Below are 57,671 nucleotides of genomic sequence, written 5' to 3' on the forward strand. Positions count from 1 at the left end.
GGAGTCGGTGGGAAAGAGGATGACGCCGTCGACGCGCCTGTGCAGCAGGGTGCGCAGATTCTGCTGCTCGCGCGCCGGGTCGTTGTCCGAGAAGACGAGCGAAACGGTGCGGCCGGTCTCGTAGACGGCCTTATGAATCTCTTCGACGCAGCGGCTCATGAAGTCCAGCGCGAGGCTGGGCACCATGACGCCGATGACGCGGGACTTTCCGGCGGCCAACGCGCGCGCGGCTTCGTTGGGCCGGAAGCGCAGCTCGCGCATGGCGTCGCGGACACGGTCTTCGGTGGCCTTGCGCACGCCGGGTTCGCCGTTCAGCACGCGGGATGCGGTCTTCAGCGAGACGTCGGCACGCAGGGCGACCTCGCGCAGCGTGACGCTTGGAGTGTTCGCGACGTGGGATGAGGGGAATGTCATCAACGGCAGGATAGCAAAGTAGATAGACCTCTGTCGGTGCGTGAGGCCGCGCCCTGGCGCCCCCGACATCTCCCGGCTATTGAGGCAAATCCGGTGCGCTTCGCTCCGGTCGAGATGACGGCGTTTGTACGGGTGGTGAACGGAAAGAGGCGGGAGCTTTTCGCCCGCGCCTCTTTCCGTTCGGTACGATCCGGCTACCGCTGGCCGATGTTGAGCGAGTAGGCCGTCTGCTCCCAGCGGAGCTGCTGGCGGAACTCGCGCAGGCGGGTGTCGGCGTCGATGGCGATCAGCTCGACGCCGGCGATCTCGGAGAAGTCGGCGAGGTGCTCCATCGTCAGCGACTGGCTGAAGCTGGTGTGGTGGGCGCCGCCGGCGTAGATCCATGCGGCGGCGGCGACCTTCAGGCTGGGCTTCGGCAGCCAGACCGCGCAGGCGACGGGCAGGTTCGGCAGCGGCTCGTCCGGCTGGATGACGTCAATCTCGTTGACGATCATGCGGAAGCGGTTGCCCATGTCGACCAGCGAGGCCACGACGGCCGGGCCGCTGGGCGCGGTGAAGACCAGCCGCACGGGGTCGGCCTTGCCGCCGATGCCGAGCGGATGCACCTCGACCGACGGCCGGGCCGCCGCGATGGTCGGACAGATCTCGAGCATGTGCGAGCCGAGAACCTTGGGGCTGCCCGAAAGGTCGTAGGTGTAGTCCTCCATGAACGACGTGCCGCCTTCGAGTCCTTGCGCCATCACCTTCATGATGCGGACGAGCGCGGAGGTCTTCCAGTCGCCCTCGCCGCCGAAGCCGTAGCCTTCGGCCATCAGGCGCTGACTGGCGATGCCGGGGAGCTGGTCGAGACCGAAGAGATCCTGGAAGTTATCCGTGTAGGCGCCGAATCCGCCCTCTTCGAGGAAGGCGCGCAGGCCGAGTTCGATCTTGGCCGCGACCTTCAGCGAGTCGACCTGATTGTGCTTCTCGGTAATCGTGTAGGCGGCGCGGTACTCTTCAACCAGCTTCGCGACCTCCGCGTCGGAGAACTGGTTCATGCGCGCGACGAGGTCGCCGACGCCGTAGGTGTTGACGCTGTAGCCAAGCTGCGTCTCCGCCGCGACCTTGTCGCCGTCGGTGACGGAGACGTCGCGCATGTTGTCGCCGAAGCGGACGACCTTGAGATTCTGCGACTCGTACCATCCGGCAGCGGCGCGGGACCATGTGCCGATCTCAAGCACCGTGGCGGGATCCTGCCAGAAGCCGACGACGACCTTGCGCCGCAGGCCCAGCCGCGCGGTGATGTGGCCGAACTCGCGGTCGCCGTGCGCGGCCTGGTTCAGGTTCATGAAGTCCATGTCGATGGTCGACCACGGCAGCTCGCGGTTGAACTGCGTATGCAGGTGCAGGAAGGGCTTGGTCAGCGAGGTGAGCCCGGCGATCCACATCTTGGCGGGCGAAAAGGTGTGCATCCAGAGAATGAGGCCGATGCACTTCGGCGTGGCGTTGGCCTCGCGACAGAGGCCGCGAATCTCCTCGGCGGTGGTCATCACCGGCTTGAAGACGACGCGGACGGGGATGGCGCCTTCGGCATCGAGCGAGGCGGCAACGGTCTGGGCGTGTGCGGCGACCTTGGCGAGGGCCTCGGCGCCGTAGAGGTGCTGACTGCCCGTGACAAACCAGAGTTCCAGTTCCTGCAGATTCTTCATCATGATTTTGCTCGCTCGCGGGGTAATGGTTCTAATGTTGGAGGTTGCGGCCAGGCCGCGCTGAAAACGTTTACCGCTTGTCATTAACGCAAAGTTTGGCGAACGCTGTCAACGTCCTACCCGTCGAGCCGCCCAACGCGTGTAATCTGTTTCCTAGCGCATGGAGGATTTTCTTGGCACGTAGAAAGCTGCTCCCCATCGAGGGAGAGGCCGAACGACGGATGGACATACGCACGGTGGCGGCTGAGGCCGGCGTCTCCATTGCGACCGTTTCGCGTGTCATGAACCATGTCAAGACGGTCGACCCCAAGCTGAGCAAGCGCGTGTGGGAGGTCGTCAACCGGCTGGGCTATGTGCCCAATACGCAGGCGCGCGCGCTGGTCAGCGGCCGCAGCCGCCTCTTCGGCGTCATCATCTCGGACATCACCAACCCCTTCTTCCCGGAGCTGATCCAGGGCTTCGAGGAGAAGGCGGTCGAGGTCGGCTACGAGACCATGATCGGCTCCACCAAGCGCGACCTGAAGCAGATGGAGCTGTGCATTCAACGCATGCTCGAGCGCAAAGTGGACGGTGTGGCCGTGATGACCTTCGGGATCGAGCCGCTGCTGCTGGAGCGGCTCTCGCTGCAGGGCATCCCCATGGTCTTCATCGATGTGGCGCCGCCGGGTCATGCGATCACGCCGCCTCCGGGCAAGGCCATCTCCACGATCTCGATCGACTACGAAAAGGGCATCCGCGAGGGTGTGCAGCACCTGGCCGTGCTAGGACATCGCAGGATCGGCTTCCTGGCCGGTCCGCGCTACCTGCACACGGCGCTGGCGCGCGAGCACGCCTTTCGCCGTTCGATCCAGGCCATCGGGCTCGCGCTGCCGGAGGAGTATGTCTTTGAAGGCGACCACACGGCGGAGGTCGGCATGGACGGCATGAGCGCGCTGCTGGCGCTGGCCGATCCGCCGACGGCGGTGATGTGTTCGAACGATATGACCGCCATCGGCGCCATGCACACGGCGCTGGGCGCGGGGCTGCGCATTCCGCACGATCTTTCGGTGATCGGCTTCGACGATATCCGGCTGGCGCAGTATATGTTTCCGCCGATGACCTCGATCCAGATGTCGCGCCGCGACCTGGCGTCCGCCGCGGTGATGGCGCTGAAGGCTCATATCGACGAGAGCGAAGACCACCCCGCGCCGTCGAATACCGGCATCGAAACCCGGCTGGTCGTGCGGCAGACGACAAGCATACCGCGTGGCGCGCTCTCCGACCTGAAACCCGGAGAGTAAGCCCGGTGATGGCGTAATATCGGCATCAAGGATTGTGGATGGCCAAGGTTCCAGCGGAGCAGAAGACAACACGGGAGCCAAAGAAAACTCGGGACCGGGCCGGCGAGGAGAAGCGCTCGCAGCTCGCGCTCTTCCATAACGCGCGCGATATCCGCGACGTGCGCGAGACGGGCGACATGAACGAGTTGTGGCTCGTCGCGCAGGCGCTGATCCTCTGCGGCCTGCCCTATGACGAGGTCGCCGACACCCAGTGGGAGCGGCGCGCGCGGCTCGGCGACGGGTCGCACCTGACCGTCACCTTCGCCGCGACCGTCAAAGGCACGCCGGTTCCCTTCGGACAGGATCGCGGCCCGCTCTACTTCATGATCGACCGCGCGCTGGCCGAGCGGCGCAACCTGCAGCAGGAGATCGCCGCCAACAAGGACCTCGCGCTGACGCCCGACCTGAACGAGGTCGAACGGATGCGCCGGGAGCGCGAGCGCGCCCGCATCCTGGACGGCGCTCGCTTCGTCGAGTGGAGCACCGCGGCCGACTACCTGAACGCCATGGGCAAGCCCACCGGCGGCACGGACTACGCGATCCTGAAGCAGCGGATGAAGCGCATTCGGGCGTGCGCGATCTCGATCGTGCGCGACCGACCGGACGGCGAATCCGAAAGCCTGGTGTTGCCGATCATCCGCGCCTCGCGCGCGCCGGGGTGGGCGAAGTCTCCCAGCGAGGCGAAGGGCCTGATCGACGACGGCAAGCTGACCCTGACGGCGCCGCGCGCGCCCCACGAGGACCGGCCCATCGGCTTCGAGATCGGGCAGGACTTCTTTCAGGACTTCGTCGAGCACCATGTTCCCGTCCCGGCCGTGCTCATCAAGAAGCTGCTGCGCCGGCCGAAGACGCTCGACCTGGTGATGTGGCTCTGCTGGCGCGTCTTCGCGGCCAAGACCGACACGTTTATCCCCATCGCCGATCTGAAGAGCCAGCTCGGCTCGACGGATTCGAACGACGGCCGCCTGCTCGCCGATCTGCGCAAGGCGATCGAGTTCCTGAAGCAGGCTGGCTGGAAGCAGTTGCGCGCCGAGGTCGTCGTGAACGGCCACCGGCTGAAGAAGGGCCAGCCGGGCAAATCCGGCCTGAAGATCGGGCCGCCGCGCGACCGGATCTACTTCAATCAGGAGAACGGAAAGAACCTCAAGCTGCATGGGCCTGAAGTCTCGTCGGACTGGGACTCGTAGAACGGTTGAGCCTCGGCCGCTCGCTTGCCTGCTCGGATACACGGTACTCTGCGTATCGATCCGACGCCGCGCCGATCCTGTGACGCAGGTTGCGGGCGTCGTTGAGCCTGACGTCGATATCTCGTTGGAAGATCTCGTTTTGCGGGCGGTAGTTTGTGTATCGAATGGCAGGACTTCGAGCCGCGCATCCTTCGGCGGTCAGTTCTTCCATGGGCCCAAAGCAGTAAATGAGGGTCCAAGGCGATGGCGGGCACGGTAGTTCCGGTATCGAAAGTTCATCCTGATCCACTATCTCCCTCTGAATCAGTGATTTCCCTACGGTAGTTTGTGTATCGAAGCAGAGAAGTTGTTGACCGGTAGTTCCGGTATGCATGCTCTTCAGGGCCCTACTCGCAGGAAGTCGTCCCTGATGGCTGCGGTAGTTCCGGTATGGATAAACTTGGAATTCCCTGCTAACAACCGCTTTTTGAGTCATATACGAGCAATGCATACCGGAAACTACGTCCGCGCAACATCCCCCGATCTCATGGAACAGGGGATTTTGGTACGGTGTTTCCGGTATGCATCCGGCGGCGGAGCGTGGCTCGGGAGTTCCGGTATGCATTCGACAAGGCAAAAGATGGGGTGTTTTGAGCTTCCACAGCTCTGCACAGGCTTCCACGTTTGTTCCGGTATTTGTCCACGTTTGTTCCGGTATCTTAGGGCGGTGTCTCCGGTATCGCGGTACGGTGTTTCCAGTACCCGGCGGCCCTGCTATTAAGGAAGCAAGAGAGTTTTCAAGAGAAGACCGGGAGAGTAATTCAGGTGGCAAGCTTTTCTACCGAAATCACAGAACAAATTCTCTTCCCGATGAGGATTGGATTCTTCGGTGGTTCCAGTATGCAAAAGGGTTGCTTTTATATGTACACACGTGTGTATACAGGTACGCATCCTAGTATTGTGCACATACTGTGTCGCACACGTTTCTGCACACGGTATATTCATTACAGGAAACTTGCTTTATCCAAGTTCTGGATGGCGTACCGTGTACATATTGTGTTGCACACAGTATGTACACACGTGGGCACGCATGTAGCGAAAGGACAAACGAAATGCCGGTCATTGTCGCCGCAAACCCCAAGGGCGGAAGCGGAAAATCCACCAGTTGCATCGTGCTTGGCACGACGCTTGCCGCACGTGGAGCAACCGTACGCATCATCGACGCGGACCCGCAGCGAACGCTCGGCCGCTGGGCGGAGGGCAAGAGCATCCACCGGGAGATCGTCACCACGCCGCGCGCGGGCGAGGATCTGACCGACCTGATCGACACGCTTGCCACCGAGGTTCAGTTCGTCATCATCGACGTGCAGGGCACGGCCAACCAGGAGATGGCAGCGGCGATGTCGCGGGCCGATCTGGTGCTGATTCCGATGCAGGCCAAAACCGCGGACGCCGAGGTCGCGACGCGCGCCATCGGCCTGCTGCGTTCGCAGGAGAAGCTGTTCAAGCGCAAGATTCCGCACGCAATCATCTTCATGCGGACGAGCCCGATCATCGTCACGCGCGAGGAGAAGGAGATCCGCGAGAGCATCGCGAATGCTGGGATCCCGCGCTTCAAGGCCGGGTTGAACGAGCGCACGGCCTTCTCGCATATGTTCGCCCAGAAGGCGGGGCTGGGGGAGTTGACGCCGGCCGAGACAAACGGGTTGATCGCCGCGCGTGTGAACGCGGAGGCCTTCACTGCCGAGGTGATCGAGGTTCTGCGAAAGGGGATTGCATGACGCTCAAGACGGATCCATTTGCCGATCTGGCGGATTTTGCGCCGAAGCCGAAGCCAGCCGTCGCGCCCAAGCCCGCGCCGATTCCGGTGGCGCCCGCTCCCGCGCTGGTGAATGAAGCTGCGGGGCTGACGATTTTGGCTGAGAAGCACGGCTTTTCGATCAACAACCTGGAGGAGCAGCGCCGGACCTTTCGTGGCCGCAGAAGCTCGCGCGCGCCGAAGACGATGCCCATCACGATGCGTGTGCGCGTGGCGGATTGGAACCGCTTTCAGGAGTTCTGCGAGCTGAACGAATATACGGTCGCGGAGGGTTTTGAGCTGCTGGCACGCATGATTCCGCAGGCTGAAGGGCCCCCGAAATAGGTGCGCGTTTGCGCAGGAATGGAGCGGCGCGCTTTGAGCCTGAGGCGCTTCGAACGAGAAGCGAGCCCCTGGCTTCGCTCAGGATGACAGATCGGTGGGGAGTCGAGACCGGACGGCGGCCTGCTCCCGAGCCTGCATCCAGGCCTCGAGGATGACGACGGCGGCGACCTGATCGATGATGGACTTGCGGTCGCGTTTGTCGTGTCCGGCCTCGTCGAGGATCTCGTGGGCGACGTGCGAGCTGAGCCGTTCGTCGAAGAGCCATACCGGAACTACCGTACGCTCGCGCAATGCGGCGGCGAACTCCTGCACCCTGGCGGCCCAGGGGCTGAGGTCACCGGACATATGCAGCGGGTTGCCGACGACGACTGCGGTGACCTCGTGTCGCCGAATGAGACGGACGAGGTTGCGGAGGTCTTCGCCGGGCGATCTGCGCCAAAGCGTCAGCAGCGGTTGCGCGGTGTGGCCGAGGGGGTCCGTCAGTGCGACGCCGATCCGCACCTTGCCTACATCGAGCGCCATGACGCGACCGTTTGCCATGGATCGAGTGTAGCCGCACGCGCAGGGCAAACAAAGCGAAAGCAGATCCTCTTCGAGGACGACAAACAAGAGAAAGGAACAACAGCGGTTATTTCTTTCCCAGCTTTACGATCTCCGACCCGGCCAGCAGGAAGGCGCCCACGCCGTAGACGTAGCTGCTCGAAGGCTTCACGGCGGCGGGCGCGGCGCCGACGGGCTGGATGTCGCCGAGCCGGCCGTCGGCATAGATGTGCTTCGTCATGCCGGCCCAGCCTTTGGTGACGACTGGCAGGTACTGTTTTCGGTTGAGCAGGTGGTGGTTGATGCCCCATGCGATGCCGTAGGTGAAGAAGGCGGAGCCGGAGATCTCGGGCTGTTCGTAGGCGGCGGGGTCCAGCAGGCCGGAGCGCCAGAGGCCGTCGGGTTGCTGCAGTCCGGCGACACGCTCGGCCATCTCGCGGAACTGCTGCTCGTACTTGGCCCGGGTGGGGTAGTCGGCGGGCATGTTCTCGAGCACGGTGGCAAGGCCGGCGAGCACCCAGCCGTTGCCGCGCGCCCAAAAGAGCTTCTTGCCGTTGGCCTCGGCGCGTTTGAAGTAGGTATCGTCACGGAAGTAAAGGCGCTCGGCGGGGTCGTAGAGGTAGGCCGAGGTCTCCCACCACTCCTTGTCCATATAGTCGAGGTACCTGCGGTCGTGTGTGACCTTCGCCATCTCGGTGAGGACGGGCGGGGCCATGAAGAGGGCGTCGCACCACCACCAGAGTTTTTTGGCGGGATCGTCCGGGCGGACGACCAGGCGGTCGAGAATCTCCTTCGTCATGGCGATGCGTTCGGGCGCGGGGTTATCTATATATAGTTCGAGGTAGGCGCGACCGATGGCCTCGTCGTCGGCGTGAGGGAAGCGGTTGTCGACGAGCTGCCAGTGGAAGTGCTCGGCCATGCGGAGCACGGCGTCTTTATACTTCGGGTCGCCGGTGGAGCGCGAGGCCTCGAGCAGGCCGGAGTAAAGGGCGGCGAAGGTCCAGAGCTGGTTGAACCGAGGCTCGCCGGTGCGGATCTGCCAGTCGGCGACCTTGCGCATGGCCTTGTGGACGCTGGCCTTGTCGGTCGCGGGGGAGAGATCCGTGGCAAGCGGGCCGGGGTTGTCGGGGGAGTCGCCTGCGGCGATCTTTTCGAGGTCTGCCTTGGATGGCGGCTTCGGGGCATCCTGCGCGAAGACCGGGAGGGTGACGGCGAAGAAAAGCGCGCCTGCGAGGATGGGGCGACGGATCGGCATGGGTGTCCTCGAAAAAGTTACGTGATCGTATGAAACGCGGCTGGCAGACCTTCGGCGGCGATGCCCAGGGTAGAGGCGCCGCCTCTGCGTTCGAGCGTGATGCGCGCGCGGCCGTTCGAGAGCTGGACGACGCGCGAACCGGAGGCGGTGCCGAAGTTGTCGATCAGCACGCCAGCGCCTGCGAGCGAGAAGCGGACCTGCAGGCGAGAGTCGAGGCAGAGCACGCCTTCGGCGTCGTGGAGCGTCGCCTCGACCGTCGTGGTCTTCGCGGTGGTGGCGATCGTTTTCAACTCAAATGCGGCGGGCGCGGCCCAGCTCTCGGTCTGGTAGGCGAAGTCGATCGTGTCCGAGACCTCTTTGCCGGCGGCGTTCCTGGCAACGACGCGCAGGGTGTTCCTGCCGGGCTGGAAGGGAAGCATCCAGCGCAGGCCGGCGCAGGGGAAGTCGTCGATGGCGCGCTTCTTTACTCCGCAGGACTTGCCGTTGAGGAAGAGTTCGGCGGTCTGGCAGTTGGAGTAGACCCGGACCATGCGCGGCTGATCGGCTTTGCCCCAGCGGACGGGCCAGCTATGGCCGTACAACCGCACCATTGGGTCGGTTGCCGGATCGGTCCAGTAGGACTGGAAGACGTAGAAGGCCTCCTTGGGCGTCAGGTCGCGCTCGACGAGGCCCTTCTGGTTCATGCGTGGGATGGGATTTTCGACCCGCAGCGGGGTGGTGAAGTCCTTGAAGATCCACTGCGCGGCGCCGGTCAGCCAGGGCAGTTGCTCCTGCGTCTTCAGGTGCCAGTCGAAGAGCTCGCAGGCGTAGGTCTCGGACCAGTCGCCATCGCGGGAGAAGCGCGCCGGGCCGCCGGTGGACTGGTAGGCGAGACCGACCTCGGCGGTGTTCTGGGTCGCGGCGACGGCGGCTGGGTCGAGCTGCTCGGCGTGGCGGCCGGTGTGGCTGTCGGCGCCCCACTCGATGTGGATCATGTGTTTGACGCGGTTGCGCTCTTTTTCGAGCGACTTCTGGTAGTCGGTGTAGCGGCCGCCGTACCAGCCGGCCCAGATCGACGGCGAGTAGACGTCGGGGATGTCGCGCGCGAAGTCGCAGCGGCGAAAGCTGGTCATGCGCGTGGGGTCGAGCGCGTGGGCGAGGTCGCGCAGTTCGGTCATCAGGTCGCGGATGGCCTGTTTGGCGCTGGCTTCGTCAGGACTGGCGGTGTACTCGTTCGGCCAGTCGTCCTCGTTGCCGAGACCCCACATCAGCACGCAGGGGTGATTCTGGTGCTGGTCGATGAGGTTGTGGAGCTTTTCGCGGGCCATGGCCTTGAAGGGTTCGCCGGCGACGCCTGAGCGGCACCAGGTCAGCTCCTCCCAGACGAGCAGGCCGAGCTCGTCGCAGAGTTCGAGCACGAGGCGGTTCTGCTGGTAGTGGGCGAGCCGGATGAAGTTGGCGCCCATGCTCTTGATGAGCTGCATCTCCTGTCGAATCAATGCGTCGGGCAGTCCGGCGGCGAGCCCGGCGTGATCTTCGTGGCGGTGAGTGCCGCGCAGGAGCAGCCGTTCGCCGTTCAGCTTGAAGGGGCCGTGCTCGACCCACTCGGTGTGGCGGACGCCGAAGCGCTCGGTCGTGGTGTGGTCGCCGACGGTGACGCGTGCGGTGTAGAGCCTTGGCGTTGCGGGCGACCAGAGCTCGGGGGCGTCGAGCGTGAGGGTGGTGAGGTGGCCGTCGCCTGGGAATCCGCCTTCGTTCGCGTTCCACTGGGTCGTTGCCCGGTGCAGGCTGCGGCCAGTGGGCGAGAGAACTTCGGTGGTCACGGCCTGACCGGGCTGCGGCAGGGCGGTGGCGAGGAAGCGGCAGGAGACGGTGACCTTCGCGGACTTGAGGTCGCTTGCGACGACGGAGCGGATGTGGACCGCCTCCACCGCGACGGCCGGGACGTAGACGAGCGAGACCGGGCGGTAGAGGCCGCCGTAGAGCGAGAAGTCCGACAGGTCGGAAGGCAGGCGCTGCAGGTCGGGAGAGTTGTCGGTCTGGACGGTGAGGCGGACGCCCTGCCCGTCGGGTTTCGCGGCGGCGATCAGGCCGGTGATGTCGAGCAGGAACTCATCGTACCCGCCGACGTGTTTGCCGGCGAACTTGTCACCGATCCAGACCTGCGCGGCCTGTCCGGCGCCGAGGAAGTGGAGCAGCGTCCTGCCGCCGGGGTAGGGGTTGGCCGGCTGCAGGTGGGTGCGGTACCAGGCCTGTCCGCGGTACATGGGCTGGTCGGGGTCGCAGCCGTCCTGCGCGTTGAAGCAGTGGGGCAGGGTGACGGAGGCGAAGGAGGCGATCTCCTCGCCGCGCCAGGCCTCCCAGGGGCCGTCGAGCGCGCCGCGAAAGAACTCCCATCCGGTGTCGAGGCGGGCGCTCGAAACGCCGGGATTCGCAGGGTCGACGAAGCGGAGCAGAGAGGCAGCCGGGGCCTGCGACGCGGCGGTGGCGAACGCGACGGCGGCCGTGCGGGAGAGGAACGAGCGGCGTGTAAGCCGGGGCAGCAGGCTGGGCATGAGGGCCTTTTCAAGTCGATAAGCCGCCGGTCCGCAGGGGGCAGGTGGCTGAACGTAACCTTCGCGCATTCTGCGACCGCGAGCAAGTGACTCACGGTTTGTTTTTGGTGGCGCGGGCAATTCCTTTTAGAATGTGTGCTTTGAACGGTGTGCCGAGGTTGTGACAAACGTCTCTTGCAGCCGCCGGAGACAACGCAGTATGATGCGCAGATCGTGATGAATGCAGTGAATGCGGCGTGGGAGACCTGGCGGCCGGAGACCCGAGCCGACCGGGACGCCGTCCTGCTGGAACTCGAAGAGGTGCTGACCAGCCCGCATTTTTGTAACAGTAAACGCTATCCAGCTCTGCTGCGCTACATCGTCGAAAGTACGCTTTCGGATCGCGTGGAGCACCTGAAGGAGCGTACGCTGGGCATCGAGGTCTTCCAGCGGCCACCTTCCTACGATACCAACACCGACACCGTCGTACGCTACACGGCGGGCGAGGTGCGCAAGCGTCTGTCGCTTTATTATCATGAACATGGCCGCAAGGCGCGCATCCAGATCTCGCTTCCGGCGGGGTCCTACGTGCCGGAGTTTCTGCGCGCCGTGGACGAGCCCGCGGAGGAGCCTGCGCCAGCTCCCGCGGTCCATGCGGAGTCCGAGACGGCGCTGTATCTGGAGATGGTTCCGCAGTTTGCGGCGGCAGCTCCGATTGCGCCGGTCGCCCCCGCTGCGCCCGTGTTTGTCCTGCCCTGGCTGCGGCGTCGCTGGCTGGCGTACGCGGTGGCGGTGCTGCTGGTGCTGCTTGCGGGGCTGGGCTGGCGCTATCATGCGGTCACCCGGCCGACCGCGATGGACGAGTTCTGGTCGCCGATTCTACGCGACCACGAGCAGACGCTGGTGCTGGCGGGCGGGGTGTACTTCAAGCCGACGAACTTTTCCGGCGTGCAGACGGCAGGCAAGGACGTCGAGTACCCATTCGTCTCCATGCAGCAGGCGCTGGCGCTGGCGAAGGTGAGCGGTAACCTGGAGCGCGCGGGCGCGAGCTACCAGATGCAGCCCTCCGCCTCGACCGCGCTGACCGACATGCGCGAGCGGCCGGTGGTGTCGATCGGCGGATACAACAACGACTGGACGATCCGGCTTACGCAGCCGTTGCGGTTCTCGTTCGCGCCGACAGGTACGGCGCGGATCGTCGACCGCGAACATCCGGAGACGGCGCTCGCTCGCGATACCTCCATCCCGTATTCGAGCGCGGACGACTATGCGCTGGTGGCGCGTTTTCGCGACCGGAATACGGACTCGGTCGTGCTGGTTCTGGCGGGGTTGGGACGCAACGGCACGGAGGCTGCGGCGCAGTTCGTCACCAGTCCGCACTACATGCAGTTGCTGCGGGACCAAGTGGGCGGCGACCTGGCGAAGAAGAACGTCGAGGTGGTGCTGAAGGTTGGGGTGATCGAGGGCAAGACGGGCGCCCCGGCGGTGCTTTCGGTCCATGTCTGGTAGTTTTTTCTGGCTCTGGCAGAAGCGACGGCAGATCCTCTTCGAGGATGACAAACAAGAAGACAGGGGCCACTTCGATGAAGCGACGCGATTTTCTTGCAACATCTTTGCTTGGCGCCACAGCCCTGACCAAGGTTGCTCGGGGACAGGCGGCGGCTTCGCCCGCGCGGGAGTATTACCAGCTTCGCAAGTACAAGCTGGTCAGCGGGCCGCAGACGGCGCTGGCGGAGGCCTACTTTGCGGACGCGCTGATCCCCGCGCTGCGGCGGCTGGGGATGGGGCCGGTGGGCGCCTTCCGGCTGGACATCGGACCCGAGACCCCGACCTACTATCTGCTGATTCCCGGTTCGCCGGTGGAGGAGCTGGTGAACGTCGACTTCGCGCTCGCGCAGGATGAGGCCTTCATGAAGATCGCCCAGCCCTTCTGGAGCGCGCCCGCTACGGCGCCTCCGTTCGAGCGGATCGAGAGCACGCTGCTGGCCGCCTTTGCGGGCTGGCCGAAGGTGACGCCGCCGGCAAAGGGGAAGCGCATCTTTCAGATGAGGAGTTATGAAAGTCCCAGCCAGCGCGACCACTTATTGAAGGTCGAAATGTTCCATAAAGCGGAGTTCGAGATATTCAAGCAGGTAGGATTTCGACCGGTATTTTTCGGCGATGCGCTGGTGGGTCCGCGTCTGCCGAATCTTACTTATATGCTCAGTTTTACGGATATGAATGAGCTGAATACGCTATGGGATGGCTTCAAAACAAACCCGGAGTGGAAGAGGCTTTCGACCTCTTCGCGGTATGGGTTTGAGGCGATTTTGAACAATGTGTCCAACTTGATTCTAAGTCCGCTGAGTATGTCGCAGATTTAATCGAGTCAGTATTTTCTTGAAGCAGGAAAAATGCGTGTCATCCCGAACGTAGTGAAGGATCTGCGTCTCGCTCCGCTCAGGATGACAGGCTTTATTGCAAGGTTCAAGAAAGTGCCACGGCAACGACAAAAGCGAAATACGGGGTTCCTTCACTGCGTTCAGGATGACGGGCGTTGTTGCGAGTCTCCTAAGGCCGCGCGACTTAGAGGACAGGACGCGCGACTTAGAGGACTTATTTCGCGTCGGGCATGATCGCGCCGGCCTTGATCCAGTCTTCGACGGTCTTGATGTCGGCGTCCGAGAGCTTGTCGCCCTTGGGCGGCATGGGCTTGGGGTCGTCCTTCGGGCCTTCGTGGCGGATGAGCGCGACGAGCATCGACTTGGCGGGGTCGCCGGGGACGATGGCCGGGCCGTCGTGTCCACCCTTCAACAGGTTCTCGCGCGTGTCGATGTTGAGGCCGCCGCGGTGGTTCATGCCGCTGTGGCACCGAGCGCAGTTGGCGTCGAAGATGGGCTTGACGCGCGTGGTGTAGAACTCGGGTTTGGACGCGTCCTCACCGGCCTGCACCTTGACGGTGTTCAACGAAAGGGCGATCAAAGCTGCGAAGGTAAGTCCTGCTGCGAGGGCTCGCATGTTTTCTCCAAAGAGTGGGCTTGCGGTTGGTGAATCAACTTTATTGGACCACGAACGCTAGGGCTTTGTCTGGTCCCACATGTGATCGAGTTGAAACTGCTGGGTCTGTTTGAAGGTGTTCTGCGACCCGTCCTGCGCGCGGAAGGCCGGGCCGCTGGGCCAGAGCGAGAAGTCGCGGTAGGCTACGCGCTTCGGCGTACCGTTCAGCGTGGCGAGCGCGGCCTGCATCTCGAGCAGCGTGCCGCGCGAGAGCTCGAGCGCATGCTCGTCGGGTTGATAGATCGTGCCGACAGGGTAGTCGAGGAAGGGCGTGCGCGTCTCCTCGATGTGGCAGCCGAGGATGTGGGCGACGGGCTTGTCTTTGGTGAACTCGACCAGCCGCGTCGTGCTTTTGGTGAAGGCGTCGAAGTCGCGGATGTAGATGCGGCCGGGATAGACGCTGTCTCCGGTGAGCAGCACGCCGGTCTGGCGGTCGTAGAGCGCGATGCTGGCCGTGTCGTGGCCGGGGATGGGGATGGCGTCGAGGACGCGGCCGCCAAGGTCGATGGAGCCGGTCTGCTCGGGCCAGTTTGCGATGTTGTAGAGCGTCTTCACGGCGTCGACCGTGGGCGCGATGAAGGCGATCGGCATGGCCGCATCCTTCAAGGCCTGGATGTCGGCATCGCCCGCGATGTGGTCGCCGTGCGAGTGCGAGTGCGTGACGACGACAGGCATGGACGTGCGCTGGTTGCGCGTCATCCACTGGTGGACGACGTGCTGCAGCGTGGGCGCGAGGTTGCCCTTGCGCGAGCCGGTGTCGTAGAGCAGCGCGCGGTCCTTGCCGAAGAAGAGGTAGACGAAGGGCTTTTCGTAGTCGGTGCAGCCGCTCTGGCGCAGGATGAAGAGATCGGGGTTGTACTCATGCACCTGCCACTCGGGCATCTCCATGCACTTCGGGCCGCCGGTGGACCAGGTGAGCGGCAGCTTGCCGGGACGCACCGTGCCCCCATCCGGCTGGGCAAACTGTGCGTGGAGCGAGGTGGAGAGAGCGAGGGCGAGCAGTGCGGGCGCGAGTGTCTTCAAGCGATTTTCCTCGTTGGCGTTGGATCGACGTGCATGCAACGGAGTAGGATTCTGCTTCGGTATTCATCTTCCGTATACGGAGGATAGATATGGTGTATCACAGCGCGCATGCTTGAGAGCCAGGGCGTCCAGGCCGCTCGGAAGTGCTTTCGCAGCCGCATATTCATTGGCGTTTCACATACATTGCCAGGGATTCCGCAGGCAGCGCGGGAGTCAATCCACGCCTTGACTCTATGCCAGCCATAGCGATTCCCCTTGGCATCGCGAACCGGCCCGAATCGTTGCGCTATGCTCAGGTCATTACTGAAACAAACCACCGGGGACACGGCGAGTCGGCACCTTTGTGCCGGGCTTTTCTTCTGCTGCACCAAAGATCGATTGCATGCAATTGCAAGCTGTCTGCACCTACTTTTGGAGGACGTTCATGTCGAATCACAAGTTCGGTTTTACCCGGGGAGTTACGCTTTCTTCCCTACTCGCACTGGGCGCCTGTACAACGCTCTTGGTCGGCGTCCAGACGCCGCTGCTGGCCCAGTCGAACACGACCGGCCTGAGCGGTACGGTAGTCGATCCGTCGGGCGCGTCGCTGGCCGGCGTCACGGTATCGATCATGAATCCAGCAACCGGCACGACGCAGACGACGGTAACGAAGTCGAAGGGTGAGTACACGTTCTCGCAGCTCACGCCTGGCGACTATGAGGTTCACGTCATTGGGAAGGGCTTCGCGGAGCAGGTGCAGTCGGTCAAGCTGCTGATCGCGACGCCGGTAACGGCAAACTTCAGTCTTACGGTCGGCACGACGGAGATCATCAACGTTGAGACGAGCCTCGCTTCGATCAATTCGACCGACGGCACACTCGGCAAGGCGTTTGACAGCGCGCAGGTGCAGAATCTGCCGTATCTTGCGAACAATGTCACCTATCTGCTCTCTCTCCAGCCAGGTGTTCTCGCGCTCGACAGCGGCGCCCAGACCGGCGGGCTGAATACCGACGTCCGTACTGGAATCGTGAACGGCGCGCGTCAGGACCAGACGAACGTCACGCTGGATGGCGTCGACAATAACGACCTTACGAACGGCTATGCCTTCAACGGCGCGCTCCGCTCGACCCGCGACTCGGTTGAAGAGTTCCGTGTGACGACGACCAATGGCGGCGCGGATGCCGGCCGTTCCTCGGGTGGCCAGGTATCGCTCCTCACCCGCAGCGGCACCAACCAGTTTCACGGCAGCGCCTATGAGTATTACCGCAGCAGCATCGGTCTGCAGAACAACTGGTACCTCAAGCAGTCGCAACTGTCCTCGGGTAAGCCGAACATTCCGGCCAAAGTTCTTCAGCATACGTATGGCGCGTCGTTCGGCGCACCGATCATCAAGGACAAGCTCTTCTTCTTCGGCGCTTATGAGGGCTTCAAGCAGGCGAGTGGGTCGGTCGTAAGCCAGGTTGTACCCTCAACCATTGGCGGCGGTGGTCTCATTACCGGCACGGTGACCTACGCGACCTGTGGAGTGGGCAACGCTACAACCTGCGCCTCACCCACGTATAAGACACTCAGTGGCGCGGACATCGCTTCGTTGGATACGAAGTGTACGGCAGCCGGTACGTGCCCGAACGGGCCGGGTGTGGACGCCGCCGCCGTCGCCTACTTCAAGACCTTTCCTTTGGCCAATACGCCCGGAACCAGCTCAACCGCGGACGGTTACAACACCGGTCTCTATACCTTTACTTCGCCGTTGCCGTTGCACCAGATCACGAATATCGCGAAGCTGGACTACAATCTCACACCCCATCAGAGCCTGTTCGTCCGAGGCAACTTGCAGAGCGACAACCAGTCGACCGCTCTGCAGTTTCCGGGTCTTCCGGCAGCTTCGAGCATCTACGGAAACAACAAGGGAATTGCAGCCGGCCACATCTGGAACATCGGCAGCAGCCTGAGCAACAACCTGCGCTATGGTTACATTCGTCAGGGAGCTGCTACGCGCGGCACCGGCAGCCAGCCCTATGTCAGCTTCAGCGAGATCAGCACGATCACCGCAACGACGACCTCGACCGTGTACTTTATTACGACGAACAACTTCACCGACGACCTGACGTGGAGCAAAGGCCACCACACGATTCAAGTCGGCGTCAACGATCGTCTGCTTTATAACAGCCGGTACTTCGATTCGCCACTGCTGACCAATGCCAGCGTAAGCGCGACCCTTCTGGCTTCGGCGGCTATTGCCGGTACGGGCGGAAGCTTCGATGCCGGCGCCGGCACATGCGCCAACTGCGCGCCCGTTGCTTCGAGCTTCAAGACCTACTACAACGCGGCCATCATCGACACCGCCGGTGTGATCGAGAGCGGCAATGTCGGCACGGAGTACAAGGTTCAAGGTGGCTCCCTCGTTCCGGCCGGTGCAGGCGTCGTTCCTACCCATACCTATAAGAATTGGGAACAGGAGTATTACATTCAGGACCAGTGGAAGGCGACCCCTCGTCTGACCATTACCGCCGGTCTCCGTTACACCTACCTTGGCGTGCCGTATGAAAAGAACGGCCAGCAGATCGCTCCGACGGCAAACCTGAACAGCTTCCTGCAGAGCCGAGCGGCTGCCGCCGCCGCGGGGACCGCATACACCACACGCATCGCTTTTCAGGCATCAGGCTCAGCGAACAATGCGCCCAACTTCTGGACCGCGCAGAAGGCCAACTTCGCGCCGCGTATTGCATTCGCTTATGCCACGGCCGACAACCGCACCTCCATCCGTGGCGGCTTCGCGCTGGCATACGACCATCTGGGCGAAGGCGTCATCGACCAGTATGAATCCACGTCCAGCTCGCTTCTCTCGCTTTCGCGGACGAATCAGTTCTCTTACAAATACATCGACACGAATCCCCGGTTCACGGGGTATCACAATGTTCCGCTTGGGTCGTATTCGGTGGCGACTTTGCCACTGCCGTACACCCCGGCCGATAACCCATTTACGTTCCTGCGCAGCATCAACGCCAATATCAAGACGCCCTATGCGGAGACCTTCAATCTCTCCCTGCAGCATGAAGTGGTTCACAACATGACAGTCACGGCCTCCTATGTCGGTCGCCTTGGACGTCACGTGATCCAGAACCTCGACGTAGCGCAGCCGACGAACCTGCTGGATACTGTCAGCGGACAGACGTACTACCAGGCCGCAACCGCCTTCGACAAGATGATCGACGCCGGCGTGAAGGCAGCCAACGTGCCCGACTCGGGTTACTTCCACAACATGTTCCCCAACGCCAGCTACGCAGGGTATAAAGGCGCTCAGGCTTACTATGCATACCTTGCCGCCGGCGATCGCGGTAACGAGACCGACCCGCTCTTCAACTGGGACACCGATCCAACGGCTTCGCCTGCGGGACAGAGCTTCCGCTTCTTCTTTCCACAGACCTCGTCCATCTTCGCTCAGTCGAGCGTGGGCACCAGCAACTATCACGCGTTGCAGCTATCGATGCGCCAGGTCGTGAAGTATGGCATCGAGTACGACGTCAACTACACCTTCTCGAAGTCGATGGATCAGGGCTCTTCGCCTGAGCGCAGCTTTGCCAACCTGTTGCACAACTCGTTCAACCCGGCGGGTGACTATGCGGTGTCGGACTTCGACGCACGGCATAACTTGACAGCCAACTACATGATCGGTTTGCCATTCGGCATGGGTAAGCCCTTCCTTAATGGCGGAAACGGCATCATCGAACGCATTGTTGGCGGTTGGCAGCTCTCCGGTACGGTCCACTACAGCACCGGATTTCCTTTCAGCGCAGTTGCGACGAGCACTTACGGCACCAACTTCGACAGCTCCAGCTACATGGTGAAGACGGCTGCTATCCCGACAGGAGGTCATCGGTATGTCGGTGGTTCCTCACCTTATGAAACCGCTCTCAAGGGCATCACGGGAGCACAGGCGATCGCAAACCTTCGCTTCGCTTACGCCGGTGAGGTAGGACGCCGCAACGACTTCCGGGCCGATGGATATTTCTCGATGGACGACGGCATGTCGAAGTCCTTCAAGACGTTCGGTAAGCAGGCGTTCAAGATCTCGGCCGAGGTCTTCAACGTGACCGGCACACCGCGCTTCAACAACATCAGCACCAATGGAACCAGCACCAACTTCGGTAAGTACAGCGCCTCCAGCAGCACTGTTCCGGGCAATCTCACCCAGCCGCGCCAGATGCAGTTCTCGGGCAAGTACATCTTCTAACCCAACGGGGCGGCGCGCATCCGGCGTCGCCCCGTCTTTGCTTCCATGACGAAACTTATGCATTGTTGACCCCCCGAATGCGTCAGGACATGCGAAGCTGATTCGTATGTCCTGATTCTTTGCTTGCGGCCCCAGCGTAGCTTCAACAGCAGGAGTAGATCGATGTCTTTGAATTGGAAGTTGACGACCGCGCGGTCGTTCCACCGGGCCGGCCTGGCGGTCGCAACGCTGGTGTGCATGAGTCCCGCCTTCGCGCAGGACAAGCCCGCGCCGCCGACGACCCGGACCATCCCGCTCTCGAACAAGGAGACGCCCGGCCCGGCCAAGGCGACGACGGACAAGACGAAGTCCGATCCGAGCGATTTCAAGGAAGCCGCGCCGGCCGGCGGCGGACGCCGGGGCAGAGGCGGCGAGGGCGGCGATAAGGACGCCAAGCCGGAGAAGACAGCCTACGACTACGAGCTGCCGGGCGCCGATGGCAAGGGCGTACCGCTGAGCGGGTTCAAGGGCAAGACCTTGGTCGTCGTCAATCTGGCGCGGAACTCCAGCTACAACAGCCAGCTTCCCGCGCTCGAGAAGCTGGCGGACAGCTACAAGGACAAGGGCGTGGTCGTGATCGGCGTGCCTTCGGACGAGTTCGGCGCGGCCGAGCCCGGCAAGGACGCCGAGATTCAAAAGGCCTATCAGGACGCCAAGGTGACCTTCCCGGTCATGGCGAAGTCGACGATCACGGGCGATTCGGCGCTGCCGTTCTACGTCTTCGCAACCGGCAAGGGCGCGCCCGAGGGCGGACCGGTGCATTGGAACTACACCAAGTTCATCGTCGATAAGACGGGCAAGGTGACGGCGCGCTTCGGCTCCGACGTGACGCCGGACTCGAATGAGTTCCTGTCGGTGCTGGACCAGGTTCTGGATGGTTCGTACAAGCCGAAGAAGGCTGGCGGGCCGGGCGGTGGCGAGGGTGGCGGTGGTGGAGATGGACCGCCGAGCTAGCGTCGCCTTCTGACAACTCACCACAATCGCACGTCATCCTGAACGTAGTGAAAGACCCCCGTATTTGTCTTTGTACTTGCTTTTGTTCTCTTTGAAAGAGAGCAACAACAAATGCAAAAGTCAATACGGGGGGTCCTTCACTACGTTCAGGATGACGGATGTTTGTGGCGGGCCCCGCTCTTTACTTCAAGCTCGAAAGGTACGCGCGCCAGCCGCCGAGGCTGGTGATCTCGACTGCGTCTGCGGTCGCCTCGGGTTCGACCAGGAAGCCCATGACGAGCGAGCCGTCCTCGAGCTTCAGCTTGCCGATCGAGAGCGGCTGCGGCACGCCGTCGACGAAGCTGCCCACGGTTTCGGACGGCAGCGCCCAGACCTCCACCTCGATGCCCGGACCGGCATAGCCGGGGACGCGGACGAGGCCGGGCTTCGGCGGCGTGGTGTTCTTGAGCGCGTAAAACTTGTAGTCGACCGCAGTCTTCGTGCGGCGGACGAGACGGCCTCCGCGTTGTGTGAGCTGCCAGTTCAACGGCTGGCCTTCGAGATGCGCGCCTACCACGGCCATCAGCAGCGTGCCCTGGGGTGTGGTTGCCGGGGAGAGCGGCGTGGTGGTGGATAACGCTCGCTGGCTGCCGCCAAGCGTGGCGTTCAGGGCGCGGTGCAGCTTGTCGGCGACGGGCAACAGGGCAGTCTCGGTGAAGGCCTTGCCGATGAGCGTGACGCCGAAGGGCAGTCCGTCTGGACGCATGCCGGCGGGCACGGCGACGGCGGCGAGGTCGAGCAGGTTGACGAAGTTCGTATACGTCCCGAGATGGCTGTTGCGCTCGACCGGCGCCTCGGCAATCTCGGCGATGGTGTAGGCGCGGGGCGCGGTGGGCAGCAGCATCAGGTCGAAGTTCGCCCATGCCTTTGCGGTCACGCCGCGCAGGGCTTCGAGCTTGTAGGCGGCGTCGAAGGCGTCGACCGCGGTGTACCTGCCCGCGCCAGAGATGATGCCCGCGACGGTGGGGTCCATCTTGTCCTTGAATGCTTCGATGAAGGTCGCGATGGCGGCGTAGCGCTCGGCGACCCACGGGCCTTTGTAGAGAAGCTGTGCCGTGGCGAGGAAGGGCGCGAGGTCGAACTCGATGGGCTGTCCGCCGAGCTTCGTCAGGGCTTCGACGGCGGCCTGGTAGAGCGCGGGATTCTGCTCGTCGCCGAAGAACTCCAGCGCTTCGGGCGAGGGGACGCCGAAGCGGAAGCTGGGCGCCGCGGCCCAGGGCGAGGCGCCGGCGCCGACGCCGGGCTGGCGCGAGTATGGGTCTTTCTCGTCGTATCCGCCTGCGGCGGCGAGCACGAGAGCGGCATCGCCGGAGGTCTCGGCGAAGATGGAGACGCAGTCGAGCGTGCGGCATGCGGGCACGACGCCCGCCGCGCTCAGGACGCCGCGCGTGGGCTTGAGTCCGACGAGGTTGTTGAACATCGCGGGCACGCGGCCGGAGCCGGCGGTGTCCGTGCCGAGCGAAAAGCTGACCAGACCGCTGGCGACCGAGACCGCCGAGCCGGAGCTTGAACCGCCGGAGATGTAGTTCGGATTGAAGACGCTCGAGCAGATGCCGTAAGGCGTCCGTGTGCCGACGAGGCCGGTGGCGAACTGGTCCATGTTGGTCTTGCCGATGAGGATCGCTCCGGCGGCTTCGAGGCGCGCAACGACGGTCGCGCTCTCGGCGGGGATGTAGGCGTACTCGGCGCAGGCGGCGGTGGTGGGGCAGCCGGCTACGTCGATGTTGTCCTTCACGGCGAAGGGGACGCCGTAGAGCGGGAGGCTGGTCTTGTCCTGCGCGGCCAGGGATTCGGCGCGGGCGAGCACGCGCTCCTTTGGCAGCACGGAGATCCAGATAGGGTGCAGGCCTTCGGCCTCGATGCGGGCGAAGATCTGTTCGACTACGTCCACCGGAGTGGTCGAGGCGGCGTATGCGTGGTGGAGGGCTTCGATGTTCAATGAGGCTCCTTGGTGATAGGGGCAACCACAAATGCTCGTCATCCTGAGCGGAGCGAAGGACCCCTGTATTGGTTCTTGCCGTTGCTTGTTCTCGCTGGCGGCAGGAGCAACGACAAGAGCAACAGCAGATCCTCTGCGAGGATGACAAACAAGAAAAGCAAATGCTCAGTCGGGCCGGACGCTTACCAGCAGTTGTCCGCTCATGACCAGTGCGCCGAGGTTGCAGTGAATCTCCGCGACCGTGCCCGCGACGTGCGAGGTAATGGCGATCTCCATCTTCATCGCGTCGAGCACGACGAGCTTCTGGTCTTCTTCGACGTGGTCGCCGACCTTGACCGGAATCTGGAAGACGCTGGCTGTAACCGACGACGATACGCCCTCGCAGCCCTCGGGCACGACGGCGTCGGGTTGGTCTGCCGGGGTCTCCGGCGGTTCGACGATGGTCATCTGGCCGGCGGCCTTCCAGCGTTCGCGCTCAGCGTTGAAGCTCTCCTTCTGATGCTTCTTGAAGGCCGCGGCCTCGGGTGCGATCGAGGTGAGGAAGGCCTGGTACTCGGCGAGGTTGAACGTCGTCTCCTCGACGCGCAGCTCGTACTGGCCGTGCGGGAAGAGCTCGCGGGCGCGCATCAGCTCCTCGTGCGAGACGGGGTAGAAGCGGATCTGGTCGAAGAAGCGCAGCGACCATGGCTTGCCCGCGACGAAGGCCGGGGTGGTCTTCCACGCGTTCCAGACCTGGATGGTGCGGCCGACGAGCTGGTAGCCGCCCGGACCCTCCATGCCATAGACGCACATGTACGCGCCGCCGATGCCGACTGCGTTCTCGGGTGTCCACGTCCGTGCAGGGTTATACTTCGTCGTTACGAGACGGTGGCGTGGGTCGACCGGCGTCGCGACCGGCGCGCCGAGGTAGACGTCGCCCAGTCCGAGCACGAGGTAGCTGGCCTCGTAGACGATGCGGTGGACATCTTCCACCGAATCCAGGCCGTTGATCCTTCGGATGAACTCGATGTTCGACGGACACCACGGCGCGTCCGGACGAACGGCCTGCATGTACTTCTGCTGCGCAAGCTGGGCCTGCGGGTCGTCCCACGAGAGCGGCAGGTGGACGATGCGCGAGGGCACGGTGATGTCGGTCAGGGGCGGCATCGCCTGGTCGAGCTTGTCCAGCGTGTCGATGAGGTAGGCGCGGGGCAGGACGAGCGAGTTGTAGTGGATGTGCAGCGAGCGGATGCCGGGCGTGATGTCGACGATGCCGTCGAGGTTTGCCTCGCGCAGCTTCTGTTCGAGGACGTGGACGCGGAAGCGGAGGTTGAGGTCCAGCTCCATCTCGCCGTACTCGACGAGGATGTACTTGTCGCCGTCGGCGCGGAAGACCATCTTCGTCGGCCGGTCGGTGAGGGTGCGGATGACCGCGGGTTCTAGGTCGTTGGTCTCGGGCAGGGCGGCCAGCGGCGTGGTGAAGTCGACGAGGTACCGGTCCTGCTGGCGTTCGAGCGCCTCGGCCTGTGCGAGCGTCAGGCGGCGGAAGTGGACGGTGTCGCCGGCCTTGAACTGGCCGAGCTTCCAGAGCTCCGCCTGCACGATGGCCGCTGGACAGACGAAGCCGCCGAGCGAGGGCCCATCCGGCCCGAGCAAAATGGGCATGTCGCCGGTGAAGTCGATGGCACCGATGGCATAGGCGTTGTCGTGGATGTTCGAAGGGTGCAGGCCGGCCTCGCCGCCGTCGGTGCGGGCCCATGTGGGCTTCGGTCCGGTGAGTCGAACGCCGGTGCGGTCGCTCTGGTAGTGGACCTTCCAGAGGGTCGAGAAGAGCATCTCGATGTCGCCGTCGGTGAAGAAGTCGGGCGCGGTGTGGGGTCCGAAGAGGACGCCGACCTCCCAGTTGCGGGCGAGCGCGGGCTGCTCTCCGGCGGGCACGGCGAGCGGCTCGGTGAGGGTGACGTCGGGCTGGCCGAGGTGGAGGACGTCGCCGCCGCGCAGGCCGCGTCCGGCGTGTCCGCCGAAGCCGCCGAGCATGAAGGTGCTGCGGCTGCCGAGGTAGGGCTGGGTGTCGATGCCGCCGCGCACCGCCATATAGCCGCGAATGCCTTCCTTGGCCGCCGCGCCGAGCGAGAGCGTGTCGCCGGTCTTGACGATAATGGGAACCCAGCGCTCGACGAGCTTGCCGTTCAGCTTCGCGCCCATGTCCGCGCCGGTGAGGGCGATGACGGTCTCGGTCTGGAAGCGCATGCGCGCGCCCAGGGTCGCGAACTCGACCGCTGCCGCATTGGCCGAGTTGCCGACGATGCGGTTGGCGATGCGGAAGTTCAGGTGGTCCATCGGGCCCGAGGGCGGCACGCCGACGTTCCAGTAGCCGATGCGGCCGGGGTAGTCCTGCACGGTGGACTGCGTGCCGCCATCGAGGATCTCGATGGCGTCGCGCTTGAAGTGGAAGCCGCCGAGGAAGGCGGTGGTGACCGTGCCTGCGACGAACTCGGGCGAGCGCACGACCTCGCGCAGATAGCTGAGGTTGGTCTCGGTGCCGTCGATGTGGGTCGCGGCGAGCGCGGCGTCCATCTTCTGGAGGGCCTCGGCGCGGTCCTTGCCCGTGACGATGATCTTCGCGATCATGGGGTCGTAGAAGGGCGTGACGGTCGCGCCGGACTCGATCCAGGTCTCGGTGCGGGCGAGATCTTTGCCGGGGAAGGTGACCTGGGTCAGCTTGCCGGGGGTGGGCTGGAAGTTGGCGGCGGGGTTCTCGGCGTAGACGCGGGCCTCGATGGATGCGCCAGTCAGCTCGATGTTGTAAGAGCTGAGCGGTGCGAGCTCGCCCGCGGCCTGCAGGACCATCCACTCGACGAGGTCGACGCCGGTGACCTGTTCGGTGACGCCGTGTTCGACCTGCAGACGGGTGTTGACCTCGAGGAAGTAGAACTCGCCGGTGGAGTCGTCCCTCGAATCTTCGTTATAGATGAACTCGACCGTGCCGGCGTTGGCGTAGTTGACGGCCTTGCCGAGGAGGATGGCGGAGTTATAGAGGCTCTGGCGGGTCGCGTCGGTCAGGCCGGGCGCGGGGGTCTCTTCGAGCACCTTCTGGTGGCGTCGCTGAGCGGAGCAGTCGCGCTCGCCGAGGGCGATGACCTCGCCCTTGCCGTCGCCGAAGATCTGTACCTCGATGTGGCGTGCGCGCGCGACGTACTTTTCGAGGAAGACGCCGGAGTCGCCGAAGTTCGCGCGGCTGAGGCGCAGGACGGACTCGAAGGCCTCTTCGAGCTCCGCCGCCGTGTGGCAGACCTTCATGCCGATGCCGCCGCCGCCGCCGGAGCTCTTGAGCATGACAGGGTACTTCAGGGTCTCGGCCTTGGCGAGCGCGTCCTGAAGATCGACCAGCAGTCCGGTGCCGGGGAGGAGTGGGACGCCGCAACTCAGCGCGGTGGCACGAGCGGTGTGCTTCAGGGCGAAGGCGTCGATGTTCTCGGGCGTCGGGCCGATGAAGACGATGCCGCGCTCGGTGCAGGCGCGGGCGAAGGCGATGTTCTCGGACAGGAAGCCGTAGCCGGGGTGGACGGCCTGGGCGCCGGTCTGTTCGATGGCGGCGAAGATGGCGTCGAAGGAGAGGTAGCTCTGGGCGGCGGGCGCGGGTCCGAGGAGGACGGCCTCGTCGGCTTCGAGCACATGCAGCGAGCTGGCGTCGGCCTCGGAGTAGACGGCGACCGAGCCGACGCCCATCCTGCGCAGCGTGCGTTCGATGCGGGTGGCGATGGCGCCGCGATTGGCGATCAGGACTTTGGTGAACATGTGGTTCCTCGAACTTGGTTTGTGGCTTTGAATCGAGCGCGGTGGCCGCCCCAAAAGCAGGTCCTTCGACTTCGCTGCGCTTCGCTCAGGATGACAGATATTTGTGGCCGGGAGATAAAGGATCACACCACCAGCTTGTTATCCTGAGCGAAGCGAAGGATCTGCGTTCGGGAGTGGCGACGACTCGATTACGCCGTCTCCGGATCCCAGATCAGAATCCGAACCGGCGTCGGGTTATACGCGTTGCAGGGGTTGTTGAGCTGCGGGCAGTTGGAGATGACGATCAGGGTATCCATCTCGGCGCGCAGCTCCACGTACTTGCCTGCGTCGGAGACGCCGTCTTCGAAGCTCAGCTTGCCGTTCGGCTGCACGGGCACGTTCATGAAGAAGTTGATGTTCGCGGTCAGATCGAACTTGTTCAGCTCGTGGCCGGTCTGGGAGGCCCAGTTCATCGCGCCCTTCAGGAAGCTCTGGCGGCAGGCGTGCATGTGGCGGATGTCGAGGTCGTAGCGGACCATGTTGCTCTCGGCCGAGCAGGCGCCGCCGAGCGTGTCGTGCCGCCCGCAGGTGTCGGCGACGATGGTCAACAGGGTGTTGCGCAGCGTCGACATGAGCCGCGTGCCGGTGGTCAGGTAGACGTTGCCCTGGGTCCGGATGGTGTCCTGGGCGCTGTAGCGGTCGGTATAGTTGTGCGCGTTGTAAAAGAGGGTGTCGACGGCCTGGTTGCCTTCGAGGTCGACGATGCGGATGTACTGGCCGCGTTCGATCTCGCGCACGAAGGAGTCGCCGGCCAGCACGACCTGGTCGAAGACGGCGTCTTCGGCGAGGCGTGGGCTGACGGTGATGTTGAGTTCGGTCATCTCTTCGATACCTTGAACGTTCATGAGAGGGGCCTCCGCTTCCGCTTAGAGGAAGTAGCGTTCCGTAATGGTAAAGCCGCGCGCGTTCTCGGGGCGGAAGTTGCGGGTCGGGTCGTCGGGGCCGGGCGCGGCGACCTGCTTCAAAGTCAGGGCGACACGCTTCTGGGCGTAGTCCGGGTCCGGGTCCATGGGGTGCTGGCAACTGTTGAGAATCACCAGCGTGTTCATCTCGGCGCGGAGTTCGACCGCGCTGCCGGCGGGCGCGTTGCCCTGGACGAAGCGCATCGCGCCGAGTTCCGAGACCTCGACCTTGCTGAAGAGGTTGACGTTCATCATCAGGTCGCGGGCGCCCAGGCCGTACTTCGCCAGCTCGATGAGGAAGCCGTCGAGGCCGTTCTGGTGCCAGGCGTTGCGGGAGTGCTGGTAGTCGTCGCGGCCATACTTCTTCGCGACCATCGCGGCGTCCGAACAGCCGCCGAGCGGATCGTGCCAGCCGACCGTGTCGTGGGTGATCGAGCACAGGATGCGGGCCATGTCCGAGTAGAGCGCCACGCCGGCGGTCAGGCGCGCGATGTGCTGCGCCTTCAGCGAGTCGGGCAGGCAGAGCCGCTCGGAGAGGTTATCCGCGTTCAGCAGCAACACGCCGACGTTGGGGTTGTCGTCGATGGCGGTCAGCCGCAGCGCCGTGCCGCGCTTCAGAATATGGGACCAGGTGGAGGAGCCGGGTAAGGTCTCCTCCCACAGGATGCGTTCGTTCGTCTGGTTCAAGGGAGATGTATCTTTCTCCGGCCGCTTCGCCGGGGCTTTGCGTCTCTGCGTGCGGGCGCTACTTTTGCTGAAAGGGAATGCGGTAGACCGAAGCCAGACGCAGATTGGAGAGCCAGACCGAACCCAGACCGGCGCGCATGCCGTCGCCGCCCGGACCTGCCCACTGATTGACGACCTTGTCGGTCTTGGCGTCGACCTGGGTCAGGGGGAAGTCGAACATCGCGGCCCAGACATAGCCGCCGCTGTACGAGAGATCGCCGCCCGAGCCGGGGATGCCGGCTTCGATGGTCGCGACGAGCTTGTTCGTCTTCTGGTCGATCTTCGAGATGGCGCCGTCGCCCTGGTTCAGGGTCCAGACGAAGTCCTCGCTGGCGGTGATGAAGCGCGGCTTGGGTCCGACGGGAATGGTCGCGACCACGGAGTTGGTCTTTGGATCGACCTTGACGACCGTATTTTGACCAAACGACGAGATCCAGACGAAGCCGTTGGCGAAGACCGGATTCTCGGTGCCCTCGGGCAGCTCGATGGTCGCGGCGACGGAGTTGGTCTTCGGGTCGATGCGGAGCAGCTTGCTGGGCTTGACTACGAACCAGATGGAGCCGGCGCCGGTCGCGATGCCGCCCTCGGAGTTGGCCGCCTCGGCCGGGATGCTGGCGACGATCTTGCCGGTGGCGGGGTCCAGCCGCTCGATCTCGTGTGCGGGGCCGCAGCTCGGCACCCAGATGGAGCCGAAGCCCTCCGTCAGGCCGGCACAGGGACGCGCCACGTCGGCGATGATGCCGACCGTGTTGGTCGCGGGCAGAAGCTGCACGACGTGGTTGGCGCGGGCGCTCGAGACCCAGACGCCGTGGTCCTTCGTGATGACCTGCCAGTCGGGCGAGCCTTCCACCGGGAAGGTGGCGTCCTTTTTCAGCTCGTCCATCGTGTGCGAGACGCCGGGGGTGTGGACGCCGGGGCGAACGATGCGTGGCGGACGCGGCGGCGCGGCCGGACCTGTCGCGGCAGGCGAGGTCGCCGGCTGTTGCGCCGAAAGGGTGCATGCGCCGGCCAGAGCGATCGCGGCAAAGCGGCTTAAGTGCTTGATAGCAGGCATAGATGTCGGTCCCGTCCCGTCTTCCACTGAGGTCAAGCCGCCGATGCGTTGGAGGCTTGTTGCAGGTGTTGCAATTTTGGCTGTTGAGCATAAATTACATGCTTGAAACAGTCGCAATAACATTCTTATATGCGGCGCATGCGTAAATTCGGATGTATTGGACTGCCCCTATGACTGCCATCGCCGATCACCATGCAAAATCGGCCCGTAACCGCGCACTCGCTAGAATGAGCACATGCATTCGCTTCCAAATGACGGTGGTCCGCACCGCCCGGCAGGTTGTCGCGCCGGCGCGTCTTCGACGATGTCTCGTTGTCGTCCGGCTTTCTACGCGGCTTTGCTGATGCTGGTCGCGCTGTTTGCCTTCGCGCCCCGCGCCCAGGCCGCGGCGCCGCCGACCTTTACCGTGGGCTGGTCGGTGTATGCGGGCTGGAACCCCTACTTCTATATGCAGAAGTCCGGCATCCTGAAGAAGTGGGCGGATAAGTACGGGGTCGTGATCAAGGTGCAGCGGTTCGACTACGCCGCCTCGCTCGACTCCTTCGTCGCGAAGAACATCGATGCCTGCACCATGACCAATATGGAGGCGCTCGATATGCCTGCGGCGGCGGGCGTGGATTCGACCGCCATCGTCATGGGCGACTACTCGAACGGCAACGACGCCGTGCTGACGCGCAACGGCCTGACCTTCGACAAGCTCTCCGGCCACAAGGTGATGCTGGTGCAGAAGACGGTGTCGGAGTATCTGCTGGAGCGCGGCATGGTGATGAACGGGCAGCAGGCCAAGCTGAATACCCTGAAGCTCATCAATACGTCGGACTCCGACATTGCGCCGGCCTTTTTGAACAACAAGGGCAACGAGGCGGTGGTGACCTGGAAGCCTCTGGTCTCGCAGATCCTCGAAGACAAGAGCGTGCATTCGATCTTCGACTCGTCGAAGATTCCGGGCGAGATCCTCGACCTGCTGGTGGTGCAGACCTCGGTGCTGCAGCGGCCGGACGGCTCGGGCGAGCGCTTCGCCAAGGCGATCACCGGCGCGTGGTACGAGACGATGTCGCAGATGGCTGGCGGTCCGCAGCAGCTTGCGGCGCTGAAGGGAAGCGCGGCGGCCTCGAGCGACACGCTGGAGTCTTATAAGGAGCAGTTGAAGACCACGGCGCTGTTTGCAACACCGAAGGCTGCAACCGAGTTCACCACCAGCCCCACGCTGAAGCAGAAGATGGAGCTGGTGCGGCAGTTCTGCTTTACGCACGGGTTGCTGGGCAAGGGCATCAAGTCGGTCGATGACGTGTCCATCGCGTATCCCGACGGTTCGGTGCAGGGGCGCAAGGATCGCGTTCGCCTGCGCTTCGATGCGAAGTACATGCAGGCGGCAATGCAGGGGAAGCTCTAACCACTATGGCGCGATTCTCTCCATTCGATATTCAGGCGCGACCGAACTACCTGTTGGGGCAGGCGTTGTCGTTCGTCCTGTTTGTCGTGTGCCTGGGGTTGTATATTCACACCTCGAAGGCGCGCCACCAGGAGAATCCCGAGGACCGCGTCGTGCCCAGTGCGGCGCAGCTTCGTGCGGGTATCCACTCTTCGGCTCTCGAACCGGCCGAAGAAGACGATTACATCGCACCCGAGGGCGCAGGCAAGTGGGAGCGCTTCCGCCACTCGATGATCTGGAAGGACACGGCTTCGAGCGGCAAGCGCTTCGGCATCAGCCTGCTGCTGTTCCTTCCGGCGATTCTGCTGGCGCTGCACATCGGGCTGTACCCGTATTTCAATGCTGGCTTCATGCGGTTCGTACTGTTCTTCGATAAGATCGTTGCGCTTTCGCTACTGCCGATCCTGATTATCGTCTTTGGTACCGACGAACTTTCGAAGATCTCGCTCATCTTCATTGGCGTCGCGCCCACGCTGATCCTCGACGTCATCCAGATGGTGAAGGCGGTGCCGCAGGAGCAGGTGGTGAAGTCCTTCACGCTGGGCGCGAACGACTTCGACGTGACGTATCGCGTGGTGCTGAAGCAGATCATGCCGCAGATCATCAACAGTCTGCGGCTGAACCTGAAGCCGATCATGCTGTTCCTGTTCGCGGGCGAGATGATCGCCGCATCCGACGGCCTCGCGTACCGGATCGCCATCATGCGGCGTCATATGGGCATGGACGTGATCCTGCCCTATGTGCTGTGGGTCGCTCTGCTGCTGTTCCTCGTCGACTTTGGCCTTCGCCTTGTAAACAAGAGGATGCATCCATGGTTCCAGTCCTAGAGATGGAAGCGAACGCATTGGCGGCAGCACCCTCCTCCGCGGCGGGCACGGCGATCCATGTGGATCGGGTGACGGTCTCGTATGCGGTCGGCAAGAATACGCGCAAGGTCATCCTCGACGAGGTGGAGCTCGAGATCGCGGCGGGCGAGTTCGTCGTGGTGCTGGGCGAGACGGGCTGCGGCAAGAGCACGATGCTGCGCATGATCCTCGGGCAGGAGCAGCCGACCGCGGGCGCGATCCATGTCGCGGGCAAGACCATCGATCGCGTGGGCGCGAGTTGCGGCTACGTTCCGCAGAAGTACTCGCTCTTCCCGGACCGCACCGTGCTGGGCAACCTGATGATGGGACCGGAGACGGCGAATTACCATATCCTCGGACGGTTGAAGCCGAGCTTCCGCGCCTTTCGCAAGGCCGTGCGCGAGCAGGCGATGAAGCAGCTCGAGCGCATGGGGTTGCATGCGACCGACGCGGACAAGTATCCGCACCAGCTTTCGGGCGGCATGCAGCAGCGCGTGGCGATCGCGCAGGCGTTGATGATGAAGCCAACCATCCTGCTGATGGACGAGGCGTTCTCGGCGCTCGATCCCGGCACGCGCGGCAGCCTGCAGCAGATGCTGCGCGAGATATGGCTTGAAACAAAGCCGACCGTTGTTTTCGTCACACACAACACCGCCGAGGCGCTGTTTCTTGCCAGCCGTATTATCGTTTTGGCGAAGCAGACGGGGCCCGGCAGGGCTGGCGCGAAGGTCGCGCTGGACATGAGATTGCCCGAGACGGGCATGAGCCTGAAGAAGAACGGCCAGCGGTTTCTCGACCTGGTCGAACACATCGAGCTTTGCTCCCAGGGATTTGAAGCCGCAGCAGAACTGACACTGAACTTTGAAGGAAATGCGCAATGAAGGCACATTGGCTCCGGGATTTATTCGTCGGTACATGTACGCTGCTTACGCTGGGCGCCAGTCTCAGCCGGGTTCATGCGGTCTATGGCGCCGAGACGCCGAAGCCTGCCCAGGCTGCTCCCGATCCGCACTACTTCGCCGAGAACGTGGCGCCGGTGCTCGAGAAGAACTGCTATGGCTGCCATAGCGCGACGAAGCAGAAGGGCGGCCTGCGGGTGGACTCGCGCGACGCGCTGCTGAAGGGCGGCGAGTCTGGCCCGGCGATCGTGCCGAGCGACCCCGGCAAGAGCCTGCTGGTGCGTGCGATCCTGTACACCGGCGGCGACCTGCAGATGCCGCCGAAGGGCCGTCTGCCCGACGAAGACATCGCGCATATTACGAAGTGGATCAAGGACGGTGCGGAGTGGGATGCGGCGTCGGCGCCGTCCGTGGCGGCCGCGCCCCCTCAGGGCGCTCCGCCCGCGCTGGGGCAGCCGGCGCTAAAGAACGCGGCTGGCGAGGAGTTCTTCGAGAACAAGGTTCGTCCGATCCTGGCGACGCAGTGCGGTACATGCCACCAGGCACGGTCGGCGGGCGGCCTAAGCCTGACCTCGCGCGAGGCGCTGCTGAAGGGCGGCGACTCCGGGCCGGCGATCGTGCCGGGCGATCCGGACAAGAGCCTGCTGATCACCGCCGTTCACCAGACTAGCGAGCTGAAGATGCCGCCGAAGGGGCCGAAGCTGTCGGACGAGGACATCGCGTCGCTCGCGCAGTGGATCAAGATGGGCGCGCCGTGGCCGGCCAGCGCGGTTGCCGTGCGCGCCGAGGGCAAGGAGATCACGGAGGACATGCGGCGCTTCTGGTCGTTCGTGCCGCTGAAGGCGCCGGCGATTCCAACCAACAGCCCGAACGCCGCATGGGCGAAGACGGACGTCGACCGCCTCGTGCTGGCGAAGCTGGACGCCAAGGGTCTGAAGCCGAGCCCGATGGCCGACCGCCGCACGCTGATCCGGCGCGCGACGCTGGACCTGATCGGCCTGCCGCCGACCGAGGAAGAGGTAAAGGCCTTCGTCGCGGACAAAGACCCCAAGGCGTATGAGAACCTGATCGACCGCCTGCTGGCCTCGCCGCGCTATGGCGAGCGATGGGGACGTCACTGGCTGGACGTCGCGCGCTATGCGGACGACGATATTCGCGGGCTTGATCCGCGCGGACGCGGCTACATGCCGCTGGACGGCGCCTATGTCTATCGCGACTGGGTCGTGAAGGCGATGAACGCGGACATCACGTACGACAAGTTCGTGAAGATGCAGCTTGCCGGCGACCTGATGAGCCAGAAGCCGACGCCGGACGATCTGACCGCCACGTCGTTCCTTGGGGAAGCGCCGTGGATCTGGGATCAGGCGGAGCCGGTGCAGGGCCGCGCGGATGAGCGCAACGAGCGCATCGACGCGGTCAGCCGCGGCTTCATCGGCCTGACGGTGGCGTGTGCGCGCTGCCACGATCACAAGTACGACCCGATCCTGGCGAAGGACTACTACGCGCTGGGCGGCGTCTTCGCCAGCTCGACGTACAAGGAGTACAACCTCGCGCACGAGTCGCAGGTGAACTATTGGAAGGACCTCTTCACCAAGGTCGACAAGATGGACGAGGCGGTCCAGCTTTATAACAAGACTGCCTCCGACCAGCTTGCGAAGGCTTATGCGGCGCAGACCTCGAACTACATGGTCGCGGCGTGGCGGGTGACCGGCAAGCCGAAGATGAAGGTCGAAGAGGTGGCCGAGAAGGATCGGCTCGACCCCGAGCAGTTGGACCGCTGGGTGAAGTTCCTGGCCAAGAAGCAGAGCTTCTATCCCTACCTGCACGACTGGCAGATGATGATCGCGCAGGGCGGCAGCGAGGATCAGGCAAGGGCGCTGGGCGACAGCTTCCAGGCGCTGATTCTCGACCTCGAGATCGAAGAAAAGGCGATCGAGGACGAAAACGACAAGATCAAGGCCAAGGCCGACGTGCCGACACGGCGCAAGAAAGAGGCCAAGCCGAACGAGTTCGACACATACGACGAGTTCTGCCCCGGCTGCACGCTGGAGCTGAAGGTGATGACGTCTGAGCGCGCGAATCTCTACAGCGACCTCTTCGTTCGCGGTCTGGGCGGGGATGAAGGACGCGGCGATCCGGGCCTGTTCAGCTATCGCGGCTGGGCGCTGCGCCGCCGGCTGGGCGACGCGGAGCAGCAGTATCTCGCGCAGCTTGAGACCGAGTCGAAGAAGATGCACAAGGAGCTGCCGGATCAGTATCCGTTCGTGCACGGCATGTCGGACAAGCCGAAGGCGACGGACATTACGCTCGACGTGCGCGGCAACCCGCATGCGGCCGGTCCTGTCGTACAGCGCGCGTTCCTGACGGTGCTGAGCCCGGCGGACAAGAAGCCCTATTCGCAGGGCAGCGGACGGCTGGAGCTGGCGAACGACATCGTGGCCAGCCCCATTGCCTCGCGCGTCTGGGTGAATCGCGTGTGGAAGTGGCACTTCGGCACGGGCATCGTGAATACGGCGGACAACTTCGGCAAGGTCGGCGATCCGCCGTCGGACCCGGAGCTGCTGGACTACCTCGCGATCCAGTTCCAGAAGGACGGCATGAGCCTGAAGAAGCTGCAGAAGACGATCATGCTGTCGGCGGTCTACATGCAGTCGTCGAAGGAGAGTCCGGAGGCGCATGAGAAGGACCCGGAGAACCGGCTCTACTCGCACTTCACGCTGCAGCGTCTGGACGCGGAGCAGTTGCGCGACTCAGTGCTCTTCGTGGCCGGCGATCTGGATGTCTCGAAGATGGGCGGACCGGCGAAGGAGCTGGGCCTGATGAATACGCGGCGCACGATCTACGCCAAGGTCAGCCGTTACCGCATCGATCCGTTCCTGCAGGCCTTCGACTTCCCGAACCCGACGTTTACGGCGGAGCAGCGCTTCTCGACGAACGTGCCGGTGCAGCGTCTTTACTTCATGAACAACACCTTCGTTTATGCGCAGGCGGGCAAGTTCGCCGACCGCGTCTTCTCGAAGGGCGACGACGCGGCGCGGATCAAGGCGGCGTACCAGATTCTCTATCAACGCGACCCGACGGCCGACGAGCTGCAGCTTGGGCTCGCGTTCCTGAAGTCGACGCCGGAGAAGCCGGGGTATCTGGTCAACCAGGAGCCTTTGACCGCGTGGAAACAGTACGCGCGCGTGTTGTTCAGCTCCAATGAGTTCGAGTTCCTCAACTAGAATCAAGCAAGGCAAGCAGCATACGGGAGACACACCATGTTCAAGCCGAAACCAATCGATCGTCGCGATGCGCTGAAGAAGATCGGCGGCGGATTCGCTTTCCTGAGCTTTGCGAGCATGATCGGCGAGTCGCTCGCGCAGGCGGAGACCACGCCGGGCGCCGCGCCCTGGATGAGCAGCAAGGACCCGAAGTTCAAGCCCAAGGCCAAGCACGTTATCTTTCTCTTCATGAATGGCGGCGCCTCGCACATCGACACCTTCGACCCCAAGCCGATGCTGGCGAAGTTCGACGGCCAGCCGATGCCCGGCGGCGATCTCGGCCACGAGCGCAAGACCGGCAAGCTGATGAAGTCGCCCTTCGAGTTCAAGAAGTATGGCAAGAGCGGCATCGAGGTCTCGGAGCTCTTCCCGAACGTGGGCGAGTGCATCGACGATATCTGCGTCGTGCGCTCGGTCTTCACCGAGATTCCGAACCACGAGCCGGCGCTGATCATGATGAACACCGGCGCGAACGTCGCGGGGCGTCCGTCGATGGGCGCGTGGCTGACCTACGGTCTGGGCACGATCAACAAGGATCTTCCGGGGTTCGTCGTGCTCTGTCCGCAGGTGCCGACGACGGTCGGGCCACCGCTCTGGAGCTCGGCGTTCCTGCCGCCGGTGCATCAGGCGACGTATGTCTCGGACGACACACGCTCGAAGGAGTTCGACCCGTACAAGCTGATCCCGAACATCCACAACGACCGCTTCGACATGAATCAGCAGAAGCAGGAGATCGCGCTGCTCGAGAAGCTCGACCGGTTGAACATGGCGGAGACGCAGGCGAATCCGCAGCTCGAGGCGACGATCGGCTCGATGGAGACGGCGTATCGCATGCAGACCGAGGCGCCCGAGGTCTTCGACGTGCGCAAGGAGAGCGAGGCGACGATCAAGATGTACGGCGAGGGCTCGACCGCGCGCGGCTGCCTGACCGCGGCGCGCCTGATCGAAAAGGGCGTTCGCATGGTGCAGGTGTACTACGCGCAGGGCGATCCGTGGGATCACCACGCGGACATTCTGATGCATCGCAAGAACGCGAAGGACTCCGATCAGCCGTTCGCAGCGCTGATCAAGGATCTGAAGGCGCGCGGTTTGTTCGACGAGACGATCATCGTCTGCGGCTCGGAGTTCGGCCGCACGCCGGTCGTGGAGCTGGGCGGCGCGGGCACGCACAACGGTCGCGACCACAATCCGCATGGGTTCACGATGTGGCTTGCGGGCGGCGGCATCAAGGGCGGCATGACCTACGGGGCGACGGACGACTTCGGCTGGAAGGTGGTGGACAAGCCGGTGCATGTCCACGACATTCACGCCACGATTCTTTACCTGATGGGCATCGACCACACCAAGCTGACCTACCGGAACAGCGGTCGCGACTTCCGTTTGACGGACGTCGCGGGCAATGTGGTCCACGACATCATCGCGTAAGCCGGCCGCGCTCGGATGACCGCCTGACCCAGAATGCCTGTCATCCTGAGCTCAGCGAAGGACCTGCTTTTCGTTCGCTGGACTCAGGCGCTTTTCGTCGCCGCGAGCGAGACGCAGGTCCTTCGACTGCGCTCCTCTTCGCTCAGGATGACAGAGCTGAGGCGAGATGCGACAACGAAATCACGGGATGTTGGAGTGAACAAAACCATGCCGCACGGCAGTAGACTCATCGCGCTCGCCCTGGCCTGCGCCGCGCTCAGCGGCTGCAAGGCGACGCAGCCGGGGAAGGTCGAATCGAAGATCGCGACCTGGACCAAGCTGCATGTCACCGTCGGCGGCAAGAAGGACGTCAACCCGGTCAAGGCCACGGCCGAAAACATCGACGAAGGGAAGCAGCTCTTCGCCTCTTACTGCATGGTCTGCCACGGTTACGACGGCCAGAATACGGGCGTGCCCTTCGCCAATACGCTTGCGCCGCGAGTGCCTTCGCTGGCGAGCCCCGAGGTGCAGGCGTATACGGACGGGCAGTTGAAGTGGATCATCCAGAACGGGCTCTATCCCTCCGGCATGCCGCCGTCCGAGGGCGAGTTCTCGAACGAAGAGATGTGGCAGATGGTGGCGTTTATCCGTCATCTGCCGCCGAAGGGGAGTCTTGGCGTGCCGTCCGTTTATGGCGGGAAATAGCGCGGTCCGTTACTGTAGACGTGCAGGCTCTCCGAGGGTTCGATGTACTTCGACTGGTTGAATACGTTTCTTGAGGTCGCGCGCGAGAAGAGCTTCTCCCGCGCGGGCGAGAAGCTGCATGTGACGCAGCCGTCCATCTCGGCGCAGGTGCGCTCGCTCGAGACGCACCTGGGGCATCGGCTCTTCGACCGCGGCGGACGCAAGGTGACGCTGACGGCTTCGGGCCGCATCTTCCTGCCGTTCGCCGAAGAGTCGCTGCTGCGGTTCAAGCATATTCAATCGGCGCTGGCCGATCAGGAGCGAACGCCGCGCGGCACGCTGACGATCAGCGCGAACGACTCCACCGCGCTCTACGTGCTGCCGCTGCTGATTACGAAGTTCAAGAAGAAGTATCCGCGCGTGGTGCTGAATATCGTGCGCGCGGAGCGGTCGAAGACGGTCGCGTTCGTGCTCGATCGCGAGGTGGACTTCGGTATCGTCTCGCTGCCGATCAAGGACCCGCGACTGCATGTGGAGATCATTCACGAGGACCGGCTGGTGCTGGTGGTTCCGGCGAATCATCCGCTGACGGAGCTCGACGTGGTCACGTTGTCGGAGGCGTCGAAGCATGGCTTCCTGGTGCCGAAGGAGGGCCGCCGCCGCGAGCTGATCGACCATCTGTTTCTGCAGAACAAGACGGCGCGTCGCGTCACGATGGAGCTCGATTCGAGCGAGATGCTGAAGCGTTTGATCGTAGCGGGGCTGGGCATCAGCTTCCTGCCGCGTATCAACGTGCTCGACGAGATCAACCAGGGGCGCGTGGCGGCGATCGACGTGGTCGGCGTCTCGATCCCGCGCAATCTGGGGTTGATCTCGCGCAACGATATGCCGCTGACCAGGGCGGGCGCCGCGTTCTTCAACTCGGCGACGGGTACGGACCGGATCGTGCTGCTGCCGGAGGCGGTGGAGGCGAACCCGCCGGCTTAGAGCGGCTTGCCGGAGGGCGTACAGCAGGGACAAGCAAAAGCAAAGCCCAAAGCAGGTCCTTCGCTTCGCTCAGGATGACAGGCAGCGTGGGCCGCATCTAGATGCTTGAAAGCGGCCTGCTTCAATACATCCAGCTCTTCACGTCGGCCCCGGCGGGCGCGGTCTTGACCATGTGTTCGGTCATCTGCGGGATGATGCGCTGGGCCCAGTTGGCGCTGTTCTGCTGCATGGTGTATTCGGATGGGCCGCCGGTGTAGCAGTGCGGCATGCCGGGACCATACTGGAACTGCGCGTCGCTGTGTGGGGCGGTGGTGGCCTGCAGCTGCTTGTCCAGCAGGTGGACGGCGTTGTTCAGGAAGTAGGTGTCGCCGTCGCCGACCTGGATATGGATCTTGCCTTCGAGCTTCGGGCCGAGGGTCGGCCAGTCGCGCTTCAGGATCGCGGCCAGGTCCCAGTGATCGTGCCAGTACTGGACGACCTTCTTGTCGATGACGCCGGTGATGGGGTCGAGCACCGGCGCCGGATAACCATCCGCGCCCTGCGGCGAGAAGACCGCCTGCCAGATCGCCCACTGCTCCGTCGAGCGGCCGCGCGTGCCCAGCACCTGTTCGTAGGCGAACTCGTCGCCGGCGGTCGCGATGATGGAGCCGTCCGGCAGGCGGTCGCCGGCGACGGGGACCGAGCCGAAGTCGCCCTTGCGGACGAAGGCGTTCACATCGTCGTAGAGGTTGATGTTCTGGTAGCCGTGGAAGTCGACCGGGTCGGGGCAGGCGCTCCACGTGCCGTTGTAGCGGTCCGGGTAGAGAATCTGCGTCGCCAGCGACTCCCATCCACCGGTCGATCCGCCAGCTGTGGCGCGCGCCCAGCCCGCGCCGATGCCGCGATACTTCGCCTCGACCGCCGGGATCAGCTCGTCGTTGACGGCCGAGCCGTAGGGGCCGACGTTGGCCGAGTCGACCACATAGCTGTCGTCGTAGTAGGGGTTCGCGTTCTGCACATAGAGGATGATGACGCGCGGCACGCGGCCCTGCGTCCAGTCCTGGTAGAAGCGGTAGCCCGCTGAGGCGCGTGCGTTGGCGCCGGTTGGCGGGGTCGCGGTGAATCCGGGGCGCATGCCTTCGTTGTAGTGATCCTGCCAGACGACCAGCGGATAGTGCGCGTTGGGGTGCTCGTCGAAGCCGTCCGGCAGCAGCACCCACGCGCCGAGATACGTGTCGCGACCCCAGAATGCGGTGAGCTTGTCGCTCTTGAACTTCATATAGCGCAGCCACTTCGCCTCGGGCGCGTGCTGCGCGATGACCTCCGGGTCGTGCGGGCTGCCGGCGATGGCGGGCATGCTCTGATCGAGCGTCAGCTTGATGGGCTCCTTCGCCTTCGGATCGAAGTGTACCTTTACGGGCTTCGAGTACGGATTGCCGGGCTTGCGGTTCCAGTGCTGGCCTTCGCCTTTGTCCGGCGCGAGCCAAACGGTCTTGCCCGAGCCCAGCCTGAACTCGTCGTAGACGTTGAAGACGCCCTGCACGAAGTAGTCGCCGGCGGGGATGTCGGCCAGCGAACGGAGCGGGTAGCCGAAGGTCTTCGCATCGACCGCGATCGTGCTTACGGAGGCCGCGCCGTCGAGCCCCACATCCACGCCGAAGCCCTGCGCGGACTTATACTGCTCGTCCAACTGCATCCTGGGTTCGGTCTTGTCGTCCTTGCTGAAGACGATGATCAGGCGGCCATGCAGCGGAGCTTTGGACGGTACGGTCGCCTCGATCTTCTGGGCGATGGCAGGCACAGAGGCAACGAGCAGGGCAGCGGCGGCGAGGATGTTTTTCATGGCTTCTCACCACTGTACAACTTGCGGATAGCGAAGACGCCATAGCACGGTTGCGAAAGGGAAGAGTCTATTGCTGCGATCACTCATAACGCGGAGCATGCGTCTGGAAATGCCAATACGGGGGTCTCCGCTCCGGCTCCGTCTTCGGTCGAGATGACGAGCTGGCGATGGATCCGATGTTCCAGAGCGCCGAAAGAACCGTCATCTCGACCGGAGCGCAGCGGAGTGGAGAGAACCCCGCATTGCGCTCTTGCTGTTGTCTGTTCTTGCGGCAGGCGCTACGTCCCGCAGAAGGTCGCGCGCACACACTCCTCGGGCTTCGCGGGCGTGGCGTACCGCTCCAGCCCGGGGCGATCCTCATAGGGACGCGAGGTCGCATCCAGCAGCGCCTCGAACGGCTGATAGTCCTGCCGCTCCACGGCGGCCTCGATCATCTCTTCGACGAGATGGTTGCGGGGGATGAAGTGCGGGTTGACCAGCCGCATCGCGGTGGCGCGTGCTGCGTCGGAGACCGCCTCCAGGGCAATCCGCCGCCGCCAGTTCATCGCCCAGGCGTCGTAGGCGGTGGGGTCGGCGAAGAGCTCTCGCACGGCGGCATCGCCCGCCGGGTTGGCTGCCGCGTCGCACAGGCGCCGGAAGGTCAGGGTGAAGTCCGCGCGGTTGGCTGCCATGCGATCGAGCAGGTCTTCCGCCAGCACATCGTCGCCCTCGCGCTCGGTCGTGAGGCCGAGTTTGCGACGCAGGCCGGCAAGGCGCGCCGCCTGAAACTGCGGCTCGAAGGCGGCTACCGCTTCGTTGGCCGAGGCCAGCGCGGCCTCCTCGCCGCCTTCGTCCAGCACCATTGCCGGGAGCAGCGACTCGGCCAGCCGCGTGAGGTTCCAGTTCGCCGCAAAGGGCTGATTGCGATACGCGTAGCGGCCCTGCCGGTCGATCGAGCTGAAGACCTTCGCCGGCTCGAACGCTTCGAGGAACGCGCACGGCCCGAAGTCCAGCGTCTCGCCGGAGATCGAGGTGTTGTCCGTGTTCATCACGCCGTGGATGAAGCCGAGCAGCATCCACTGAGCGACCAGCCGGGCGTGCCGCGCAATCACGCCGTCGAGCAGCGCGCGCAGGCGGTGCGTCGCTTGCGCGGCATCGCCATAGTGCCGCGCGATGGCGAACTCCGCAAGCGTTCGCGCGCCATCCACATCTCCGCGCGCGGCGAAATATTGAAACGTGCCGACGCGCAGATGACTTGCGGCGACCCGCGCGATGACCGCGCCGGGCAGCACGGTCTCGCGATAGACCTTCTCGCCCGTCGTGACGGCCGCCAGCGCGCGCGTGGTGGGCACGCCGAGCGCATGCATGGCTTCGCTCACGACGTACTCCCGCAGCACCGGCCCGAGCGCGGCGCGGCCATCGCCACGTCGCGAAAAGGGCGTTGGCCCAGAGCCTTTGAGCTGGATGTCGTAGCGCGCGCCGTCCTGGCAGACGACCTCGCCCAGCAGATTGGCGCGGCCATCGCCGAGCGTCGGCACGAACTGCCCGAACTGGTGTCCGGCATAGGCCAGCGCCAGAGGCTCCGACCCCGGCGCGACGCGGTTGCCCGCAAGCACCGCGACACCCTCCGGCGTGACCAGCGCCTCGGGATCGACCCCCAGCGCGCGCGCCAGCTCTACGTTGACCTTCACGAGCCGAGGCGCGAGCACCGGCCGCAGGCTCAGCCTCGCATAAAATCGCTCCGGAAGCCGTGCGTACGTGTTGTCGAAGCCAAACTGGAGGGGCCGCGGATCGGTTGCGCTCATATGGTCTATTGGATGTCGAAGTGCGGGGTTTCGCTTCGGATAGGCGGCCGGCAGGGGTTTACTTCAGGCTGTCATGTTGGCGCAAAGCGATGTTCGTGTTGCGCCTACATTCAAAAGAGACAGAATCTTTCTTATCGGAAGTATATTCACAGCGCCGCCCGCCGTAAGTGACCCAGCAATGACGCGAGTCCGGATCACCGAACGATGGAAAACTCCTGCGTCTGCGGACCCGCAGACTGCACGGCGTTCGAGCCCACCCGGCCCCATTGAAACGCCGATACGATGACCTTCACGGGATACCGGCTCTTCACCGGAATGGGCAAAAGACGTAGCACGTTGCCATCGACGAAGGCCGGTCCGGACTCCACGTAAAACTGTACCGGCAGGCCCGAGCTTGCCGATGCCGCCAGGCCGACCTCGCGTGTGCCTTGCTTCACGTCGTCGATCTTCGCGAACTTCAGAGTCTGCGGTTCGCCCTTCGTGTTGAAGATGTCGATCAGGATGTGTGCCGGCTTGTCCGTCGACCGATACTGCGCATCCCCCGGTTGGACAGCCATCAACCAGGGCTCCCAGGGCATGCCCTGCCGCTTCACGCCGCCTGCACGCATGGCAACCTGAAAGGTATCCGGCCCCACCTGCCGCAGTGCTCCGCTGCTCACCCTGTATGTAATCGGATTGGTAGCATGTCCAAGGGCGGCTCCCCCGTAGAGCGCCGCACTCGGCGATACGTCGAGCGATTCGGCGTGCACCCGGAAGGTTACGCCATCGGCGAGAAACTGAGGCCGTAACGGGGCGAAGCCATTCTCCAGGAGTGGCACGGGATGGCCGTCGACGATGAAATCGATCGCCTGCGGCTTACGGCTAAGCCCAGCCAGCATGTAGCGGTTGATGGCCTCAGCCATCTCGCGGTCATAGTACCAGAAGGCGCTTGCCTTATCCCCTTTCCACTCGCCATAAGGAATGGCCCTGTATCTTGCGGCGCCAAGCGTGTCGGGATCGACCAGGACGCCAGACTGAAGCGAGATGGGCTTCAGGGTCACGGAACGATTCTCAGCAGCCTGTTCCGGCAGACGGTAGTGAGCGGACTTGCGGATGAACATCGCCAGTACCGTCGCGGAATCGTGGCGCCAGTCGAAGTGCCCTGCGCCCACATCGACAAAATCGCCATACAGGGTATGCGGCTCGCGTGTGCGGAGCTCCTTGCCGAGTACAAGCTCCTTGTGCCAGACCTCGCCCCACTGCTTGCCCCACTCGGCCCACTCCTGCGAGACGTAGAGCGTCGGCACGCCGATCGGGCTGAACTCCTTGAAGATGGTGTTCTTGTAAGGAAGCGCGGCGAAGACGCGATCCGGCAGCGCCGATGCCATGCCCCATACGAACGGACCCGCAGCCGAGTGGCCCGTGACCAGCAGCGGTGCGAACTCCAGCTCGCTATATCCCGACTCTTTCGCCAGTGCAGTCAACACATGCTGCACGCCGGCAATCGCATCGGCCTGCGGAGAGAACTTCAGGCTTGGCTGCTCCGGCACGTCCAGCTTGCCCGGCCATGCACCGGGCGAGACCCACACGATAGCCATGTTCGCGTCTGCGACCGCCTCGCGGATGGTCGCATCCTCGAGCATAGGACGCTCCAGCATATTCTGCAGGCCGAACAGGACACCGCGCACATGGCTGCACGCAGGTGGAATCCATAGATACGCGCGCCGTTCCGTGCCCTGTTCGAGCGGCACAGAGTACTGCCACACCGTAGCCTCGGGCTGCGTGTAGGACGGTGTACTCGCAGCCAGCAGGGGCGCCCCGGTAAGCAGCAGAAGAAGGACGAACTTGAAACAAATACGCATTCGGCTCACAGCCTCCATCGGTCGGACGCGGCTCTTAGACGATCTTCAGCTTGCGCTGCAACTCCTCGAGCGAGACCTGCTTCGTCTCCGGGAAGAAGATCAGCACCACGACGAACTGCAGCGCCATCATCGCGGCGAAGAACATGAAGGGATAGGCGCCCGACTTGACCGCAATGACTGGAAAGATCCACGAGAGCGCCGCGTTCATGATCCAGTGCGTGCCGGAGCCGAGACTCTGTCCCTTGCCGCGCACGCGCGTCGGAAAGATCTCGCTGATGTACACCCAGACCACCGCGCCCTGCGAGATGGCAAAGAAGGCGATATAAGCGACCAGAGCCCACACCAGCAGCTCCTGGCGCCGATGCAGCGAGAAGATCGCCGCCACCACGGCAAGGCAGACAGCCGTGCCCACCGCGCCGATCAACAGCAGCATCTTGCGCCCGACGCGGTCGATCAACGCCATACCCAGCAGCGTGGCGACGAGGTTCATCGCGCCGATGGCGACTGCCTGCACGTTGCCCGAGACGCGGCTGAAGCCGGCCGCCGCGAAGATGTCGTTGAGGTAGTAAAGAATCGCATTGATGCCGCTGAGCTGGTTGAACGCTCCGATGGCTATGGCGAGGAAGATCGGCTTGCCGTAACGCAGTCGGCCGTTCATGTTCTCGAAGAGGGATGCCGCCTTCTGGTCGCGTTCCATATGCAGCGATTCGCGGATATCCGCCAGCTCCGCTTCCGAGTTCGGCGAGCCCATCAGCTCCAGCACCTCGCGCGCCTCGGTGAAGCGGCTCTGGGTCGTCAGCCAGCGGGCCGACCGCGGGATACCGAAGAGCAGACCGAAGAAGATCGACGCCGGAACGGCCGCGATGCCAAGCTGCAGACGCCATTCGTTCGCGCCCAGATTGAGCAGGCTGATGAGGTAATTCGATAGATATGCCAGCAGGATGCCGATGACGATGTTGATCTGAAACGTCCCCACCAGGCGTCCGCGAATGTTCGCCGGGGCGAGCTCCGCGATGTAGACCGGACCGAGCACCGAGGAGCCGCCGATGCCGAGGCCGCCGATGAAGCGCGCGATCAGCAGAAGCTGCCAGTCTGGCGCGAGTGCGCAGCCGATCGACGATAGCACGTAAAGAATCGCGGTGAGTCTCAGCATCTCACGCGATCCGTACTTCTGACCCAACGCACCTGCGCTCGCCGCGCCGATGACCGTGCCGACCAGGGCGATCGACACCGTGATGCCGAGCTGGTTCGCGGACAGACCGTACGCATGCGTCAGCCCCGAGGTAGTGCCTGAAATAACGGCCGTATCAAAGCCGAACAGCAGGCCGCCGAGCGCGCCCACAAAGGTGCTGCGCAGGATGTACTTATTGATGGGCAAACAAATCCTCCGGGAGCAGTGCGGAATTCAGATTCTGCCGCAGGGGCAACAAGCACGCACCCAGCAGACCAGCCGTTGGCCCAAGCTGCGCGCCAAGGATATACGTTTTGTGACGTTCCAGCCGTTTCGGCTGCAGGTTCTCCGGCGCCGTCAGCCGGTACACATAACTGCGAGCACGAAGCTCTCGGAACATGGTTGGAGAGAAGAGCTCCCACGCTTCGCAGACTCCGCCCCCGATAACGAACAGCGGCAGATTGAGCGTGTTGATCAGGCCGGTCAGCCCGATCGCCAGTGCGTGCCCGACCGCTTCGAAGACCACGGCGGCATCCCGGTCGCCGGCTTGCGCGGCCAGCGCTACACCATGCGAGGTCTCCGGCGCCGCATCGCCCATGATCTCCGACGCCAGCCGCACGACAGCCGTTGCGGACGCATACTGCTCCAGGCAGCCAAAGCCGCCGCAACCGCAGGGGGCGCCGCCTTCGTCCTTCACCACGATGTGTCCAGCCTCGCCGCCCATGCCGGTCGACCCGTGCCAGATCTGTCCGTTCAGGATGATGCCGCTTCCCACCCCGGTGCCGAGAGTCACGGCGCAGAGCGTGTCGACCCGATGCGTCTTGCCCGCGCCGTAGACCTGCTCGGCCAGCGCGGCAAGATTGGCGTCGCTCTCGATATGCACGGACCGGCCCAGAGTCGTCTCCACGGCCATGCGGAGATTGAAACCATCCCAGCCCGGCAGGTTTGGGGGATTGCGCAGGATGCCGTCCGGTAGCTCCAGCGGCCCGGGTGTTCCGATACCGATTCCGGCGAGAGCACGTCCGCCGAAATCGGCCGATATCAATGCTTCGATCGCCTCGCACATATCCCGTACGACGCGTTCGCGGCCCTCCGCCAAGCGGGTGGGAACGAGGATTGTTTCGAGGAATTCGGTCCCTTCGGCATACGCCGCGATACGGAGATTTGTTCCCCCAAGGTCAACGCCGATGGAGTACGTTTTGCTCATCGATATAACTCCCGACTTCCCGTTCAGTTACTTCAGCCAGTAAGTGCCAGACCGCCAACGTTCGCATGAAAGCTACTTTGCCGCGCGCCGCGCCGGGTGTGAAGCAGGCGAGGACATCCGGCTTACCTCGGTCCCTGCCAGCAGGAACGCGCCCGTTCCGAAGACGGAGCTTGCCCCTGCGCTGTAGGCCCCTGGGGCTTCGCCTACCGGCTGAACACTGCCGAGCCGGCCATCGGCGTAGACGTTTTTCACCAGCCCGGCCCACCCCTTCTCGACCACGGGACGATAGGTAGCAGCATCGAGCAGATGGTGATTGATCCCCCAGGCCAGCGCGTAGACGAAGAACGCCGAACCCGAGGTCTCGGGCAGCGCATAGTCCGGAGCATCCAGCAATCCAGCCCGCCATAGCCCGTCGGCGCCCTGTATCTTCGCCACCGATCCGGCCATCTGCTGCAGCTTGTCGACGTAGAAAGGGCGGCGCGCATCGTCCGCGGGCAGCACATCGAGCACGCCCACCAGGCCACCCATCACCCATCCGTTGCCTCGCGACCAGAACAGCTTGCTGCCGTTCTTCTCGTGCTTCGTCAGGTACGCCTGATCGCGGGAGAACAGCCGCGCCTGTGGGTCCCACAGCAGATCGTTGGTGATGCGCCACTCGTGATCCATGTATGCCAGGTACTTCGGATCGTGAGTCGCCTGGGTCAACCCTGCCCATACCGGGGGCGCCATGAACAAGGCATCGCACCACCACCACACCGGCCTGGCCGGATCGTCCGGCGCGAGCATCGCCTCGTCGAATTGCTTACGAAGCGGCGCGATGCGGATCGGTTGCGGCTTCTCGCGATCGAGCCAGAGATACGCCTGACCGATGGCCTGATCGTCCGCATGCAGCTTGCGAGGGCCAAGCGTCCACCGGTAGTGCTCCGCCACCTTCAACACCGTGTCGTGATACTTCCGGTCCTGCAGCGTCTCGGAGGCCGAAAGCATCCCGACGTAGAGGGTCGCGAAGGTCCAGTCCTGGCTCGGGGTGTCGACGATGCGCGCCGTCTGCCAGTCCGCCACCTTGCGCATCGCGGCCTTCACCGCCGCCGGCGTTGCCGCGGTGGAAAGATCCGTCGCGAGCGGTCCTGGATTTGCCGGAGCATCCCCGACCGCCGCCTTCTTCTCGTTCTCCGTCAGTTGTCCCTGTGCCTGCGGTAAAGAACCCAGCGCGAGCGCCATGGTGCAGACGGCAATCTGCAGTCTGCGCCTGCGAATAAAGCACCCGGCTGGAGGAGCCCCTATGTATGCCATTGTGATAATCGTTCCCATTCTTTCTCGAATTGCTCCGCGGCCATCATGATGCACTCTTATACCCATAATCTGCAAGTGTGAAATGTTAACCCTCCACTGCGGATCGAACGGGAAAGAATGGACGGATTTGGAAATCCATTGATATTGTTATCAATGTGCAAATCCTAACGCTGTCATTCCGGCTTACTTCCTTCGCTGCAATCGTCCTCTGTGCCGGTACGTCTGCGCCGGCGCAGCCTACCGCGCACATCTCGCATGCCGAGGCCACGGCTCGCGCGAAAGCGCTGGTAGCTCGCATGTCGATCGACGAAAAGATAGCCCAGCTGCATGGCTTTCGCGATAAGGATCACTATCGCGTCGTGCCCGGTCTGGAGCGGCTCGGCATCCCGGAGCTGCACGTGACCAACGGTCCGGCGGGCGTAGGACCCGGCGGCGCGGGCTCCCAGAAGCCCGCAACCGCGCTGCCCGCGCCCATCGCGCTCGCCGCCTCGTGGGATCCGGAGCTGGCGCGACTCTACGGCCGCGTCGCCGCCGAGGAGACACGCGCGCTCGATTCGAACCTGCTCGAATCGCCCGATATCAACATCGCCCGCGTCCCCCAGGGCGGCCGGGTCTTCGAGAGCTATGGTGAGGACCCCTGGCTCATCTCGCGCCTGACAGTCGCCAATATCGAGGGGATTCAGTCGACGGGCATGATCGCCAACGTCAAGCACTACCTCGCCAACAATCAGGAGACCGACCGAGGTACGATCAACGAAATCATCGCAGAGCGCCCGCTGCGTGAGATCTACATGCCGGCCTTTGAAGCCGCCGTCAAAGAGGCGCACGTCGCCTCGCTCATGTGCGCTTACCCGCGCGTCAACGGCGATTTCAACTGCGAAAATCGACCCTTGCTCACGGACGTGCTCAAGCGCGAGTGGGGCTTCGACGGCTTCGTGACGTCGGATTTCGGTGCGGTCCACAGCACCGTGCCGAGTGCGCTTGCCGGGCTCGATCTCGAACTCCCCACCGGTATCTACTTCGGCGATGAGCTGCGTAAGGCCGTCGACGCGGGCAAGGTTCCCGTTGCCACCATCGACGAGATGCTCATGCGCCGCTTCGCCAAGATGATGGAACTGGGCTGGTTCGGACGACAGCCGGCGCCAAAGCCGATTCCAGTGCTAGCCAACGGCGCCATCTCGCGCGCGATCGCCACCCAGTCGATGGTGCTGCTCAAGAACGATGGACAGCTCCTGCCGCTCGATCGCGATCGGATCAAGAAGATCGCACTCATCGGTCCATACGCCGTGCGGCAGATGACCGGCGGTGGCGGCAGCTCGCATGTCATTCCGCTGTATAGCGTCGCGCCGGTAGACGGTCTCGACTATGCGCTGCTCTCGCAGACGAAGATTCTGCTGCTTGACGGTAACGACATCGACGAGGCAGTGAACGCGGCCAAATCGGCGGACGTCGCCATCCTGATGGTCGGCGATGACGAAGGCGAGGACCACGACCACGGCATCGACCTCCCCGAGCGGCAAAACCGCCTGATCGCCGCAGTGGCGGCCGCCAATCCGAAGACGGTCGTCGTGCTGAAGAGCGGCTCGGCCGTCATCATGCCCTGGGTCGACCAGGTTCCGGCGATCCTCGAAGCCTGGTATCCCGGTGAGGAGGATGGCAATGCGGTTGCCGATATTCTCATGGGTAAGGTCAATCCTTCGGGAAAGCTGCCCCTCACCTTTCCCCGCGCCACATCGGACACGCTGGCCGCGACGCCGGACCGTTTTCCCGGCAACGGCACAACCGTTCACTACAGCGAGGGTCTGGAGGTGGGCTATCGCGCCTTCCAGGCGCATAAGGTCGAACCACTCTTCCCTTTCGGCTTCGGGCTCTCGTACACACAGTTTCAGTTTTCCAATCTGAAGGCGATCCCTGGGCCGAATCACACCGCGTCAGTCAGCTTCACCGTTACGAATAACGGTGTGCGGGCCGGCGCCGACGTTGCGCAGCTTTATCTCACCTATCCTTCCATCCCCGAGGGCAATGAGCCGCCGCGGCAGCTTCGCGGCTTCCAGAAGCTGACGCTCAAGCCCCACGAATCGCAAACCGTTCGACTGACGCTCAATGCACGTTCCTTCTCCTTCTGGTCGGACGCTGCACACGCCTGGCAGGTACCGGCCGGCGCCTTCCATATTTTTGTCGGCAACTCCTCGGTCGACACACCGCTCGAAACGAACCTCGTCCTTCCATAGAGGAAGGGTGCCATGATGATTCTTGAAGTCCGCAAATCTGCCTAAGACGGCGTTCAAGGCGACGTTTTGAGAAAAGTGGTGCGACCATCAGCGATAACGTCATTTATCCTTATCGTGCGATGAAGAAGACCGAGATTCGTAAACCGACAATCCGCGAGGTCGCCAAGCTGGCGCGCGTAGGCCTGATGACCGTCTCTCGCGTCATCAACAATCATCCTTCGGTGCGTGCATCCACGCGCAAGAAGGTGGAAGCCGCCATCGTGCAGCTCGGCTACCAGCAGAATGAGGCGGCTCGCCTGCTGAAAGGCCAGCGCGCCAGGATGATTGGTCTTATCGTGCCGGATCTCTCCGACCAGTTCTTCGCCGCCTGCGCCCATACGGTTCAGCACCTGGCGCGGGCCGACGGATATATGACCCTGGTCGTCTCGTCTGAACGTGACGCCGATCTGGAGTTCCAGCAGGCGGAGCTGATGGCCAGCCGCAAGGTATCCGGCCTTTTGATCGTGACCTCGACTAAGGCGGGTGATGAAAGATTGCAGGCGTTGCAGGACACCGGCCTTGCCATCGTCGCCTTCGACCGTCCCCTGCCCGGAGTCGACACCGACTGCGTGCTGGTCGAGAATCGTGGAGGCGCCGAGGCTGCCATCGCGCATCTCATCCAGCATGGTCACAAGCATATCGCCTGCGTCGGATACGACGAGGAGACGTACACGGTCTATGAACGCCTCCAGGGATATCTGAGCCGCATACACGGCGCGAAGCTCAAGCCTCAGACGGCATTCGGATTGTCGACTCTGGACGACGTACGCAACTGGCTTACCGCCGCATTGGCGGGCAAAAATCGTCCCACGGCGATCTTCTCCGTCAATCATCGGACTTCGATCTATCTTCTCCAGGCGCTCAGCGAGTTGAAACTTCGGATCCCTGAGGATATGGCGCTGATCGGATTCGACGACTTCGACCTTGCCGCCGTGCTCAACCCTCCGCTTACCACCGTCGCACAAAGCCCTGTGGAGCTCGCGCGCCGCGCCATGGGCCTTTTGCTGGCCGGCATTCAGGGAATGCAAAACGGTGTCAGCAGCAGCCCCGCCAAGATCCTGCTACCCGCCAAGCTGATGATCCGTGCCTCATGCGGGCCGCACGAGGCGCAGAAGTCATAGCCGCCGATCCGTGCACAAGGGGCATGTGTTGACAACGCTTGCCCACGATGTATAACGTTATTCATGCCGTCGCTAACGCTTTGAGCTCAGTATGAATCTCTCCCGCCGGACCTTCAACGCCCTTCTCGCGTCCTCGGCAGCAGCTTGTGCTTTGCCGCTCCGCGCGCAAAGCCATGCGAGCGATTTCGTCCACCCTGGAATGCTTCATAGCTCAGTTGATCTCGCCCGGATGCGACAGGCCGTTGCCTCGAAGTCCCAGCCTATCTACGCAGGCTTCGAGGTCATGCAGAAGCACCCCGCCTCGTCGAAGACGTACAAGAGTGCAGGCGCATCCGCCGAGATCGGCCGCAATCCCAACATCCGCTTCCAGTTCTTTGATCAGGACGCGAACGCCGCCTATCAGTGCGCGCTCATGTGGTGCATCACGGGCGACCTCGCCTTCGCCGCCACCGCGATCTCCATCCTCAACGACTGGTCCGCCACCCTCAAGAAAATTTCCGGGCTTGACGCCATCCTGTGCGCATCGCTGGGAGGCTTCAAGATGGCGAATGCGGCTGAGTTGCTTCGCCATACGGCATCGGGTTGGGAGCGGGCGGACGCAGCCAGGTTCGGCGATCTGCTGACGCAGGTCTTCTACCCTGTCATCGCAAACTTCGCGGCCTTCGCCAACGGCAACTGGGATACGGCTGCGATCAAGCTCATGCTTGCCATCGCCGTCTATACCGACGATCGAAGCATGTTCGACCGCGCCGTCACGTATTACCTGCACGGTTGCGGCGATGGCCGCCTGGAGCACTACATCTATGCCACCGGGCAATGCCAGGAAAGCGGCCGCGATCAACAACACACGCAACTCGGCATCGCTCACATGGGGGATGCCTGCGAGATAGCCTGGCGCCAGGGACTCGACCTGTACGGAGCCGTCGACAACCGTTTACTCGTGGGATTCGAGTACACCGCGAAATATGGGCTCGGCGGCGACGTGCCCTTTACGCCGGATGTCGATCGCACAGGAAAATACCGGCACGCGGTGAACTCCGAGCGCAGCGCCCTTCGTGCCGTCTATGAGCAGATCTACAACCACTACAGCCGGCGGCGCGGCATCGCCGCTCCCTGGACCGAGAAAGCGGCAGAAAAACTTCGTCCAGAAGGCGCTCCCTTTCAGGCGGACGCCACCGGTTACGGCACGTTGCTCTACACGCGCCCTGAGCGCTCCGCGTCGGCAGACGCATCCCCGACGCCCTTGACCGTCTTGTACGCGCAAGGAAATGCCGACGGGATCATGCTCGATGTCGTACCACTCGCCTCCGGAGCTGCCGTCGTGCTCGAGCGGGCAGATGCCGCACAGGACCGGTGGGCGCCGCTGGCGACCGGCCTGACCGCGAGAACGTATCTGGACCGCACCGCCGAACCTGGCCGGCTCTACTCCTACCGCGTTACGCTGCCGTCCCGGCATTCGGCATCGTTACCCGTCGTCGGCATGCGTGGCCTGCCCGCTGGATGGCACGCACGGAACGACGGAAGGCTCAACGCATCGGCCAGCTTCGATGGCACAGCCTTCATCCTTACGGCGGACGGCGCACTCCCTCCCGACAAGGGAGGGGCTATCTTCAGCATCGAGCACCCGGCGCCCCCGGGGGCGACGCTCACCGCGAAGCTCAACCCTCTTGTAGCCTCCGGCTTCGTCGGGCTTGGACTGGTGCTGCGCGGAGCCTCGCCGGCAGCAGAGATCCTGCTGCACATCTCACCGAAGGCAGGCATGCCCGAACATCCAGCCTGGAGCGCCTCCCTCTTCGAGCGCACAGGCGCGGCGGGGATGAAGCTCGCCGGTCAGGCGCCGCTCGTCTCCCCCACGATCGAGAACGGCCGCCTCGCAGATCCGCTCTGGATGCGCCTGAAGACGGGACCGGACGAAACCCATGCCTCGATCTCCGTCAACGCCACGGACTGGACCGAGATCGCGAAGGCGCCGACACCGGCCGGCGCGCTCACCCTCGGGCTCTACGCTCACTCCGGTATCGAGTCGGTCACGACCGAGGTTCGCTTCGAAGAGGTCACGTTGGTCTCTTAGAGCGGATTACCTTTAGGTCTCAAGCAGCAGCCGCAATGCTTGTCATCCTGAACGAAGTGAAGGACCTGCTTGAGGCTTTTGTCGTTGCCGGTTCATGCTCCGGTCAGAGGCGGAAGACAAGCAACAGCAGCAAGAACAAAAGCAGGTCCTTCGGCTACGCTCAGGATGACAGGCAGTTGGGGCTGCTCGCCAGCAAAAGGTAATCCGCCCTAGTACCGCACCCGGATCGTACGAATCTCATAAGGCTTCACCGCGATCGTCACCTTGCCGCCAGCCATCGGCAGCGCGCCGATTCCGGCCTGTTCCATCATTCCGACTTCTTCCGCGCCTAGCGCCTTGCCCGGGACGGTAAGGACAGCCGTCGTCGACTGCCCCTGCGACTCGTAGAACCGGATGACCAGGTTGTTGCCAGCCTCGCCTTTCTTCACAGCCGTCAGCACGATGTTCGGCGCGTCGATGCGGACGAAGCTGGCCTCGGAGTTCGCCCCCGGATGAACATGGGTCTGCATCGCAATCAGCGGATCGTTCAACGCATACCCGGCACGCACGGTCTGCGCCTCGCGCCAGTCGCCCTTGTGGGGATAGAGCGCATACGTGAAGACCTGACGGCCACGATCCGTATTGGGGTCGGGGTAGGTGGGCGAACGCAGCAGCGAGAGCCGCAGCACATTGCCCACCGCATCGTAGCCATACTTCGAATCGTTCAACAGGCTGAAGCTATGCGATCCATCGCCGAGATCGGCCCAGCGCAGAGCGGGCGCCTCGAACTTCGCCTTCTCGATGGAGTTCGCGCGCGTCGTTGGCCGTTCGATGCTTCCGAACGGGATCTCGTACGTCGCCTGCCCGGACGAAGCCGCAAGCGGAAATGCCGCCTTCAGCAGAGTATGAGTCTCCTGCCAGTCGAAGTCGTTCTTCACCTCGACGCGATCCATGCCGGCGTAAAGCACGATGTCCTGCGTGAACTTCGACTTGCCGAAGTGACGCTCCACGCGGATCGCCGAGCGCAGCGGACCCTGCTCCACGAGCTTTACAGCGTCTGCCGCTCGAATGGGCGTCATCTTATCCAACGCATCGGCATCGATGTTCCATGCGTCGTATTTCTTCGGCAGGTCGACGAAGGTCTGCAGCTCGTTCCCACAACCTCCAGAGGCGATCGCATCGAAGCCCGAACGCTTGTCGATCAGGTGAGCGATGCATCCATTCGCGGGGTCGATCTCCACCCGCAGCATAGCGTTCTCGAGCGTCGTCTGCGTCGCATGCAGATCGGTCGATGCCTGCGTCCTGCCGGGCCGTGCCTCGAAGACCTTATACCCCAGCGAAGGGATGTCTTCGGCACGCACCAGCAGGTGATAGCTGGCGGTGCTCGCATCCATGTCGATCGTCTGTGTCAGCATCGGCTTGCCGTCGGGGGCCTGCAGCACGACCCCGTACTTCGCCGGAGCCGCAAGCTGCACGTGAACATCGACCAGATCCGTCCGCTGCCAGCCGAGCGGATTGAACACGATGACCGGCACGGCGCCGTTGTGTGTTCTTGTGTCGGCTTTCGCGGCGATCTCCGCAAGCGCGTTTGCCTGCACCTCGCCAGTGGTCTGCCGAACCGACTCATAGTCGCGCTCCGCGTCGGTGTAGACGACCGGAATGCTCGACCCCGCGGCGAGGTCGTGGAACTGGTTGAAGAGTACCTTCTTCCAGGCTTCGGTCAACGGCGCAGCGGGGTAGGGATGGCCGCTCAAGGAAGCGATCGAGGCAAACTTTTCCGCATCGAGCACGCTTCGTTCACTCACCCGCATGTTGCGCTTGTGCCTTGCCTGACTGGTAAAGACTCCACGATGAAACTCCAGATAGAGTTCATCGTTCCACACCGGGATCTTCAACCGGTCACCCGTCGCCGCAGGCATCTGGTTCACGCCCTTCGCGAGAGTGCGGTAGTTCCACACAGGCGCCCTGGCAGGGTCGTCGAGCTGCGCGGTCATCGAAGTGAAGAAGCTCTTCGCGGTCGAGAACTCGAGCTTCGGAAAGACCTTCTCCGGCTGCATCCAGCGCTGGGCGTTGTCGAGCATCACGCGCGTGGGTCCGCCGCCATGATCTCCAACACCATACAACTGCATCAGCGTTTCGTCGCCGGGAACGATCTTCGCCACCTCGGCAGAGCTCTCCGCCAGTCCGACCGCCTCCGTGTCCTGGTCGTACGAACGCGGAAAGTAGGTCAGTACGCGGCTGCCGTCGGGCGACTGCCACCAGAAGAGCTTAAGCGGCAGCGTGTTGCTCTCATTCCATGTCAGCTTCTGGGTGACGAAGTAATCGACGCCCGACCGCTTGTAGATCTGCGGCAACTGCCAGTTGTAGCCAAAGGAGTCCGGGTTCCAGCCGACGTTGACGTCGACGCCCATCTCTTTGCGCAGGAAGCTCTTTCCGATCAGCAACTGTCTCACCAGCGACTCGCCGTCCGGCATATTCAGGTCCGGCTCGACCCACATGCCACCGACCGGCTCCCAGCGGCCCTCCTCGGTGCGCTTCTTCATCTCGGCAAAGATGTCCGGGTACTTCTCCGCCATCCACGCGCTGTAGAGCGCCACTGGCTGTGTAAAGACATAACGTGGATACTCAGGCATCAACTGCAAGGCGGTGGAGAACGTGCGATGCACCACGTCCACTGTCTCCGTCCAGGGCCAGACCCAGGCGGTATCGATATGCGAGTTGCCCACCAGTCGCATCGAGACGGTCTGCAACAGAGGACGCAGCGGCTGCAGGATTGCCTGCGCACGCAGCAGAGAGGCGTCGAACGCAGCCGAGTCTCCCGCATCGAGCGCCTTCAGGTCGATCGCGCATGCAGCCGAGTCGAGCATCCTCTGCTTCGACTCTCGCTCCACCGTGTCGTTTACCAGCATGGGCAGCAGGGCGGCGGCGCTGCGGATCTCGTCTCCCACATCCACCGGGCTCGGCCGTGCCGGGTCGAACCGAAGCATGTAGCTAGCCGGCGAGATGTGTTTCACGTCCGCCGTGTGCAGCAGCTTCACTGCCACCGTGATCGTCTGTCCAGGCTCGATCCGGTCCACCAGTTCCACCGGCTCCATGTTGTCGCCCATCGCAATCCGCCGGCCATTGACGTAGAGAATCTCCGGCATCGCGCCATGCGCAAACGAGTGGAACTGAAAGAAAAGCCGCACGTTGCGCAGGTCATATCCCTGCCAGCGTGCGGGCATGACGAAGGTCTGACGGAACCACACGCTTCCCTCGGGCGTCTCATACTTCCCTTTACCCACGCTCCAGGCGCTGTCGTCGAGCGTTGGGTCTTCGCCATGCGCGACATCGCCTGCGTGATATCGCCAGGCGCCATCCGGCAGGCCTTTGCTCATCGTGTCGAGGCGGGTCAAGACCGCTCTGGCGGGTGTACTGAAGGCGGCGAAGGGCGCCGCCCCGGGCTCTGCCGGGAAGGCGGGAATGCCGATGCTCGCGATCATGGCGGAGAGCGCAACGCAACCCAAACGAAGGATGCTTCTGGACATTTCAACTCCTACTGGTTTCCAACGGTACGAACACTGCCAAAAAACTGACGGCCAACGACGCAAGACAACGATGCTCGGCGAGCGATCGTCGGGCATCGTTATTTGTAACCTCTACAGAAGCAAAACACACGACCTCGATCGGCAGCTAACCTTTGACCGACCAGCTCGCAACGGTATAGGCCTCAGAGCCGCTCTGCATCAGACTGCCCTTCTTCGCGGCTTGATCCCAGCTGAGCTTGAGTGAGCCGGCCATCTCGAACGGCAACGAGCCATCTCCAAAGACCTGCACAGTAAGCTGTCTGCGATGGGGATCGGCAGTCGAGTTTGTGACTGCCGCCAACGGCATCACCGAGCCAGCCTTCACATACACGGGAATCTTTTCGAAGCTCGACGCGATCTGGACCTTCGTGCCCCCGTGCATCACAGTGCCCGTCCAGAAGTCGTGCCATGTCCCAGGCGGCAACATCAAGGTGCGACCGGAGGTCTCGCCGGCGAAGAGCGGCGCGACCAGCATGCGGTCGCCCACCATCCACGCATCGTCGATCTTTGCAACCTCGGGCTGATCGGGCCAGTCCAGAGCGAGTGCGCGGAACGGCGGGGCGCCATCCTCGGCATACTTCGCGAAGGCTGCACGCAGATACGGCACGATCATCATGCGCCAGCCGATGATCTCGCGGCACTTCGCTTCGAGGCTCTCCCACTGTGGCATCAGCTCGTTGGCGTTGTTCTTCTTGCGGTCGAGCTGCTTCCATGGTGGGTTGGGAATGTACCAGCCATTGATCATGGCGAGCGGCGAGAAGACGACGGTCTGCAGACGTCGGATCAGATCTTCGTCGCTCTTTGCGTCGCGAACCTCCGGGCACCACAGCAAACCACTGAAGCCCGAGTTCACCAGGGCACGCACAAACTGCCGATGCTCATATAGGTCGCTGTAGAGCACGAATGGGTAGGGCGCGGCGAGTGCTCCGCTTGAACGTACGAGACAGTAGGTCGGTCGCTTGCGCTGTTCGAATTGATCCCACAGGGCGCTTTGATAGCGAAGTCCGAAGATGCTGTGCATTTGCTCGCCGTCGGCGCCGGAGGGGAATTTGCTCAGCTCTGGAAACGACCAGCCCCGCGTGTAGTCGGAGTTGTCGCACTCGTCCAGCTTGAAGCCGTCGATGCCCATATCGAGCAACGCCTTGCCCTGATAGTCGCCGTACACCTTGCGCGCGTGCGGATCTTCGAAGTCCGGCACCAGCCCGCCCCATACCCCTTTGTCCCCAGCCAGGTCGACCATGGGGGTAAAGACC

The 57,671-nt window shown here is 63.4% G+C and carries 38 protein-coding genes (2 of these 38 running past the window's edge); 18 read left to right on the forward strand and 20 right to left on the reverse strand.

Annotated elements, in window-relative coordinates:
- Both CHB87_RS18570 and araA read right to left on the reverse strand, forming a co-directional pair.
- Positions 1–414, reverse strand: the start of a protein-coding gene (locus CHB87_RS18570) for a LacI family DNA-binding transcriptional regulator (protein WP_176441855.1). The gene continues 606 nt to the left of window position 1, outside the view; 414 of the gene's 1,020 nt are visible here — the first part of the coding sequence; its start codon is at positions 412–414; its stop codon lies beyond the left edge, outside the window.
- Positions 415–608: 194 nt separating this feature from the next.
- Complete coding sequence (gene araA, locus CHB87_RS18575) at positions 609–2,105, reverse strand: L-arabinose isomerase (RefSeq protein ID WP_425432492.1); 1,497 nt, start codon at positions 2,103–2,105, stop codon at positions 609–611.
- A gap of 170 nt (positions 2,106–2,275) precedes the next feature.
- Here araA and CHB87_RS18580 point away from each other — a divergent pair, with 170 nt between their 5' ends.
- From CHB87_RS18580 to CHB87_RS18595, 4 genes are all read left to right on the forward strand, one after another.
- Positions 2,276–3,382, forward strand: coding sequence for a LacI family DNA-binding transcriptional regulator (locus CHB87_RS18580; protein WP_245818083.1), 1,107 nt, complete (start codon positions 2,276–2,278; stop codon positions 3,380–3,382).
- A 38-nt stretch (positions 3,383–3,420) separates the two neighbouring features.
- Entirely contained in the window at positions 3,421–4,608 is a 1,188-nt protein-coding gene (locus tag CHB87_RS18585; RefSeq protein WP_089409950.1) for a replication initiation protein, read from the forward strand.
- 1,091 nt (positions 4,609–5,699) lie between these two features.
- Positions 5,700–6,368 (forward strand): ParA family protein, encoded by a 669-nt coding sequence (locus CHB87_RS18590; protein ID WP_089409951.1) that lies wholly within the window; start codon positions 5,700–5,702, stop codon positions 6,366–6,368.
- Positions 6,365–6,730, forward strand: coding sequence for a hypothetical protein (locus CHB87_RS18595; protein WP_089409952.1), 366 nt, complete (start codon positions 6,365–6,367; stop codon positions 6,728–6,730). Before CHB87_RS18590 ends, CHB87_RS18595 begins: the two co-directional genes overlap by 4 nt.
- A gap of 78 nt (positions 6,731–6,808) precedes the next feature.
- On the opposite strand, the gene ruvX is transcribed toward CHB87_RS18595, so the two are convergent.
- From ruvX to CHB87_RS18610, 3 genes are all read right to left on the reverse strand, one after another.
- Entirely contained in the window at positions 6,809–7,270 is a 462-nt protein-coding gene (ruvX, locus tag CHB87_RS18600; protein WP_089409953.1) for a Holliday junction resolvase RuvX, read from the reverse strand.
- 88 nt (positions 7,271–7,358) lie between these two features.
- Entirely contained in the window at positions 7,359–8,525 is a 1,167-nt protein-coding gene (locus tag CHB87_RS18605; RefSeq protein WP_089409954.1) for a glycoside hydrolase family 88/105 protein, read from the reverse strand.
- Between the two features lie 17 nt (positions 8,526–8,542).
- On the reverse strand, positions 8,543–11,059 hold the full coding sequence (locus tag CHB87_RS18610) for a glycoside hydrolase family 2 TIM barrel-domain containing protein (RefSeq protein WP_089409955.1): 2,517 nt from the start codon (positions 11,057–11,059) through the stop codon (positions 8,543–8,545).
- A 216-nt stretch (positions 11,060–11,275) separates the two neighbouring features.
- Here CHB87_RS18610 and CHB87_RS18615 point away from each other — a divergent pair, with 216 nt between their 5' ends.
- The gene (locus CHB87_RS18615) at positions 11,276–12,547 is read left to right on the forward strand and encodes a hypothetical protein (RefSeq protein WP_142988429.1); all 1,272 of its coding nucleotides are present in this window, start codon (positions 11,276–11,278) and stop codon (positions 12,545–12,547) included.
- Between the two features lie 74 nt (positions 12,548–12,621).
- Positions 12,622–13,401, forward strand: a complete 780-nt coding sequence (locus tag CHB87_RS18620) for an NIPSNAP family protein (RefSeq protein ID WP_089409984.1) — start codon at positions 12,622–12,624, stop codon at positions 13,399–13,401.
- Positions 13,402–13,633: 232 nt separating this feature from the next.
- Here the strand turns inward: CHB87_RS18620 and CHB87_RS18625 are convergent, their stop codons facing one another.
- The gene (locus CHB87_RS18625; protein ID WP_089409957.1) at positions 13,634–14,035 is read right to left on the reverse strand and encodes a c-type cytochrome domain-containing protein; all 402 of its coding nucleotides are present in this window, start codon (positions 14,033–14,035) and stop codon (positions 13,634–13,636) included.
- Positions 14,036–14,092: 57 nt separating this feature from the next.
- Entirely contained in the window at positions 14,093–15,097 is a 1,005-nt protein-coding gene (locus CHB87_RS18630; protein ID WP_176441856.1) for an MBL fold metallo-hydrolase, read from the reverse strand.
- A gap of 424 nt (positions 15,098–15,521) precedes the next feature.
- On the opposite strand from CHB87_RS18630, the gene CHB87_RS18635 reads away from it, so the two are divergent.
- Positions 15,522–19,310 (forward strand): TonB-dependent receptor, encoded by a 3,789-nt coding sequence (locus tag CHB87_RS18635; protein ID WP_089409959.1) that lies wholly within the window; start codon positions 15,522–15,524, stop codon positions 19,308–19,310.
- A 162-nt stretch (positions 19,311–19,472) separates the two neighbouring features.
- Positions 19,473–20,303 (forward strand): glutathione peroxidase, encoded by an 831-nt coding sequence (locus CHB87_RS18640; RefSeq protein WP_245818084.1) that lies wholly within the window; start codon positions 19,473–19,475, stop codon positions 20,301–20,303.
- 181 nt (positions 20,304–20,484) lie between these two features.
- Here the strand turns inward: CHB87_RS18640 and atzF are convergent, their stop codons facing one another.
- From atzF to CHB87_RS18665, 5 genes are all read right to left on the reverse strand, one after another.
- On the reverse strand, positions 20,485–22,281 hold the full coding sequence (gene atzF / locus CHB87_RS18645; protein ID WP_089409960.1) for an allophanate hydrolase: 1,797 nt from the start codon (positions 22,279–22,281) through the stop codon (positions 20,485–20,487).
- Between the two features lie 165 nt (positions 22,282–22,446).
- Positions 22,447–26,058, reverse strand: a complete 3,612-nt coding sequence (gene uca, locus CHB87_RS18650) for an urea carboxylase (RefSeq protein WP_089409961.1) — start codon at positions 26,056–26,058, stop codon at positions 22,447–22,449.
- Between the two features lie 188 nt (positions 26,059–26,246).
- The gene (locus CHB87_RS18655; RefSeq protein ID WP_245818085.1) at positions 26,247–26,942 is read right to left on the reverse strand and encodes an urea amidolyase associated protein UAAP2; all 696 of its coding nucleotides are present in this window, start codon (positions 26,940–26,942) and stop codon (positions 26,247–26,249) included.
- 21 nt (positions 26,943–26,963) lie between these two features.
- Positions 26,964–27,686, reverse strand: a complete 723-nt coding sequence (locus tag CHB87_RS18660) for an urea amidolyase associated protein UAAP1 (protein WP_089409962.1) — start codon at positions 27,684–27,686, stop codon at positions 26,964–26,966.
- 58 nt (positions 27,687–27,744) lie between these two features.
- Entirely contained in the window at positions 27,745–28,779 is a 1,035-nt protein-coding gene (locus tag CHB87_RS18665) for a Vgb family protein (RefSeq protein WP_089409963.1), read from the reverse strand.
- Positions 28,780–29,083: 304 nt separating this feature from the next.
- On the opposite strand from CHB87_RS18665, the gene CHB87_RS18670 reads away from it, so the two are divergent.
- The 7 genes from CHB87_RS18670 (at position 29,084) to CHB87_RS18700 (ending at position 38,293) form a co-directional block, all read left to right on the forward strand.
- Complete coding sequence (locus tag CHB87_RS18670; protein WP_089409964.1) at positions 29,084–30,172, forward strand: putative urea ABC transporter substrate-binding protein; 1,089 nt, start codon at positions 29,084–29,086, stop codon at positions 30,170–30,172.
- 5 nt (positions 30,173–30,177) lie between these two features.
- Positions 30,178–31,038 carry an ABC transporter permease gene (locus tag CHB87_RS18675; RefSeq protein ID WP_089409965.1) on the forward strand — a complete coding sequence of 287 codons (861 nt, stop codon included), beginning with the start codon at positions 30,178–30,180 and terminating at the stop codon, positions 31,036–31,038.
- On the forward strand, positions 31,023–31,937 hold the full coding sequence (locus CHB87_RS18680) for an ABC transporter ATP-binding protein (RefSeq protein WP_089409966.1): 915 nt from the start codon (positions 31,023–31,025) through the stop codon (positions 31,935–31,937). The genes CHB87_RS18675 and CHB87_RS18680 overlap by 16 nt, the downstream gene beginning before the upstream one ends.
- The gene (locus tag CHB87_RS18685; RefSeq protein ID WP_089409967.1) at positions 31,934–35,179 is read left to right on the forward strand and encodes a PSD1 and planctomycete cytochrome C domain-containing protein; all 3,246 of its coding nucleotides are present in this window, start codon (positions 31,934–31,936) and stop codon (positions 35,177–35,179) included. The genes CHB87_RS18680 and CHB87_RS18685 overlap by 4 nt, the downstream gene beginning before the upstream one ends.
- A 36-nt stretch (positions 35,180–35,215) precedes the next feature.
- Positions 35,216–36,643, forward strand: a complete 1,428-nt coding sequence (locus tag CHB87_RS18690) for a DUF1501 domain-containing protein (RefSeq protein ID WP_089409968.1) — start codon at positions 35,216–35,218, stop codon at positions 36,641–36,643.
- A 195-nt stretch (positions 36,644–36,838) separates the two neighbouring features.
- Complete coding sequence (locus CHB87_RS18695; RefSeq protein WP_245818086.1) at positions 36,839–37,327, forward strand: c-type cytochrome; 489 nt, start codon at positions 36,839–36,841, stop codon at positions 37,325–37,327.
- A gap of 42 nt (positions 37,328–37,369) precedes the next feature.
- The gene (locus CHB87_RS18700) at positions 37,370–38,293 is read left to right on the forward strand and encodes a LysR family transcriptional regulator (RefSeq protein ID WP_089409969.1); all 924 of its coding nucleotides are present in this window, start codon (positions 37,370–37,372) and stop codon (positions 38,291–38,293) included.
- Positions 38,294–38,414: 121 nt separating this feature from the next.
- Here the strand turns inward: CHB87_RS18700 and CHB87_RS18705 are convergent, their stop codons facing one another.
- The 6 genes from CHB87_RS18705 to CHB87_RS18730 form a co-directional block, all read right to left on the reverse strand.
- A complete protein-coding gene (locus tag CHB87_RS18705) occupies positions 38,415–40,115 on the reverse strand; it encodes an alpha/beta hydrolase-fold protein (RefSeq protein WP_089409970.1) in 1,701 nt (566 codons plus the stop codon).
- 278 nt (positions 40,116–40,393) lie between these two features.
- The gene (locus CHB87_RS18710; RefSeq protein ID WP_089409971.1) at positions 40,394–41,899 is read right to left on the reverse strand and encodes a protein adenylyltransferase SelO; all 1,506 of its coding nucleotides are present in this window, start codon (positions 41,897–41,899) and stop codon (positions 40,394–40,396) included.
- A gap of 194 nt (positions 41,900–42,093) precedes the next feature.
- Complete coding sequence (locus CHB87_RS18715; protein WP_089409972.1) at positions 42,094–43,740, reverse strand: hypothetical protein; 1,647 nt, start codon at positions 43,738–43,740, stop codon at positions 42,094–42,096.
- A 34-nt stretch (positions 43,741–43,774) separates the two neighbouring features.
- Positions 43,775–45,118, reverse strand: a complete 1,344-nt coding sequence (locus tag CHB87_RS18720) for a sugar porter family MFS transporter (RefSeq protein WP_089409973.1) — start codon at positions 45,116–45,118, stop codon at positions 43,775–43,777.
- Entirely contained in the window at positions 45,105–46,118 is a 1,014-nt protein-coding gene (locus CHB87_RS18725; protein ID WP_089409974.1) for an ROK family protein, read from the reverse strand. The genes CHB87_RS18720 and CHB87_RS18725 overlap by 14 nt, the downstream gene beginning before the upstream one ends.
- A 72-nt stretch (positions 46,119–46,190) precedes the next feature.
- Positions 46,191–47,411: a glycoside hydrolase family 88/105 protein gene (locus tag CHB87_RS18730; RefSeq protein WP_245818087.1), complete on the reverse strand. Its 1,221-nt coding sequence runs from the start codon at positions 47,409–47,411 to the stop codon at positions 46,191–46,193.
- A gap of 296 nt (positions 47,412–47,707) precedes the next feature.
- Between CHB87_RS18730 and CHB87_RS18735 the strand changes: the two genes are divergently transcribed.
- From CHB87_RS18735 to CHB87_RS18745, 3 genes are all read left to right on the forward strand, one after another.
- Positions 47,708–49,642, forward strand: coding sequence for a glycoside hydrolase family 3 C-terminal domain-containing protein (locus CHB87_RS18735; RefSeq protein WP_089409976.1), 1,935 nt, complete (start codon positions 47,708–47,710; stop codon positions 49,640–49,642).
- A 119-nt stretch (positions 49,643–49,761) separates the two neighbouring features.
- The gene (locus CHB87_RS18740) at positions 49,762–50,802 is read left to right on the forward strand and encodes a LacI family DNA-binding transcriptional regulator (protein ID WP_089409977.1); all 1,041 of its coding nucleotides are present in this window, start codon (positions 49,762–49,764) and stop codon (positions 50,800–50,802) included.
- Positions 50,803–51,031: 229 nt separating this feature from the next.
- Entirely contained in the window at positions 51,032–52,873 is a 1,842-nt protein-coding gene (locus CHB87_RS18745; RefSeq protein ID WP_176441857.1) for an alginate lyase family protein, read from the forward strand.
- Between the two features lie 209 nt (positions 52,874–53,082).
- Here CHB87_RS18745 and CHB87_RS18750 read toward each other — a convergent pair whose 3' ends face one another.
- Positions 53,083–56,379, reverse strand: coding sequence for an alpha-mannosidase (locus tag CHB87_RS18750; RefSeq protein WP_176441858.1), 3,297 nt, complete (start codon positions 56,377–56,379; stop codon positions 53,083–53,085).
- A gap of 145 nt (positions 56,380–56,524) precedes the next feature.
- Positions 56,525–57,671, reverse strand: the 3' portion of a protein-coding gene (locus CHB87_RS18755; protein WP_089409980.1) for a TIM-barrel domain-containing protein. The gene runs 995 nt beyond the window's last position; 1,147 of the gene's 2,142 nt are visible here — the last part of the coding sequence; its start codon lies beyond the right edge, outside the window — the gene reads right to left on this strand; it ends in the stop codon at positions 56,525–56,527.

The organism is Granulicella rosea, assembly GCF_900188085.1.
GTDB classification, from domain to species: Bacteria; Acidobacteriota; Terriglobia; order Terriglobales; family Acidobacteriaceae; genus Edaphobacter; species Edaphobacter rosea.

What these genes read in the sequence shown, in the direction of transcription:
- CHB87_RS18700 (WP_089409969.1), top strand. Translation starts at nt 37,370, where the DNA reads ATGTACTTCGACTGGTTGAATACGTTTCTTGAGGTCGCGCGCGAGAAG.
- CHB87_RS18595 (WP_089409952.1), top strand. Translation starts at nt 6,365, where the DNA reads ATGACGCTCAAGACGGATCCATTTGCCGATCTGGCGGATTTTGCGCCG.
- CHB87_RS18615 (WP_142988429.1), top strand. Translation starts at nt 11,276, where the DNA reads ATGAATGCAGTGAATGCGGCGTGGGAGACCTGGCGGCCGGAGACCCGA.
- CHB87_RS18725 (WP_089409974.1), bottom strand. Translation starts at nt 46,118, where the DNA reads ATGAGCAAAACGTACTCCATCGGCGTTGACCTTGGGGGAACAAATCTC.
- araA (WP_425432492.1), bottom strand. Translation starts at nt 2,105, where the DNA reads ATGATGAAGAATCTGCAGGAACTGGAACTCTGGTTTGTCACGGGCAGT.
- CHB87_RS18605 (WP_089409954.1), bottom strand. Translation starts at nt 8,525, where the DNA reads ATGCCGATCCGTCGCCCCATCCTCGCAGGCGCGCTTTTCTTCGCCGTC.
- CHB87_RS18690 (WP_089409968.1), top strand. Translation starts at nt 35,216, where the DNA reads ATGTTCAAGCCGAAACCAATCGATCGTCGCGATGCGCTGAAGAAGATC.
- CHB87_RS18750 (WP_176441858.1), bottom strand. Translation starts at nt 56,379, where the DNA reads ATGTCCAGAAGCATCCTTCGTTTGGGTTGCGTTGCGCTCTCCGCCATG.
- CHB87_RS18655 (WP_245818085.1), bottom strand. Translation starts at nt 26,942, where the DNA reads ATGAACGTTCAAGGTATCGAAGAGATGACCGAACTCAACATCACCGTC.
- CHB87_RS18685 (WP_089409967.1), top strand. Translation starts at nt 31,934, where the DNA reads ATGAAGGCACATTGGCTCCGGGATTTATTCGTCGGTACATGTACGCTG.
- CHB87_RS18730 (WP_245818087.1), bottom strand. Translation starts at nt 47,411, where the DNA reads ATGGCATACATAGGGGCTCCTCCAGCCGGGTGCTTTATTCGCAGGCGC.
- CHB87_RS18640 (WP_245818084.1), top strand. Translation starts at nt 19,473, where the DNA reads ATGTCTTTGAATTGGAAGTTGACGACCGCGCGGTCGTTCCACCGGGCC.
- CHB87_RS18675 (WP_089409965.1), top strand. Translation starts at nt 30,178, where the DNA reads ATGGCGCGATTCTCTCCATTCGATATTCAGGCGCGACCGAACTACCTG.
- CHB87_RS18715 (WP_089409972.1), bottom strand. Translation starts at nt 43,740, where the DNA reads ATGCGTATTTGTTTCAAGTTCGTCCTTCTTCTGCTGCTTACCGGGGCG.
- uca (WP_089409961.1), bottom strand. Translation starts at nt 26,058, where the DNA reads ATGTTCACCAAAGTCCTGATCGCCAATCGCGGCGCCATCGCCACCCGC.
- CHB87_RS18610 (WP_089409955.1), bottom strand. Translation starts at nt 11,059, where the DNA reads ATGCCCAGCCTGCTGCCCCGGCTTACACGCCGCTCGTTCCTCTCCCGC.
- ruvX (WP_089409953.1), bottom strand. Translation starts at nt 7,270, where the DNA reads ATGGCAAACGGTCGCGTCATGGCGCTCGATGTAGGCAAGGTGCGGATC.
- CHB87_RS18680 (WP_089409966.1), top strand. Translation starts at nt 31,023, where the DNA reads ATGGTTCCAGTCCTAGAGATGGAAGCGAACGCATTGGCGGCAGCACCC.
- CHB87_RS18635 (WP_089409959.1), top strand. Translation starts at nt 15,522, where the DNA reads ATGTCGAATCACAAGTTCGGTTTTACCCGGGGAGTTACGCTTTCTTCC.
- CHB87_RS18705 (WP_089409970.1), bottom strand. Translation starts at nt 40,115, where the DNA reads ATGAAAAACATCCTCGCCGCCGCTGCCCTGCTCGTTGCCTCTGTGCCT.
- CHB87_RS18745 (WP_176441857.1), top strand. Translation starts at nt 51,032, where the DNA reads ATGCGACAGGCCGTTGCCTCGAAGTCCCAGCCTATCTACGCAGGCTTC.
- CHB87_RS18665 (WP_089409963.1), bottom strand. Translation starts at nt 28,779, where the DNA reads ATGCCTGCTATCAAGCACTTAAGCCGCTTTGCCGCGATCGCTCTGGCC.
- CHB87_RS18735 (WP_089409976.1), top strand. Translation starts at nt 47,708, where the DNA reads ATGTCGATCGACGAAAAGATAGCCCAGCTGCATGGCTTTCGCGATAAG.
- CHB87_RS18620 (WP_089409984.1), top strand. Translation starts at nt 12,622, where the DNA reads ATGAAGCGACGCGATTTTCTTGCAACATCTTTGCTTGGCGCCACAGCC.
- CHB87_RS18590 (WP_089409951.1), top strand. Translation starts at nt 5,700, where the DNA reads ATGCCGGTCATTGTCGCCGCAAACCCCAAGGGCGGAAGCGGAAAATCC.
- CHB87_RS18625 (WP_089409957.1), bottom strand. Translation starts at nt 14,035, where the DNA reads ATGCGAGCCCTCGCAGCAGGACTTACCTTCGCAGCTTTGATCGCCCTT.
- CHB87_RS18670 (WP_089409964.1), top strand. Translation starts at nt 29,084, where the DNA reads ATGTCTCGTTGTCGTCCGGCTTTCTACGCGGCTTTGCTGATGCTGGTC.
- CHB87_RS18585 (WP_089409950.1), top strand. Translation starts at nt 3,421, where the DNA reads ATGGCCAAGGTTCCAGCGGAGCAGAAGACAACACGGGAGCCAAAGAAA.
- CHB87_RS18740 (WP_089409977.1), top strand. Translation starts at nt 49,762, where the DNA reads ATGAAGAAGACCGAGATTCGTAAACCGACAATCCGCGAGGTCGCCAAG.
- CHB87_RS18710 (WP_089409971.1), bottom strand. Translation starts at nt 41,899, where the DNA reads ATGAGCGCAACCGATCCGCGGCCCCTCCAGTTTGGCTTCGACAACACG.